This is a genomic window from Candidatus Eisenbacteria bacterium (assembly GCA_018831195.1).
Taxonomy (GTDB): domain Bacteria; phylum Eisenbacteria; class RBG-16-71-46; order CAIMUX01; family JAHJDP01; genus JAHJDP01.
Genome location: JAHJDP010000023.1, coordinates 115,343 through 173,013, shown reverse-complemented (window position 1 = coordinate 173,013; position 57,671 = coordinate 115,343). Strand labels below are relative to the sequence as shown.

Annotated in this window: 43 protein-coding genes (2 of these 43 running past the window's edge); 29 read left to right on the top strand and 14 right to left on the bottom strand. The window is 55.0% G+C overall.

Annotated features, from left to right (window positions below):
• From KJ970_04275 to KJ970_04265, 3 genes are all read right to left on the bottom strand, one after another.
• Positions 1 to 5, bottom strand: partial view of a T9SS type A sorting domain-containing protein gene (locus KJ970_04275; protein ID MBU2690121.1) — the beginning only. The gene continues 2,284 nt to the left of window position 1, outside the view; only the first 5 of its 2,289 coding nucleotides appear in the window; its start codon is at positions 3 to 5; its stop codon lies off the left edge, out of view.
• 115 nt (positions 6 to 120) lie between these two features.
• A complete protein-coding gene (locus KJ970_04270; protein ID MBU2690120.1) occupies positions 121 to 2,484 on the bottom strand; it encodes a hypothetical protein in 2,364 nt (787 codons plus the stop codon).
• 5 nt (positions 2,485 to 2,489) lie between these two features.
• The gene (locus tag KJ970_04265; GenBank protein MBU2690119.1) at positions 2,490 to 5,564 is read right to left on the bottom strand and encodes an alpha amylase N-terminal ig-like domain-containing protein; all 3,075 of its coding nucleotides are present in this window, start codon (positions 5,562 to 5,564) and stop codon (positions 2,490 to 2,492) included.
• A gap of 310 nt (positions 5,565 to 5,874) precedes the next feature.
• On the opposite strand from KJ970_04265, the gene KJ970_04260 reads away from it, so the two are divergent.
• From KJ970_04260 to KJ970_04235, 6 genes are all read left to right on the top strand, one after another.
• Positions 5,875 to 6,981 carry a hypothetical protein gene (locus KJ970_04260; protein MBU2690118.1) on the top strand — a complete coding sequence of 369 codons (1,107 nt, stop codon included), beginning with the start codon at positions 5,875 to 5,877 and terminating at the stop codon, positions 6,979 to 6,981.
• A complete protein-coding gene (locus tag KJ970_04255) occupies positions 6,978 to 7,883 on the top strand; it encodes a hypothetical protein (GenBank protein ID MBU2690117.1) in 906 nt (301 codons plus the stop codon). The genes KJ970_04260 and KJ970_04255 overlap by 4 nt, the downstream gene beginning before the upstream one ends.
• Entirely contained in the window at positions 7,877 to 9,457 is a 1,581-nt protein-coding gene (locus KJ970_04250; protein ID MBU2690116.1) for a hypothetical protein, read from the top strand. Before KJ970_04255 ends, KJ970_04250 begins: the two co-directional genes overlap by 7 nt.
• Before the next feature lie 80 nt (positions 9,458 to 9,537).
• Positions 9,538 to 11,694 (top strand): glycogen-binding domain-containing protein, encoded by a 2,157-nt coding sequence (locus KJ970_04245; GenBank protein ID MBU2690115.1) that lies wholly within the window; start codon positions 9,538 to 9,540, stop codon positions 11,692 to 11,694.
• A gap of 28 nt (positions 11,695 to 11,722) precedes the next feature.
• Entirely contained in the window at positions 11,723 to 12,136 is a 414-nt protein-coding gene (locus tag KJ970_04240) for a glycogen-binding domain-containing protein (GenBank protein ID MBU2690114.1), read from the top strand.
• Positions 12,137 to 12,184: 48 nt separating this feature from the next.
• Complete coding sequence (locus KJ970_04235; protein MBU2690113.1) at positions 12,185 to 14,194, top strand: carboxypeptidase-like regulatory domain-containing protein; 2,010 nt, start codon at positions 12,185 to 12,187, stop codon at positions 14,192 to 14,194.
• Positions 14,195 to 14,266: 72 nt separating this feature from the next.
• Here KJ970_04235 and KJ970_04230 read toward each other — a convergent pair whose 3' ends face one another.
• The gene (locus KJ970_04230; GenBank protein ID MBU2690112.1) at positions 14,267 to 16,396 is read right to left on the bottom strand and encodes a CotH kinase family protein; all 2,130 of its coding nucleotides are present in this window, start codon (positions 16,394 to 16,396) and stop codon (positions 14,267 to 14,269) included.
• A 90-nt stretch (positions 16,397 to 16,486) separates the two neighbouring features.
• Positions 16,487 to 18,508, bottom strand: coding sequence for an Ig-like domain-containing protein (locus tag KJ970_04225; protein ID MBU2690111.1), 2,022 nt, complete (start codon positions 18,506 to 18,508; stop codon positions 16,487 to 16,489).
• 246 nt (positions 18,509 to 18,754) lie between these two features.
• On the opposite strand from KJ970_04225, the gene ugpC reads away from it, so the two are divergent.
• The 4 genes from ugpC to KJ970_04205 are packed head-to-tail and all read left to right on the top strand — an operon-like array spanning position 18,755 to position 22,817.
• Entirely contained in the window at positions 18,755 to 19,837 is a 1,083-nt protein-coding gene (ugpC, locus tag KJ970_04220; protein ID MBU2690110.1) for a sn-glycerol-3-phosphate ABC transporter ATP-binding protein UgpC, read from the top strand.
• Positions 19,834 to 21,066 (top strand): extracellular solute-binding protein, encoded by a 1,233-nt coding sequence (locus KJ970_04215; protein MBU2690109.1) that lies wholly within the window; start codon positions 19,834 to 19,836, stop codon positions 21,064 to 21,066. The genes ugpC and KJ970_04215 overlap by 4 nt, the downstream gene beginning before the upstream one ends.
• Positions 21,067 to 21,087: 21 nt before the next feature.
• A complete protein-coding gene (locus KJ970_04210; GenBank protein ID MBU2690108.1) occupies positions 21,088 to 21,978 on the top strand; it encodes a sugar ABC transporter permease in 891 nt (296 codons plus the stop codon).
• Complete coding sequence (locus KJ970_04205; GenBank protein ID MBU2690107.1) at positions 21,975 to 22,817, top strand: sugar ABC transporter permease; 843 nt, start codon at positions 21,975 to 21,977, stop codon at positions 22,815 to 22,817. Before KJ970_04210 ends, KJ970_04205 begins: the two co-directional genes overlap by 4 nt.
• Here the strand turns inward: KJ970_04205 and KJ970_04200 are convergent.
• A complete protein-coding gene (locus KJ970_04200; GenBank protein ID MBU2690106.1) occupies positions 22,797 to 23,948 on the bottom strand; it encodes an ROK family protein in 1,152 nt (383 codons plus the stop codon). The genes KJ970_04205 and KJ970_04200 overlap by 21 nt on opposite strands.
• 18 nt (positions 23,949 to 23,966) lie before the next feature.
• Here KJ970_04200 and KJ970_04195 point away from each other — a divergent pair, with 18 nt between their 5' ends.
• The gene (locus KJ970_04195; GenBank protein MBU2690105.1) at positions 23,967 to 24,122 is read left to right on the top strand and encodes a hypothetical protein; all 156 of its coding nucleotides are present in this window, start codon (positions 23,967 to 23,969) and stop codon (positions 24,120 to 24,122) included.
• 6 nt (positions 24,123 to 24,128) lie between these two features.
• Here the strand turns inward: KJ970_04195 and KJ970_04190 are convergent, their stop codons facing one another.
• Together KJ970_04190 and KJ970_04185 are read right to left on the bottom strand one after the other, a co-directional pair.
• Entirely contained in the window at positions 24,129 to 24,950 is an 822-nt protein-coding gene (locus tag KJ970_04190; protein MBU2690104.1) for an HPP family protein, read from the bottom strand.
• Positions 24,919 to 25,908: an HDOD domain-containing protein gene (locus KJ970_04185; GenBank protein MBU2690103.1), complete on the bottom strand. Its 990-nt coding sequence runs from the start codon at positions 25,906 to 25,908 to the stop codon at positions 24,919 to 24,921. The genes KJ970_04190 and KJ970_04185 overlap by 32 nt, the downstream gene beginning before the upstream one ends.
• A gap of 266 nt (positions 25,909 to 26,174) precedes the next feature.
• On the opposite strand from KJ970_04185, the gene KJ970_04180 reads away from it, so the two are divergent.
• Positions 26,175 to 27,506 (top strand): hypothetical protein, encoded by a 1,332-nt coding sequence (locus tag KJ970_04180; protein MBU2690102.1) that lies wholly within the window; start codon positions 26,175 to 26,177, stop codon positions 27,504 to 27,506.
• A gap of 28 nt (positions 27,507 to 27,534) precedes the next feature.
• Here KJ970_04180 and trxA read toward each other — a convergent pair whose 3' ends face one another.
• On the bottom strand, positions 27,535 to 27,849 hold the full coding sequence (gene trxA / locus KJ970_04175) for a thioredoxin (protein ID MBU2690101.1): 315 nt from the start codon (positions 27,847 to 27,849) through the stop codon (positions 27,535 to 27,537).
• A 299-nt stretch (positions 27,850 to 28,148) separates the two neighbouring features.
• Between trxA and KJ970_04170 the strand changes: the two genes are divergently transcribed.
• The 11 genes from KJ970_04170 (at position 28,149) to KJ970_04120 (ending at position 40,608) form a co-directional block, all read left to right on the top strand.
• Positions 28,149 to 29,699 (top strand): acetate--CoA ligase family protein, encoded by a 1,551-nt coding sequence (locus KJ970_04170; GenBank protein ID MBU2690100.1) that lies wholly within the window; start codon positions 28,149 to 28,151, stop codon positions 29,697 to 29,699.
• Positions 29,696 to 30,613, top strand: a complete 918-nt coding sequence (locus KJ970_04165; protein MBU2690099.1) for a succinate--CoA ligase subunit alpha — start codon at positions 29,696 to 29,698, stop codon at positions 30,611 to 30,613. Before KJ970_04170 ends, KJ970_04165 begins: the two co-directional genes overlap by 4 nt.
• A gap of 17 nt (positions 30,614 to 30,630) precedes the next feature.
• Complete coding sequence (locus tag KJ970_04160; GenBank protein ID MBU2690098.1) at positions 30,631 to 31,410, top strand: citryl-CoA lyase; 780 nt, start codon at positions 30,631 to 30,633, stop codon at positions 31,408 to 31,410.
• Between the two features lie 61 nt (positions 31,411 to 31,471).
• Positions 31,472 to 32,605, top strand: a complete 1,134-nt coding sequence (locus tag KJ970_04155; protein MBU2690097.1) for an isocitrate/isopropylmalate dehydrogenase family protein — start codon at positions 31,472 to 31,474, stop codon at positions 32,603 to 32,605.
• A 332-nt stretch (positions 32,606 to 32,937) separates the two neighbouring features.
• On the top strand, positions 32,938 to 33,696 hold the full coding sequence (locus tag KJ970_04150; GenBank protein ID MBU2690096.1) for a DtxR family transcriptional regulator: 759 nt from the start codon (positions 32,938 to 32,940) through the stop codon (positions 33,694 to 33,696).
• Positions 33,697 to 33,729: 33 nt separating this feature from the next.
• Positions 33,730 to 33,945, top strand: a complete 216-nt coding sequence (locus tag KJ970_04145; protein MBU2690095.1) for a ferrous iron transport protein A — start codon at positions 33,730 to 33,732, stop codon at positions 33,943 to 33,945.
• A gap of 39 nt (positions 33,946 to 33,984) precedes the next feature.
• Positions 33,985 to 36,273 carry a ferrous iron transport protein B gene (gene feoB, locus KJ970_04140; protein MBU2690094.1) on the top strand — a complete coding sequence of 763 codons (2,289 nt, stop codon included), beginning with the start codon at positions 33,985 to 33,987 and terminating at the stop codon, positions 36,271 to 36,273.
• Between the two features lie 11 nt (positions 36,274 to 36,284).
• Positions 36,285 to 36,470 (top strand): hypothetical protein, encoded by a 186-nt coding sequence (locus tag KJ970_04135; GenBank protein ID MBU2690093.1) that lies wholly within the window; start codon positions 36,285 to 36,287, stop codon positions 36,468 to 36,470.
• Positions 36,467 to 36,733: a hypothetical protein gene (locus tag KJ970_04130; protein MBU2690092.1), complete on the top strand. Its 267-nt coding sequence runs from the start codon at positions 36,467 to 36,469 to the stop codon at positions 36,731 to 36,733. Before KJ970_04135 ends, KJ970_04130 begins: the two co-directional genes overlap by 4 nt.
• Positions 36,734 to 36,869: 136 nt before the next feature.
• A complete protein-coding gene (locus KJ970_04125) occupies positions 36,870 to 37,991 on the top strand; it encodes a carbohydrate porin (GenBank protein MBU2690091.1) in 1,122 nt (373 codons plus the stop codon).
• A gap of 928 nt (positions 37,992 to 38,919) precedes the next feature.
• Entirely contained in the window at positions 38,920 to 40,608 is a 1,689-nt protein-coding gene (locus KJ970_04120; GenBank protein MBU2690090.1) for a hypothetical protein, read from the top strand.
• A 27-nt stretch (positions 40,609 to 40,635) separates the two neighbouring features.
• Here KJ970_04120 and KJ970_04115 read toward each other — a convergent pair whose 3' ends face one another.
• Positions 40,636 to 41,784, bottom strand: coding sequence for a hypothetical protein (locus tag KJ970_04115; protein MBU2690089.1), 1,149 nt, complete (start codon positions 41,782 to 41,784; stop codon positions 40,636 to 40,638).
• A gap of 395 nt (positions 41,785 to 42,179) precedes the next feature.
• Here KJ970_04115 and KJ970_04110 point away from each other — a divergent pair, with 395 nt between their 5' ends.
• Entirely contained in the window at positions 42,180 to 44,060 is a 1,881-nt protein-coding gene (locus KJ970_04110; protein ID MBU2690088.1) for a thioredoxin family protein, read from the top strand.
• Positions 44,061 to 44,562: 502 nt separating this feature from the next.
• Positions 44,563 to 44,754, top strand: a complete 192-nt coding sequence (locus KJ970_04105; GenBank protein ID MBU2690087.1) for a hypothetical protein — start codon at positions 44,563 to 44,565, stop codon at positions 44,752 to 44,754.
• A 12-nt stretch (positions 44,755 to 44,766) separates the two neighbouring features.
• On the opposite strand, the gene KJ970_04100 is transcribed toward KJ970_04105, so the two are convergent.
• Positions 44,767 to 46,272: a 6-phosphofructokinase gene (locus KJ970_04100; GenBank protein ID MBU2690086.1), complete on the bottom strand. Its 1,506-nt coding sequence runs from the start codon at positions 46,270 to 46,272 to the stop codon at positions 44,767 to 44,769.
• Between the two features lie 273 nt (positions 46,273 to 46,545).
• Between KJ970_04100 and KJ970_04095 the strand changes: the two genes are divergently transcribed.
• A complete protein-coding gene (locus KJ970_04095) occupies positions 46,546 to 50,115 on the top strand; it encodes a T9SS type A sorting domain-containing protein (GenBank protein ID MBU2690085.1) in 3,570 nt (1,189 codons plus the stop codon).
• 64 nt (positions 50,116 to 50,179) lie between these two features.
• On the opposite strand, the gene KJ970_04090 is transcribed toward KJ970_04095, so the two are convergent.
• The gene (locus tag KJ970_04090) at positions 50,180 to 51,892 is read right to left on the bottom strand and encodes a T9SS type A sorting domain-containing protein (GenBank protein ID MBU2690084.1); all 1,713 of its coding nucleotides are present in this window, start codon (positions 51,890 to 51,892) and stop codon (positions 50,180 to 50,182) included.
• A 198-nt stretch (positions 51,893 to 52,090) separates the two neighbouring features.
• Between KJ970_04090 and KJ970_04085 the strand changes: the two genes are divergently transcribed.
• Positions 52,091 to 53,359 (top strand): OmpA family protein, encoded by a 1,269-nt coding sequence (locus tag KJ970_04085; protein MBU2690083.1) that lies wholly within the window; start codon positions 52,091 to 52,093, stop codon positions 53,357 to 53,359.
• Here the strand turns inward: KJ970_04085 and KJ970_04080 are convergent.
• Positions 53,356 to 54,408, bottom strand: coding sequence for a GHMP kinase (locus KJ970_04080; GenBank protein MBU2690082.1), 1,053 nt, complete (start codon positions 54,406 to 54,408; stop codon positions 53,356 to 53,358). The genes KJ970_04085 and KJ970_04080 overlap by 4 nt on opposite strands.
• 66 nt (positions 54,409 to 54,474) lie before the next feature.
• Between KJ970_04080 and KJ970_04075 the strand changes: the two genes are divergently transcribed.
• Positions 54,475 to 55,371 (top strand): DMT family transporter, encoded by an 897-nt coding sequence (locus tag KJ970_04075; GenBank protein MBU2690081.1) that lies wholly within the window; start codon positions 54,475 to 54,477, stop codon positions 55,369 to 55,371.
• 125 nt (positions 55,372 to 55,496) lie between these two features.
• Positions 55,497 to 56,897 carry an asparagine--tRNA ligase gene (gene asnS, locus KJ970_04070; protein MBU2690080.1) on the top strand — a complete coding sequence of 467 codons (1,401 nt, stop codon included), beginning with the start codon at positions 55,497 to 55,499 and terminating at the stop codon, positions 56,895 to 56,897.
• A gap of 210 nt (positions 56,898 to 57,107) precedes the next feature.
• Here asnS and KJ970_04065 read toward each other — a convergent pair whose 3' ends face one another.
• Positions 57,108 to 57,671, bottom strand: the final stretch of a protein-coding gene (locus tag KJ970_04065; protein ID MBU2690079.1) for a T9SS type A sorting domain-containing protein. The gene runs 2,793 nt beyond the window's last position; only the last 564 of its 3,357 coding nucleotides appear in the window; the start codon falls outside the window, past its right edge; the stop codon is at positions 57,108 to 57,110.

Genomic DNA, 57,671 nt, shown 5'->3' with positions numbered 1-57,671 from the left:
CGCATCCGGAAGCTCCTTTCGTTTGGGTCGTTGGGTCCAAGCCGAAGCACGGTATGTCGTCTATACCCTTATTATATAAACATTGGAGTCAGCGGAACCTGAGGATTACCTAAAGAGAATCTATTTTTCTTGCGAAGGCGCTTGTTTGGCGGATTTGATCATCATTTTCCCGCCGCCTTTCATCTCGATCTTCCAATCCTCCGGAAGCAGGTGGTCGAAAGTCAGAGTGACCTCGTCGGCATCACCGTCGGATCCCCGGCGGCACTCAACGAGCACATCATGAACCCCGATGCGTGTTCTCATCGATAAGCCGGGCCATTCATCGGGGAGATTGGGCATCACGCTGACATGCGGCGGATCCTGCGTGAGATCGACGGAGAGGCCCATGTAATCGTCGGCGATGGTTCGCAACAACTCTGAAAGCGACCAGGCCTGGCTGGTGGCGCCGCCGAACTCATCATTGGAGCTCGCACGGGCGCCATCGCGGATCTCTTGGAGTGTTCCCACGGCGCCCTCATCCATAATCTCGTCGAGAAGCATCCGCGTCTGGCCGAAGGCCGCACGGGGATCGGCGCCGGCCGAGACATACGGGCCCGACAGCCAAAGCCAAATGTCGCCATTGTGATAGGCTTCATCGTAATAGTAGTTCGCAAGATCGAGATGTTTTGGATGAAAAGCGGGATCCTCTTCATTCAACGAAAGGATCCCCCAGGGTTTCACGAGATATTCCGCCGCGCGCCGTGTGATCATCCGGCGTTGATCATCGCTGAACAATGTCGGTGACGCCATCACCGCCAACAAGGCATTGGGACGGATTTGAGTATCCTGCGAGCCGTCGGGATTCAGATGGTCGGTGAAATGATCATCCGCCGTGAAATACTGATGGAAGTTCGCTGCGAGTTGATCCGCGCGATGTTGATAGCGGGAAGACAGTTCGGCATCGTCGGAGAAGCGTGCGGCCAATCGCGAAGCTGTAAGGAGACCGCGGTGAAAGAGCGCCTGCACTTCTATGGCCCGGTTCCCCCGCGGTGAGTAGGGATGGGCTTCGCCGCCGGCGTCCATCCATGTTTCGCCGTCGCCGTGTTGTAGGAAACCATGCTCATCGACGGCATGGCGCAACGCCCCCTCGACGGCGCGGAGAACGACGGGCGTCATCTCGCGCGCAAAATCATCCCAGCCTGATCGGCGCCAAAGTTCGTCGAGGGCGCGAACAAACCACCAGGTGCCGTCGATCCCCGCAAACTGAACCTGCTCGACCGTGACAAAGTTGGGCAGGCGTCCCTCGTGTGGGTTGTTGGGATCGGTCGCTTGGAATGTGGCGAAGGATCGCAGCACTGTTTCGGCGGTACTGAAATCGCCATTGGTTATACAAGCGCCGGGGAGAACAATAAAGGTATCCCGTCCCCAATAGGTTGTGAACCAGTAAAAGCCGGCATAAATTCCGGCGCCGCGCTGATTCATGATCAGGTTGTCGAGGGAGATCCGCGCCCAAGCCAAAGCATGGTCGTCTTTCTCGACGCCGGTTTGAATGCGCGCGTTTTGAATGAGGTCCGTGAGGCGATCCCGGCGCGCTTGAGCCAGTCGATCAGCGTCGGCCCGCAAGCGCCGGGCGCTTGCGGCGGCCGCATCGGCCGTGACGTCGGCGGCGAAGATGATCTCGATATCGGCCTCCGGGACCGGCGGGGGAATCCTGCCCGTGATCCTGCCGGGTATGTAGGGGAAGGCCTCGCCCATCGCCCTCCGGGCCGCGTCTTTGGGATAAATTGTTTTGTGATAGGTTCCCTTTTCGCGGAATTCTTCGGCGCCCTTGACGGCGATCGCCAACCATGGGGGATGATCCAGCGGCTGGGTCGATGCGATTTCATCCTCGCGCGCGATGAGCAGAAATCCGTCCCGCCATTCGATCCGGTATTCCGGTTGCCCGGTACTCCAAAGAAAACGCATGTCGACGCGGGGGATCAATTCAAACCGGCCCGCGGGAACATTCTGGTAGAGCACGCGAAAACCGTTGGAGCGGTCGAAGAGGGTGATCACCTCGGTGACCAGCTGTCCGCCGGGAAGCCGGTGCAGGCGCTCGATCCGGTCGGGCCAGACGGTCGCCGAGAGCGATGTTTCCGGTCCGATCTCGGCGCCGTTTTCGAGACGCAGCGACCATCCATCCAGGATCTCATGCATCGCAATGTAAAAGCCGTGATAACTCCGGGTATCGGGTCCCACCGCTTCACCGGCGAGGTGGGCCGCACCCTTGTCGGTATAGATAAACTCCCGGGGATGATCCCGCGTCACCACGATGGCCAGAGAATCAACATTGAATTCAATGGATGAACTCATTTGAAGCTCCGTTCTCGATTCGGAGATGATATCCGGCTCAGCGGCCAGGGCGCCGGCGGTGAAAAAGCCGATGAGGATCCAGGCGAAGGCGAACCGGGCCGCCATCGCCGCCATCCGAGCTTGATGCCATCGTTTGAACAAAAGCCGATTCACGGCGCTTAGGGCATCAGCTTGAAAATAGTACCTGAAATCGGATCAACTTTGACCTTGAGTATCGAGCCGTCCATCTTTAATGTGCCGCCTCCCATGAGATTCTCAAAGGTCGCGCCCGTTTTTATCCGATCGATTCCGCCGAGTGGAATCGACACCTCGATCATTTTGTCGGCATTGTTCAAGACGACAAGGATCAGAGCGTCGGGATCACTGCGAAGATAGGCGAGGGTTTGACCTTCGGCCAGGATTGTACTAAACGATCCCCGGCGCAGCACGGGAAGGTTACGCCGGATTTTTATGAGCTTCTGGTAATGATCGCGAAGGATAACGCGGCGGCCTTCCTCGGCGTATTTCCAATAGAACGGCCGCCGGCAGTCGGGATCTTTGTTCCCTTCCATCGCGACCTCGTCGCCATAGTAGATGTGCGGTGTGCCGACATACGTCATCTGGAAGACAGCGGCCAGCATGAGACGACGGATATCCTTGCCCGCGTCGGTGAGAAAACGAACCGTGTCATGGCTGTCGATGAGGTTCATCATAATCTGCTGGGATTGGGGGGCATAAACCGAACGCCCCGGCGCCAACTCGCGGTCGAATGCGGCGGCGGAACCCTCGCCCTTGCCGATCCATTTCATCACCGGATCCTTGAAGAAACGGTAGTTCATCGTGGCGTCGACCATATCGGGGCTGATCCAACCGGAGGCGTCACCCCATAATTCGGCGATGATATAGGAGTCGGGCTTCGCCTTGCGGACTTCGGCGGCGAAGAGTTTCCAGAACCACAACGGCGCTTCGTTGGGTACATCGAGACGAACGCCATCAATATCGAGTGTTGAGAACCAGTAGCGGGTCGACTCGAGCAGGTAATTGATCATCGGCCAATTCGGCGTCGCCTTCTCTATATCAACAACCGAATTTTCATCCGGATTGGGCAGGCTGAGATCGAAATTCAGATCGGGCAGGCTGCCGTAATTCCACCAGCAGGCGTAATAATTCTCCGCTCTGAAATCGGCGGGCCGGGGATCGGGCAGGGGCCACTTCTTCCATTCGTACCAGTTCCAATATTTTGATTCGGGCCCGTTCTTGACAATATCCTGAAAAGCCCAATGGGCGTCGCCGGTATGATTGAAGACGACATCGATAATAATGCGGATTCCCGCGGCGTGGGCCTTTTGAACAAATTTCTTAAAGAGAGCCTCATCGGCAAAATGGGGGTCGACCGTCATATAATCGATCGTGTCGTATTTGTGGCTTGAGCGGGCCTGAAAAACCGGATTGAAATAGATAATGGTGATACCCAAATCCTGGAGATAAGGAATTTTCTCCATAACACCGGCGATATCACCCCCGTAGAAAGAGTACCAATCGGGATTCCCGTCGGAGCGGTAGGGGCTTTTTTTGAGACCGCCGACATCGTACCAGTCCTTGACGAGATGGTAATATTCTCCGTCAAAGAGGCCGACGCGGGGAAGGCTTGTTTTCCCCTCATAGTACCATTCCTTGAAATCGGGATCGTTTGACTTGTCGCCATTGTAAAAGCGTTCCGGGAAGATCTGATAGAAGACGCCGTCGCGCACCCACAAGGGTATTCTTAGACGTTCCACCGTCGCCGGATCAAAAGCGAATCCGGCCATTGAGGAGCCGTTCTTGGCAAAGCCATCCGGCCCAAGCCAGAGCTCGGTTTTGCCGTCAACATAGACAAAGGCGTAATGAAAGGGCTTCAAATCCTGATCCGAAGAAAGCATTGTTTCATAATAGTCAAATGCGGTGTCTCCCGACAGGCGCTCCATCGGCACTCTGGTCCACTCGCCATCGGCTCTCCAGGCGAGTGAAACCGATTCGACGTCTCCGGTATAAGCGCGCGCACGGAAGAGGACTTCTTGGTTTGATATCATGTTTCGCTCGGAAAGAGAGAAGGAGTGCGTGATACCGTCGGTGAAGATCTTGCCGTCTCCCTTTTTCAGATCGATTTTCTTGAAGCTTTCGTCGATGTGAATCACGGAATTCCTGCCGCCGAATCCGTCATCGACCTGTTCGACGGCCTTGGGGTCGTGCAGCCAGACGCCGTCGACGACGAATTTGTATTTGTGCGTCCCGCCCGGCAACACAAGATTAATGGAATAGGTGCCATCACCCTCGGGGTCCGCCATCGGGTTCGATGTGGCGGACCAATCATTGAACGATCCGGCAATAAAGACCTTCTGCGGCGTTTTATCCGGCGTGTACGAGAAGGCGACCTGGAAAACACCCTCCGGCGCCGGCGCACTCGAGCCTTCGCCCATGGCGCCGCCCATTGAGCCGCCTGCGGAGGGAATCACGCCGCCTTCACCGACATTGAGAATCGAGTTTTTCCCGCCGAGGCCGTCATCGGCAAACTCACCGGCCTTCTGGTCTTCATACCAGGTGCCGTTGACGACAAATTTGTATTCATACCGGCCGGGCTCGAGATTCAACGTATATTCGTAGACATTATTGCCGTCTGCATCGGTCATGCGCATCGCCGTCGGCGACCAGTTGTTGAAAGTACCCGCCAAAAAGATATTGTCCGTCGGCACCATCGGTGTGTAAGTAAAGGTCACCGGGTGTCCGGCGCCGGCATCGGCCCCCGCGGGGGTTGTTATCGTACCGGCCGGCGAAACCTGCGGCGGAGCGATGATACCGTCTTCACCCACATTGAGTATCGAGTTTCGGCCGCCATGGGTGTCATCGACAAACTCACCGGCGCTCAAATCTTCATACCAGGTTCCATTCACGACGAATTTGTATTCATACCGTCCTGGCGCCAGATCCATTGTATATTCAAAGACACCGTCGCCGTTATCGTCGGTCATCTTGTTCGCGGTCGGAGACCAATTATTAAAGGTTCCGGCGAGAAAGACATCCGCCCCCGCGTTTACCGGCTGATAATGAAATGTTATATCAACCGCCTGAGAGGAACCGATAGCGAATCCAAGAAGGGCGACCGCGGCCGCTCCCAGAAGAAATCCCCAAAGGATTTTTCCTGGCCAAAAGAAACCACTCCATTCACTGTATAAAGACCGGTTGCCGGAATTCAGCCGGGATATCCTTGATGCGGCCATGACTCCCCCCCTTCAGGCACTCCTGCGGTTCTGATCCCCCGATTCCCGGATTTCCCGAAAGTCGGATTTCTGCCCGGCCTCGTGGCAAGACGCTTGCCGGAGAGACCGAGAGGATCCTATAGTACGTCGGAGTCATGCTTTCAGGGAAGCCTCAAGGCGCCGACACCGGAATCCGGCAAAATGGGTTCAAAGGATAGGGGGGCGGATGAAGGAACGATCGCGTAACAGATTCCTGTACATACTGTTACTCATAGTGCTCTGTCCGGCTTGCGGGGCCCATGCCGAAACGGCGATCAATCTCTCCTCCCGAATGTCGATCGACGGTTTCTCGACAGAGTTCACCGAAGGGGAGTCGGTTTTTGGCATCAATCCCGATCTCCTCGTGGCCGAAGAATCAACGAACGACTCCAAGTGGGGCGCCTTCAACGACATTAATCAGATCAAGGTCACTTGGGACGCCCAAAACCTCTACGTCGCCGTTGACGGGTTTATCTTTGACAATAATGTTATTCTTCTGCTCGATGTCACGGATCGCGACCCCGAGACAGAGGCCGATAACGGCCTGACCGGCATGACCGAGCTTAATTCATGGCGGAGGAACTTTGTCTTCGCCCAGGATTTTGCGCCGGAGATGTTTTTAGCGACATGGGATGGCAATTCCCAGCCCCGGCTCATGATGTACGACGGACCGAATCATGTGACCGAGGTTCCCTCTTCATCTTTCCTCACCTTGGCGACGTTTCAGCAGAGTTCACCGGGCCGCTCGATGGAAGCGGCGATACCCTGGTCGCTGATCTTCTTGGGGTTGTCCTCGGAGGAGTTCCAGCCCGATCTTGGAACGAATGTCTGGGTGATCCCCGACGGCATGAGTGTTCTCAAAATCGCCGCGGTCGTCACCGCCGGCGCCGATGGAACCGGTGGGCCCGACTCCGCCCCTGATAATTTCTGCGGGCACACAAACGAGAGCTCCGATCAGGTCCTCATTGACAACTACGCCATCGTGCCCCTCGACACAGACAGCATCGAAGCGGTTCCCGATTTCGGCATCGAACCCAAGGATAGAATCACATTCAAGCGCACACCGCCGGTCCGCGGCGTCGAGTGCAAATTCAAGAACCTCATTCTCGATTCGCCCATCGCTTCCCCCGAAGAAGGAATCGCCATGCGGTTCCATGTCAATTTTGAACAGTCGGATGCCCTGATCACGGCGCGGATATTCGATATGGCGGGAGATGAAGTCATCACACTATATGAGAGGGATCCGCGCACAAAGAATGACCCATACGATGAAGAAAAGGATCTTTGGTACGGGATGGCCGAAGACGGTTCGTATGTTCACGGCGGCATATACATTATCAGTGTTGTCCTGGAGCCTGGATTAAGCCGGGTTCAAAAAGCATTTTCGGTGGTGCGATGATGGCGGAACGAAATATAGGAATAAGGCGGCTCTGCTTCACGGTTCTCCTGGTTGTTTTCCCGGCGGTATTGTTATCGCCCCGTCCGGCCGGCGCGTATTTTGAGAAGATTCACGCGGGCGCGCGGGCGACCGGCATGGGGGGCGCTTACTCCGCGCTGGTCGATGACGCCTCCGCGGCGTATTGGAATCCCGCGGCATTGGTGACGCTGCAGCGGGGTGACATCCTCCTCATGTATGCCAAGCCCTATGCCATCTCCAACCTTCAATCGAGCTATATGGGTTTTGCCCTGCCGCGGAATGACGTCTCAGTCGGACTCTCGTGGCATCACACGGGGATCAGCGGCGTGATGGGAGAGAATCTGATCACGCTCGGCCTGGCGAGGGATCTTCTGGCCCCGGGCGGCAGATATGCCTGCTCGGTCGGTGGAAATTTAAAGCTCGCGCATGTCGGATATGATTCCCAGCTCGAAAAGGATTATGGCCAGGAGGTGCATTTTACCGGGGATATCGGGACACTGCTTAGTGTCGGCCGCCGTCTCTCCTTGAGTTATGTCGCCCGCAACCTGGGAGAACCCCGCTTTAATTTTGCCGGTTCGGGCGGCGGAACCATTCTCTACCATACACAGGATCTCGGTGTCGCTTACCGCTGGAATCCTTCTTCAACCGTTACCGGCGCGTATACGCGGGAAGCCTCGGGAGAATGGACGCTGCATGCGGGCGGGGAAGTCTGGTTTTACGATGTTTTCGGTCTGAGAACCGGGTTCTCTATAAATCGGTTCTCCGGAGGAGCCGGTTTGAAAACGGGACGTTACCTGGTGGATGTCGCCTTTGAAACGCACAACGAGTTGGGAGCCTCTTATGAAGTCTCCCTGCGCATCCCCTTTGGGGGGAGCCGATGGTGAGAAGATTAAAGCGATATAAGAGATTCGGGAATTCGCCGATCAACGGGCCGGCAATCATCCTGCTGGCGGCCCTGCTTCTTATGACGGCCGCACCCGCCGTCTTAGCTTTGACAAAAGTTGAAGGCGAGTACCAAATCATGATCGACTCCCGCAAACAGTATCGCTCTTTCCCGTGGGATTACGATGCAAACAACGGCGACACATGGAACGGCGTGAATTTCCGCATCTTCTCCGCGCCCTTCCCCAATACCGAGGCTTTTGTCAAATTCGAGGCGGATTGGAATCCCGGATCCAATGAATGGGAGAACCCCGTCTTTCAATACCGGGAGAGTCATGTCCGCTACCGCCTCGACCGGGATGGCTACGGCGGCGATGTGTACCTTTTTCAACGCCAAGACCGGTACTGGGTTGAGAATCATCTTATCCAAGTTGTTCAATCCGACAAGCTGAAGGATTCAGACAACGCCCAGGGCGCGAGATTCGACATCTGGGGCTTGAAGGGAACAAATTTCACATTTATCGCCAGTGACTATAGCGGGCAGTCGAACCCGGGCGCCGGATCCCAAGCGGGAGCGCCGGTCGGCACCGACGACGCCTATGTGGCGCGCTTGAGACGGTTGTTCTTCAATAATGATTTGCGGGCCGGACTGACATTCAACAGGAGGATGGAAGGGCAGGATGCCGATCCCGACGCCTACCAGGGCGTCATGGCCGGCGATCTGCGTTATACCTGGCGCAACACCGATATTCTGCTCGAATACGCCGAATCCCAGTCTAAAAACACGCCCGAGCACATGTACGGTGTGTGGCATCTGCGGCGCATGAACTTGAAACATATGGAAAACTGGCTGCCGCCCGACGCAGTGTTGCGGGGCGAGATTCGGTCCATTCGCTTCGGAAGCCCGGCCCTCGGTTATTACAATATTGTACCCACTTTCTGGTATTACGGTCCTGGTTTTGTCAATCCGCTCGGAGATGGAAAGAAAGACGAGCAGGGTGTCTGGATCAATACATGGTATTTGATTCCGCAGAGAGCCGTCACTTTATCGCTGAATTATACAAGCACCGTAAACCGCGAGTTCGATAAGAAGCATTATACGGAATTCTATGGCGAGATCTACACGGAATATGAAAACGGCTTCACGTCGAAGATGTCGTACTCGAATCGAAAGACTCGGGATTATGGCGATCCGCGATATACGGATATCACTACCAATAAAGACTTATTCGCTGAAATTCAGGTTGAGAGCTCTCTGGCCTGGATGCGCGTCCAGGGAAAGATCAAAAATCTCGGATCTTCCCGCCGGAAGGAACTGGGGTCATTGGAAACGTCGGTCAACCTGACGGATAAGTTAAAGCTATACGGCCGCTACGCCTTCGGAAATGATCCGGCTCGTTTGCGAAAGGGATTGTTTACCCAGCTTCAGTATAGGCCGCGGGGGAATATGGATATCTTCCTTGAGTATGGTCCCAATTGGATTGGAGATACTCCCGATCCCGTAGATGACAACGATCTGGCGGGGAGCGGGGATAATCAGGATTTGGTCAAACTGATCATCAAGGGGTACTTCTAATGGAAGCAGGAACTTGCCATCGGACGGAATGCGCCGGGCGGCGTCTTGGAATAGGGAATTTGGGCCGCACGATTTTGCTCATGATCAGTTTTGCACTATCGATCGCACCGGGTCACGCCGCGGTGGAATCCACAGGCGACGGCATTCGATTTACCCATATCGCTCCCGCGGCCCTGTCCGTGGCCCTCGCCGGTGATTTTAACAATTGGTCGGCGACGGCGAATCCCATGGGGAAAGACGGCGATCTTTGGAGCGCCGTCATCGAGCTTGAACCCGGGCAGCATGAGTACAAGTTCGTCGTGGATGGACAGTGGATGGCCGATCCGGAGAATCCCGTCACGGTCGGTGAATATGGAAATTCCGGCATCACGGTCTCATCCGAAGGCGCTCTCATCGCAATGAAGGCGACATCAAATACCCCGTTGAGTCCCAAGCTGTGGATCGAGGGGCGGACCATCGCCCTCTATCTCTCGGAAAAATCCAAAGGGCCCGATGCGCGCTATGAGCTGCACCGCCCGAAACTCGATATGGATCTCGGTTTCAGGGTCAGGGTCAATGAGGATATGGAAGCCTATATCCTTACCAACATTAATAATGAATCGGAGAATGTGGATTTTTATCAAACCAGGCTCAACTTCGATCGCGGATCGCTGATAGTCAATAATCCCAGCATCTACCTCAAGGCCTGGGACGGCGATGAAATCGGGATTTGGGATGATCCCCTCCATCTCATCGGGGATATCGGCATCTATCATCATGCTTACGGGTTCAACGCGGTCGGCGTGCAAGCGAAGAAAAAGATCCGCAAATTTGATTTTGAGCTTATCTATTCCGATGACTCGGAACCGGGCGGAACAGATCATCCCGGTATTGAAATCAATACCCTCGGGTCGGAGGAACACCGCGTTTTTCTCGATGGGGGGTTGCTTGGATTTAAGACCGACAAGGTTTTTGATTACCGGATGAACGATACCGACAATGGAATGGATGTCGCCGCGCTGCGGGTTAAGCGGCGGCTTGACCGGATGTTCGATGGAAGGATCCGTCTGGGCGTCTCGTACCGGCTGAACCGCGGTTTTAATCCCGGCTCCCTGGCCTTCATGGAGGTCGACACGAGCGATGCAAGCCGGACGACCGGGGAGCTTTATGAATATGGCGCCACTTTTGAGCGGGCGCAATTCATGGGCGGAGATATACAATTCGATGCGGCTGAGAATCTGATAATTGATCTGGAGTATCTTCATGGATCGGCTTGGATTGAGACCTTCTCGGGCTCCAAGAGCAAAGCCGTGCTCCAAACAGTCGCTGAAGAGGACACGCTGGCAGGCCGGATTTCACGCTTCACCGAGACGTCAGCGGTCGGAGGCCGGGATTTCGACCTGGACAGCTCAAATAGAATGTGGCTCGGACTGCAGTGGGATAAGGGATTCTTCGGCGCCAAATGGCGGTTGTCGATGGAGTATCAAGATCATGACCTTGATGCTCTAGCCATGTCGGCGATGGAAACGCCGCCGCATCATAACATTGAAAACTCGGTGACGATCTGGCGCGGTGAGTTCAACAGCGCCGGATTTCATTTTCCGCTGCTGGGGCTGGCGGCCGACACGAAAATCGCCTTTGAATTCCACAATTTCTCATATGCTGATGACGCCCCGTGGGAGAGCCAGTTCTGGTTTGATACGAGAAATCTCTGGTTGGAGAACGGCGAACATCAGGTTTCCTACCACCGGATGACGCTGCTCGGCGGCCGGGACGCCTTTGTCTGGCACCCCGATTTAACATTCCATCTCGAGCAGGACCACAAGGTCGATTTGATTTATGAAGGAACCTTCAGCGCGGAAGGCTTTGACGGCAAACCCAAGTATCTCGAAACGATTTTGCAGCTTCGAGGATTTATCTATGAGGATTGGCGGCTTTCCTGCGAGACTCGAATCGCGAAATATGATGATCCGGTTTTGGAATTGAAAGAGTCCTACCATTGCTCCTACCTTGAATTGGCCTATCAGCCCGCAGATGGGATAACGTTGGCCCTCAGTTACGGCGTGGATCCTTATGTCGTCGATGGCGTCACCAACCGCTACGACAAGATCGGGCGGGATCAATATCTCTTCAATCAAAACGCCAACGGCGCGACGGCCGAATCGAATTTCTTGGGACTCCGCCGTATCATCGAGCGGGCTGAGCAGGCGTTGGAAGATGAGCGACGTATTCAGCTCGAGGGCATTCTGAATTTCTAGCGCCCGAAGGGGCGGCAAGAGGGATTTTATGCGGCAGCTGTCAAAAACAGGCTTGGCTCTTACGGCGGTTATCATCCTGGGCCTCTTGTTGTCAGGTTGTACAGGTCTAAGTTTTATCAAAAAGCGTCTCCCGCCGCCCCAGATCACCGAAAAGGGCGTTCTGTTTCAGTTTTACAGTCCTTCCGCTCAGATTGTTCAAGTTTGCGGCAATTGGGACACCAATAACTGGTGTTCGGGATTGGCTGATACAGGCGGTTTTCGAATCGGAGCGATGGAGGATCCTGACGGCGACGGGCTCTGGGAGCTTTTTGTGAAATTGCCGGCGGGCCGGTACCAATACAAATTTATTATCGATGAACAGAACTGGAAGACGGATCCCAACAATCCTCAGCGTACCGATGATGGATATGGAGGATCCAACTCCGTCTTGATTGTCGATTAGATATACTATGTTTTGAGCGCTTGGAAGACCGATGCAGGAGGAACACCAATGAGCATCCGTTTAAAGAAAAGAATTTTCAGCGCCGCGCCTCTTCTTCTCGCTGTTGCGATGCTTCTGGTGGTCGGCGCCTGCGAGGATGCCGGCAAAGACACGATCCTCGACCCTACGGGCGGATCGGCGAAGATCAGCGGTGTTCTGACATTCAATGGTCAAGGTGGCACCGATCGTCCGGTTGCGACGATCTATGCCCTGGGCGGATATGATGAAACGTGCGCCACGGGATATTCCACGATCCACATTATGGGGACTTTTAACGATTGGAATGAGGACCTTTGGATAACGACACCCGGCATGGAGTATCTCGGCGGATGCACCTGGGTGGAGCTTCTGTCCCTGGTGGCGGGACCCATCAACTGGAAATTTGTGACCAACGGCGCATGGGACAATCCGCCGGATTATGTCAGCACAGGTTCCGGCGACGGTCTCGTCGGGGATCTGCAAGCGGGGAGTGGCGGCGATCTGGGCGCTGATGTTCCCGAGACCGGTGATTATTACGCCCTGCTTTTTGAAGGAACCGATCCGCCCTCCTATATTATTGCAACGGGTGAGGACGCTCCGATTGTGAAGTCCGATCCGGTAACGGGTGCCTTTGAAATTCTCAACCTCCTGCCGGGAACATACGAAATTATCATCGTGGCCGGCGGCTATATTACAACCCATATAAGCGATGTCTTCCTTGATGCAAAGACAGAGAGCGATCTCGGCACCATCGATATTATATCTCCAAGCGGCGCCATTGCCGGAGTTGTCGCGTTTGAGGATTCCCCTGATCCGATGCCCACGGCGACGATCCAGGTCCACCCGGCGGGCGGCAGCGCTCTTGTGGCAACCGATTCCACGGATGCTGAAGGAAACTTCTCCATCGAGGGGTTGCTGACCGGGCATTATGATTTGAGTTTCAGCGCTTCGGGTTATGAGACGTTGTTTGAATATAATGTTGAATTCATCAATGGGCAGGACACCGACATGGGAACGGTGTTGATGCATCTTGGCTGCAGCACGGCCTACACAATGATCGAAGTTATGGGTGAGTTTAACGGCTGGGCTCCATTGTCCTCGATGGATCGGGTTGGATCTTGTCTCTGGCGGGACACCATCGCGGTTGCTGCTGAAGCCGATACGGGATCGGTTTGGCTGATGAAGTTCCGAACCAACGGCGTCTGGGAGACGCCCCCGGATTTTGGAACCTGTACGACACAGGATGAGATCCAAGGCTTGACCGGGGATGTCTGTCTTGTGACGGGTGCGGAGACCGCTCTGAGCGTTCGCTTCCCCGAATCGGGCCTGTATGAGTTCACCTTGAATGAGGCGATCTATGAGTATTCGATCACGCGAATCGGCGAGATTGTCTATGGTTCCATCAGCGGAACGATCGCCTTTGAAGATGATCCCGTCGAACTGCCGATGACGACGGTGACGGTTTATCCGGCCAATTCGCCCCAAGCGGTGGCGCAGGTTCTTATGGAAGAAGACGGCTCCTTCTTGGTTCAAGACCTCGTCCCGGGGAATTATGTCATCATCTTCCAAGCCGTGGGATATATCATCCATGGGTTGGAAGATGTCGTCATTGTTGGTGATCAGAATACCGATATCGGGCAGATACTGATGGCGCCCGAGGGGGAATGTGTTCCGGTGTCATCGATTGAACTTGTCGGCGAGTTTAACAATTGGCCGGCTCCGGGCCAGGGGCCTTTTGCGACCTATAAGGGGAATTGCATCTGGGCCGATACACTGGCTATAAACATCGCCAGTGACCAGGACAGCACCTACATCATGAAGTTCCGGACTGACCGGACCTGGGATCCAAGCTACGGCTCCTGTTCTGACTACGGCGGTGAGAGTTTCGTCTTTGTTTTTACCGGCGGCCAGGTCTCCGGCGGTATCTGCATGGTCAGCGGGCAGGGGACGGGGATTACGATTAAGTACCCGGCTACCGGGAATTATCGCTTTGAAGTGAATGAAAGAACAAAGATGTTCACGATTCAGTTGCTGAATTAATCCACTGCGGATCCGCGCCTGCGATCATTGGATTGCAGGCGCGGTATGCCGCAAGCCGGTTTCCTTATGAACCTACCTCAATATTAAAACTCTTCCGCGAACCTCATCCTTCCCGGCGGTCAATTGATAAAGATAGACGCCGGGAGCCGTCTTCCGGCCTTCGGCGCTTCGTCCATCCCATACGATGCTCTTGCGCCCTGAAGAGTCGTGCCGGATAGAATGTTCAGCAACCAGGCGCCCATCGATGGATAAGATCCTCAATTGAACCAACCGGGGATCGGGCAGGTTAAAATCAATAGTGAAACCGGCTCGGGTCGGATTCGGGTGGCTTGATAGAATCAGAAACCGCTTGGGATCGATGAGGTCCGGCACATCAGATGAGTCATTGCTTGTTCCGGGCGTCGGGTTCGCTAATTGGATCCAGGAATCGGCGCCGTCGGATTCCCGGCCGAAGGAAACATCCGTCGTTTGGGCGTCGAAGCTCAAAAAATCAAGCGGAACAGAGCCGTTCTCAGGAGCAGAATAGAGTCCGATATCTTCGCCGGCGGCGCTCAATTTGAAAGAGGTGTGCAGGTCTCCTTCGTGGGCCTCCCCGTCGCACCAAACAAGAAGGAATGCCCCGGCGGGCAGCAGCGTATCGGGGAAAATAAACCGGAATGGATGGCGCAGATCGTCGGTCAAAGACAACCCCCCCAGATTCAGGCTGCCGGATCCGCCGTTATAAATCTCAACCCAATCGTCAAAGTCACCCCATTCATCGGTATTTGTCAGGCTGTTCGCAGCCAAGAACTCATTGATAAAAAGTGAAGGCAATGCGGGTGGTTCGGCAATGGTCTGCAGGATGAAATTTGTACGGTCTTCGATAAAGGGTTTGAGGCCGTAATCCCATCCCCAGTCCCAATTGCGATATTCTTCAGGAAATGTATAGGACTCGTGAAACATCGCGGTTGTATAACCCCAGTCCATATTGCCGTGATCGAACGAACCTTCAAAGGCATAGGCGCCGATCATGGCGTGCAGGGAGTCAATCGCGGCTTCGGTTTCGACGAGTCGAAAGGGGCCATTGACCAACTCGAGCAGATAGCGGCGGATTTGCGCCTCAAAGGCGGGGGTGTTCAGGATCCGCTGAATCAACGGAGGGCATTCTCCGCCGGTGCTGCCGAAGCCATTATCCCCCCAGCCGCTCAGGGGGCGCTCCGCCCAATCGATGCCGAAGAAATCGACCCCGTAGGTGTTGTCGAGATCATAGGGGATATATTCAAAGCGATCGGTTTCGGGGTTGTGGTAGAGGTAATAGTTATTAGCCCCATACCAGTAGTTATCCCAGTTCCCGATCAGGACATCAATCGCGGTCGATCTCAGGAAGTTATCGATGCTGAACCGGCCGGCGATTCCCGCTACAAACTCCGCGTTGTTTGAATGATTGATGAAGTCGATGAACTCAGCCAAATCGGTGTAATCAGGGTCGATTTGATTCTGTTCATCATATGTTTCGCCCCAGCCATAGTTTTCATAGGTTTCGGCGGTGCCCGGCTCGACATATCTCAGATCCGCACGTTCATTTTTATAGAGGCATTTATACAGGTTTCCCGTTTTATTTCCGAACCAGGCGTCGGTGAACTCCTCATCCACCTGTTCAATATGTATAAAGACGCCATCAACGATCGACCCGTCATTGATCGTCAGACGGACATGGCCGGCCCGGGAGGATGGAATTTGCATCTCTTTAAACAGGTCCCACGCCAGCTTCGATCGGATAATCGAGACGTCGTTGTGTTCGCCGTTGAGGTTGAACTTCTCTAAGCCATGGAATTTCCGGCCGGGGACAAAGGCATTGAAACTCAATTTCCAGGATTTTTTTATCGCCTGCCGGGATGTGTTGCCCCTCACCCTGATGCCGACGCTATCGGCCGTTTCATCGATAACGGAGTTTTGGAAACGGACACGGCACATGACATATTCATCGCCCCAAGGGTCGGCAAGGAGCGATTCGAGAACGGCTTGGGACATCGTGATCTCAATAACCGGCAATTCGCCTTCACGAAAAATCGTGGCATTCGATTCGTTATAGTCGCTGTCGCTCTTCGGAATAGGCGTGACCGCGATAACGGCAACCGGCGCGGCAATGGAAGCTGCGCAAAGCAGGGAAAAAAGAGTGAGGATGCGCGCGAGGCTCAGGCGCTGTTTTCCGAGTATCATCATCACAATCCTCAATCGTTGGTAAAAAGTGAGGGGGGCTCGTCGAAGAGCCCCCCTCGCGCCATTAATAGGTATGTGCCGGCGGCGTGCTCATCACCGCAGGAAGGTCATCCGCCGCGTCTCCTGCAAATTATTCAGATTGAGACGGACAAAATAGATTCCGGCGGGGATTTCGTTGCCGGCCGCATCCCGCCCATCAAAGAGGGTGGTATGAATGCCGGCTTCGAATACCTGATCCCTAAGAGTGCGGATCAAACGGCCGCCGAGGTCATAAACAGCGATCCGGCCATGACCGCTCTCGGGAGCGATGAAGGAAAGCTTCGTCCGCATTCCAACAGCCGGGTTCGGATGAACCGTCAGCGACAATCGTGATGTCCCGAGGGAAAGATCTTCCACACTGCTCGGCTGGCAGATGTCGTAGATCAGCACCGGCATGACGAGGGGGTTGGCTTCGCTGAACATGGTGTCATCGAGATAGATGTCGCGGTTGCCCTCGCCCTCGCACTCATAAACACTGTTGAGCAGGAATTTGTAGCCGACATTCTTGTAGGTGCCCGCGGGGAAGGTGATCCTGGTCGACCAGATTCCATCGCCGGCCGTCGTATCGGGCAGCACGCCGTTATCACGCAGCTCGTTGATCGGCGGCACGTCCCAGCTCAGGGGCGCCTGGCTGCCGTTGACTCCCACCGTGTCGACACCATCGACGGGCGGTTCGGCAAGTTGATTGAAGTCAACAAACCAAATCACATCCATGGCGTTGAGCGTGAGATCGGCCGGGGCGACATCTTCCCACCAGATATTGACGGTGTCGACCGGAGCCGCATCGCTGAATTCATAGTAGTGGTTGCCCGTTCCTTCCCATTCGGTGCATTGATGCGTGAATTTGTACTCCAGCGTGGAGAAGGGAATCAGGCCGGTGCCGCAATCGCACGCGATGCAGAACTGGAAGGTGCCTGTGTAGACACTGTCCCCATCGGCGTCCTCGAGCATGTCGTCGCAGGTCGGATCCCATGTAAAGGGATCACGGCTTCCCTCGATCGCGACGAGATCGGGATCGGGATAGTACGTGTGATCCCGCAGATGAAGATTCATATTGGCCTTAACAAAAAGTTCAAAGAGCTTGAAGCAATCGACGTTTCCGACACCGTTGGCGACAATCGGATTCCCCGCAAGATCTTCAACATTGATAACGGTCACCGAATAACAGGCGCCGGTGGTCAAGGCGGGCGTTATGTCGAGAAGAACCGTCGTCGCGCCGCCCTGAAGGGTCGCTGTGCTAACCATTATACCGCCGGAGACGGTGTAGTTGTTTGTTGCTTCGGCGGTTGTTTGATCGACCGGCTCGCTGAAGAGAACCGAGATTTGTGTGATCGGATCCTGCCCGACAGCCTTTGCATAGGAAACAGTCGGAGGGATGACGTCGCCGCCGGCCGACTCGCTGACATGTGTCGAGTTGGATAAGACGGCCTGTGTCGACCAATCAGTGGCGTTCCAATCATCGGGCGGATCGTTAATCGTATCCTGGGCATTGTCGCCGCCGCCGCCGCCGGTATCCCAGACTTCACACCAGATTTCCGTGGGGCTGCCGATGGCGGTCTTTTCGACCTTCCACTCAATCGCGCCCGGGGTCACTCCACCCAAAAGCGCGCCCTCGGAGATTGTTGAAAAATCCCAACCCGCGCCGTTCCAGGACGCCAGATTGATATCCTCGGTGCCATAGGGGGTGGCATTGATCCAGGTGTATATGCCGTATTCCGGCTTGTGCGGATCATTGACGATGACATTCCGGCCCCATGCGTCGGATGTGGCGCCGTTGGCGTCGTTGGTCGTGTCAATGTAGATCGCGTACTTGCCCCAGTTATTGGCGCTGATATCGGTATTAATGGTAAAGTAGAAATACCAATAAACATTATCGTTGCAAACATAGAGATTGAGCAGATCCATCGGAGCGTTGCCGTTGCCGTCTCCTGAAGGATCGGATGCCTCGGCGGCGCCGTAAACGCCGTCAAGCACGCCGTCGACGATGGGAGTGCCGAATCCTTCGGCCATGGCAATCCCCGCCCATAGGACCAAAGACAGGCTGACGACTGTCAAAATGAATAAATGGTGTTTCATCGGTGGTGCCCCCTAAGATGTCCTGTCTATCTAGCGCTTGACGGTAGATAGATATGTTTAACTATGCGCCTGCGGAACCACTCCGCCGACGGATATGCAAGCAGGGTATAATTAACCACATTATAACAAGTCGGGCGGGCGGTGTCTAGATATTTGCCACAGGGTGTAAACAAACAGAGATCCCGTGCATCCGATCGAGAGTCCTTTCTTGCCCTCAATCCCGCAATGCGATAGGAATCCTATGACATGGCAACCGTTAGACTTGAAAATGTCGATAAGGTCTATGGCCGGGGGAAGCGGGTTCTTAGCGATCTTTCTCTCGAGATCAAAGACCACGAATTCCTCGTGCTCGTCGGTCCCTCCGGCTGCGGCAAGTCGACCGTCCTGCGGATCATTGCGGGGCTGGAGGAGGTTACAGCGGGCACCGTCTGGATCGGTGACCGGATCGTCAATGATGTCCCGCCAAAGGCCCGCGATGTCGCCATGGTTTTCCAGAGTTATGCTCTCTATCCGCATATGACCGCCTATGAAAATATCTCCTTCGGTCTTCGTCTGCGCAAAATCCCCAAAAAAGAAATTGATAAGACGGTCCGGAATGTCGCTCAAATCCTCGGCGTTGTTGAGCTTCTGGATAAAATGCCGAAGCAACTATCGGGCGGGGAGCGGCAGCGGATCGCCTTGGGCCGGGCCATTGTTCGAAACCCACAGGTCTTTCTCTTTGACGAGCCCCTTTCAAACCTGGATGCCAAGCTGCGCACGGAAATGCGTTCGGAAATTTCCTCGCTTCATCGCCGGCTTCAAGTCACCACGGTCTATGTGACACACGATCAGGTTGAAGCCATGACGATGGGGGAGCGAATCGTCGTCCTCAAAGATGGAATCGTCCAGCAGATCGGCGAGCCTCTGGAGATCTATCAAAAACCGATAAATCTCTTTGTTGCGGGATTTATCGGAAGCCCGCAGATGAACCTCTTTCGCGCTGATGTTTCCGCCGATGCCGCCCGGATTGCCCTTTTCGGAACCTCCCTGCCGTTGCCGGAATCCGGGCGCAAGCTTTTGACCGGCAGTTCCGGGAAAGCGGTGGACCTCGGATTGCGGCCTGAAAATGTTCATCTTGATCCAGCGGGCGCTGTCAAGACGGAGGTCACATTGGTCGAGCCGACCGGCGGCGAATCATACGTCTACAGCCGGATGGGGAATCTAACGTTGGTCGCCCAGGCGCCCGGCGCGATCCGCCTCGCGATAGGCGAGGAGATTCATCTTCGCTTCGACCTTGAACAGGCGCACTTTTTCAATACAGAAACAGAGCAGAGGATCGATTCATTATGAGAAGACGATCTATTTTCTTTCTGATTCCGCCGTTGGTCTTTCTTTTGGCGGTGGGATGCGGCGGTGGAGGGGAGAAACCGATCACGATTTGGGAACAGATGGATCCCGAGGAGCGTGATATTTTCGCCCATCATATTGAGGTTTATGAACAAGAACACCCCGGCGTTCTCTTCGAAGTTTCACATTACAGCACCGATGATCTTCGCACGCAATTTCAAACGGCGGGAATGGCGGGCGGCGGTCCCGATCTCGTTTTTGGGCCCAGTGATCAAGTCGGACCCTTCTCTGTCATGCAGTTGATTCAACCGATTGATGAGCTGCTGACGCACGAAGAGCTCAACGCCTTCCGGCCGGATGCCCTGGATACACTCGATGGACATATCTGGGCCGTGCCCGATCAACTCGGCAACCATCTCATCCTCGTATGGAACAGCGATCTTATAAGTGCGGCGCCGATGACATTGGATGAACTGATCGAAACGGCCAAGAATGTGACGGTGGATGAGAATGGCGACGGAGTTCCGGAGCGATATGGACTGGTCTTTAATGTCAGTGAACCTTTTTGGGCGATCCCCTTTCTGACGGCGTTCGGCGGATGGATCATGGATTCGAACAATAAGCCAACGCTTGACTCGCCGGCGATGGTGGAGGCGCTCCAATTTCTGAAAGATCTTCGGTATCGGTACGGAATTATGCCCGCCGAATGCGATTATGAACTGGCCGACACGATGTTCAAGGAAGGCCGCGCCGCCATGATCATCAACGGGCCCTGGTCATGGGGGGCTTACAAAAAAGCGGGGATCCATTTTGGATTGGCCCGCCTCCCCCGAGAGGCAAAATCAGGCCGGTGGCCTGCGCCGATGGTTTCATCCAAAGGTTATTCGATCGGCAACCGGGTCAAAGGCGATCGGCTCACCCTGGTGCTTGACGCTTTGAACTCTTTGACGTCTGTGGAAAATCAGATCGATTTCGCAATGCAGCTGGGGACTTTGCCGTCGCGCCAGGCGGCCTATGCCGACACCCGCATCCAGAACGACCCTATCTTGAGAAACTCACTGGCCCAGGTGGAGGTCGGACGGAAAATGCCGGTCATCACCGAGATGAGAGCGATTTGGGACATTATGCGCCCCGCCGTGCAATCTGTCTGGAACGGCACGTTGGAACCGGCCGAAGCCGCGCGGCAGATGCAGGAACATGCGGTGGCGAAAATCAATGAGATGAAAGGCTAGTCCTGATAGGGGTGGCGTGAAATGATCTCGACACTATCGAAGCACCGCTTCCCCTATCTTTTGCTCCTACCATCCCTTTTGGTCATCCTGATTGTCGTTCTCTATCCATTTTTGTACAATTTCTGGCTCTCCCTGTCCAATATGAGTCTCTATCACATTCATGACGCGCACCTTGTCGGGTTTGAGAACTATAAGAATATATTGTTGGAGCCTGAGCTTTATGTTGTCCTCGCGAAGACAGCCGTCTGGACTTTTGTAAATGTTTTCTTTCATGTCGGCATCGGCATCGGCGTGGCGATGCTGCTGAATCAATCCATCAAGGGGCGCGGCGTTTATCGGGCGCTTCTGATTCTGCCCTGGGCGATGCCGCAGTATATCGTGGCTTTGACCTGGCGGGGAATGTTCAATTATCAATATGGTTCGATTAATCTGCTGCTTGGAAAATGGCTCCATTTGCCGCCTGTTCCCTGGCTGTCGAACGAGACTTTGGCTTTTATCGCGGCCACAATAACGAACATCTGGCTCGGCTTTCCCTTTATGATGATTGTCGCCCTGGGGGCGATGCAGTCTATTCCGGCGGAGCTCTATGAGGCGGCGGCCATCGATGGCGCCTCGGCCTGGCGGCGGTTCCGCCATGTCACTCTGCCTATGTTGAAGCCGATTATGGTTCCAGCGGTTTCATTGGGGACGATCTGGACTTTCAATAATCTGAACGTCATGTGGATCGTGACGCGCGGAGGACAGCCGTCGGATAAATCCCACATTCTCGTCACCTATGTCTATAAAGCGGCCTTTACATATTACAGATACGGGTATGCCGCCGCCTTTTCCGTCTTGATCTTTTTGATCTTGCTGGGGTTTGTTTTGTGGTATCTGAAAACGACCCACGCGCTTCGGGAGGAAAGGCGATGAGCACGGGACAACGGTTTAAAAATCTCAAACAGGTTCTCGTCTATCTCGCCGTCATCGTGATCACGCTCATCACAATCTACCCTGTTCTGGTCGTGATCAATATTTCGCTGCGCCCCTCGGATGCACTCTACTCGACATCCTTGAGCCTCATCCCGGAGAAGGCCACCTTTCAAGCCTATCACGACATCCTCTTTACAAAAGATTTTCTTGTCTGGATGCGGAATTCCTTCCTCGTGTCGATCGCCGTCACGATTCTTGGTGTGACCTTGGCCTCATCGGCCGGCTATGCCTTCTCGAGGTACGGTTTTCCGGGCCGGAAGGCCGGAATGGTCGCTCTTCTGGTGACGCAGATGTTCCCGGCGACGATGCTGTTGCTGCCCCTCTTCATACTGATGAGCCGTCTCGCCCTGGTCGACACCCTCCTGGGCCTCATTGTGGCTTATACGGCGACAGTGCTCCCTTTCACAATCTGGACGATGAAGGGTTACTATGACACGATCCCCCGTGATCTGGAGGAAGCGGCCCTGGTGGACGGAACGGGGCCGTTCGGGGCCTTTGTCCGCATTATTTTGCCGTTGGCGCGGCCCGCCCTCATGATCACCGGCCTCTTCTCTTTCATGGCCGGCTGGTCCGAGTTTATTGTCGCGCGCGTCATTGTGAGCAGCCAATCATTGTATACCTTGCCGCTGGGGCTTGAGGGCCTGGCCGGGACTTTCCAAACGGAATGGGCGACGTACTCCGCCGGATCCATCCTGGTCTCGATTCCGGTGGTGGCGCTCTTTTTAATTCTCAATCGATTCCTAGTGGGCGGGTTGACGCTAGGGGGAGTCAAGGGTTGACCGGCCGCCCCGTGGGGATTGTTCTCTGCGGATACACCATCCTTCCAGGTAAAATCCCGCCAAGGCCAACCATCCGCCGATTTCGGCGTCATGGGTGGAGGGGTGATCCCACATATCGACGCGGATGCAGTCGACAAGCTCGGGGAGGATTCCCAGCCGGACGAGACGGGTCAGCTCGGCCATGAAGGATCCGCATGAAATCATCTCGCCGGCCAGGACGAGACGATGAGGGCGGATGAGGTTGACGGCATTAGCGATGCCGGTGGAGAGGTATCTGATCAGTGTGTCGAGAGAGGGGTTGCCCGAGTCATACCAACGGATCTGCTCAAAAAGAGAGCGATGGTCGCCCGGATGAATCTTTTTTAGATAGCTGGTGCTAAAAATTTGCTCGAGGCAGCCCTCAAATCCGCAATAACAACGCTCGGTTTCGACAAGAAAGCGCATATGGCCCAGCTCGTTGGCTCCACTAATACATCCGCAGACGGGCATTCCATTCACCAGCATCGAGGCTCCGATCGATCCGTCGCCGATCCTCACCAACAGCGTGTCATCAAAGATGAGCTCTCGATGAAAGAGCATCCAATTGGCCGCCAACGCTTGCATGTCATTGTTCATAATGACCGGGAGCTCTTTTGTCGCCTCCGTGAGCTTTTCCAGGCTGACGGCCCGTTCCCCCGGCGTCGATGAGCTGAAGAGGATCGTCTTGGTGTCGCCATCGACAAATCCGGTGACGCTGATTCCGATCCCGAGCGTTTTAGGATCGATCGTTCGGCTGAGGAGCTTTTTCGCCGCATTGACGATTTGGCCGGCCCCATGCGCCTCTTCAAGGAAGGGTCCTTCAATGACACTTCCCCGGAGGTTCAAACGGGCGCAACTTATCAGACCGGGGGCAATCCCCAATCCGACGACATGACGGCGGGTTGGATCGATTTCGAGGGGTAGGCGGGGCCGGCCTCCCTGAGAAGGAACCGAGCCGCACTCCCGGATGATCTCAGCATCCAGCAGGGAGGCGATGAGGTCACCGACGGTGTTGGGACGGAAACCGCTGAGCCGCGACATCTCTGAGCGGCTCAAAGCTCCTTTTTGCCGGAGGAGTTGCAGCAACTTTCTTTGACGATCAATCATTATCATCAGTCCAGTTAATAACACATGAATATGGAGATCAAGAAGGCTTACGAATTTCAATGCAATGATCTAAAGAAAAATGGGTCGCTTGTTGTTATCGGTGGTGTTGTTAAGTATGCGAAAAAAAGACCGGGATGTGAAGATGGGATTTCAGGCCGGCTCATGGGGGGCGCGCCCTGAATCAGATCACCGGCGCTGGAAAACCTTGATTGTCAACCTCTGCCAAAACGAGGATGTCTCATCGCCTATCCCGGCAAGCTCCCCATAGTCACGCGCAATCTTCGGATCGCACTTCCAAAGGGGATAGGGCATGCCGCCCAAGATGCGATTGAAGAGAAAGGCCTGCAACACGAGGAGGACCAGGGCCAAGAGGAGACCCAAGACCTTGATGGGTGTCTCAAAGTAACCCAGCGCGACAATCAGGGCGGTGGCGGCGGCGGGGGGATGCGGGCATCGGAGCGCAAGGATGAGCGCTCCTGTCAAACCCATGGCCAAACCAATCACCGCGACCCGCGGCCAGCTTAGGATCTGCGGGTTGCTGAGATGAGCCTCGGGGAAGATGAGAACCAGCAGGTGAAGCGCCGTCAATCCCGAAAGCGCCGCGACGGTGTGAGATAGGATTACATTTTTGGGGCTCGCGTTCGGCGACATGGGTGTGTTGAAGAGAATGAATGCCGAGGGACCCAGTGGCGGGAAAAGCAACGGGAAATGGGTCACAAAGGCAACGGCGGTAATAATACCCAATGCCACGGCGCCCTTGAAGAAGACATAGAGAATTAAAAAAAGCCGCCAATGTTTCGCGCTCTTGACCAGATAGATGAGCTGGAGATGCGCTAGGAAGGCAATCAGCCGGAAGATAAAGCCTTGTTGCGGAGATTTCTTGGGTACAATTCTCCCGTATCCGGTCAGAACCCGGATGGCGGGCTCTGCCGGATGGGGGGAGGCGTGATTTTGCAGCTCTTGATTTTCAGACCAATCAGGCAGCCCCCTGGCGTTCAGTTTCCTCATCGCTTTCATTCCTCATTTCTTGAACGGTCATTATTAGACTATCCAGCTTCTCAATCACAGTATTGCCTGTCAGGTGGAAGGAAGCTTGGATGTCAGAGAAGGCTTCACGGGAATCTTTGATGAGATCCTCCATATCTGAAAAGCTCAAAGAGAATTCGATAATGGATGATTCTATAAACATTCTGTTACGCGCCGGGTTATCTCGAAGAGAGCTGGGGAACATGGAGGCCACCGCCATCGGCAGCGCGATCGTCTTTTCGAGTTCATTGTCCCGGATGACCGATGGCAGGGCATTATGCAACCCCACATAACAAATTAGCTCCTCAGGCAAACCCCAGGATTTCATCACCCAGGCCGCCGCTTGTGCATGGTTCCATTTGAAGTTGGATTGTTCGATCTCCGAAAGCCTTTCCGTCCCCGCCTTCCACTCCTCGATGATCGGCATATAATATTCGCCCCAAGTGACCATTAGAACGGGGAGAGCGAGATCCGCCAGGAGCATGGCCGTAAAGGCCTCCTCTTCTTCACTCTTGCAATGACGGCGGGCGAGGGCCCGGGCGAAAATGGCCCGGATCAGAGAGTCGCTCCAGAAGGCCTTGTGATTAAAGATCGATTCTTTCGGGTGCGGCAAAGAATTCATGACCGCATAAGAAAGGGCGATCGGACGGATGTGTTTGAGGCCGAGCAGCGTGACGGCGTGTTTTACGGATCGCACTTCATTCCGGAGAGCAAAGAAAGACGAATTCACCGTGCGGATAACGCAGGCGGCGGTTTCAGGTGATGAGGAAATAACCTTCACGATCCGCTGTAAATCGGGGTCCGGCTTATTGACTTCCTCTATTAGCTTTGTGGCCGCTTCCGGCAGCGGGGGAAAGTCGACATCCTTAAACATTGTGCCGAAGTTTCCACTCGAGACGGCTGCGTGGCGGCGAATCTTATCGATGAATTTGAAGCCCATGGTGTCTCCTACTCCATAATAGGGTTTTGTTGAGATGTAATAGTCAATTCTGGTATCGGCCTGTGATGTAGGGACCTCCAGGGTTCGGTGAAGCCGGTTCCAGATTTTTTCGATGCCACGGACATCATTCCGCCGGGAATTGTTCGCCGATGTTGCGGCGCGGGCAAGCCTCTCCTAGACTCCTCCCGGGGCGTGATTTTGAGAGGAGCCCTGAAGTCTTCCGGAATCCGCGGAGCCACTGCGGGATGCCGAATCGAGGAGGTGTGATGACAGGGAAAGATCGTTCGGTCCTGGACCATCTGGTTTGGTTCAATCCAATGATACGAACAACTCTCCGGCATGCCGTCAATATCGATGAAGAGATGGCCAAGATTATTCTTGGACGAATGGAACTTGAAGTCATACAACAGGTTGAGCGGAATCCTGGCATCCCTCAGGAGAGGCTGGGAGGCATATTGCATACCCGCCTCCACGAGTTGATGGCTCGTTCCGGGTCGCTTCGAGCCGAGGGGGCCGCATCCAAGGCCCCTTCGGAGGGTGATTCGCCGACCGTGCCGGACGGTCCCCGCGAACGCGTCGAGGGTGTTCAAGTCAAGATTAGGGCTCGCACCGAGACCATCCGCCGGTCCCTAAACGACCTGGATGAGCTTCCCCGTGAGATTCTCCGCCAGCGTTATCTCAAGGGTCTCAATGATTCCCAGATCGCGAGCGAGCTCGATCTCAGTTCCGAAGTTGTGTCGAGAATGGCGGAAACGAGCCTGGTGAATTTGCTGGGGGTCTATCTTGGACCTGACGCCAAGACACTTCCGGCCACGTCAGAGCCAGGCTGCTGTCAGGATTTCTGGAGGGTTCCTTTTACCAACTATGTCCGGAATCAACTTGATCCCGATACGACCCATCTTCTTGAGAGCCAAGGATTCAAATGCCGGCGCTGCGGCGGTATGATCGTGTTGCTGCACACAATATTAGACGTCTTTCGATCCGGTGAGAGTGCGGCCGGCGGGACCCGCAAGAGCAACGCCGGCGAGGGGTTTCCGGAGCGGGAATCGATCGGCCGCAGCCGACTCAAAATCGTGGGAGGGGCTTTTGCGACCCTCCTGATAGGGATCATCGTTGCGCTCTTCGTCCAATCAAGTGTGGGGCGCGAGCAAATGATCGGTCCTTCACAGGAGATGACGATTCTCCAACCTGTGCCGGTGGATAGCGAATTTGCCATGCCGGCCGCTTCGCCCTATATCGGCGATTATGAGAGGGCCGTGACCGCCTATGAAAAAGGGCAGTATTCCGTTGCTCTGGGCCGGTGGGAGCGGCTTTACACCGAGGGCGTGCCGGTTCCCAACTTGTTGCTTTACCTGGGAGTCACGCAACTTCTCTCCGGCAAGGTCGAGGAGGCGGCCCAGACACTGGTGCGTCATGTTCCGCAGGGATCGGCGGGGATTCCCTATCACTTTTACCGCGCGCAGGCCCTGCTGATTATCGGGCGGGTCGAGGAAGCGCGGGAGGAGTTGAGAGCTGTACTGGCCGGCGGGGAGAGCTCGTATCGGGATGATGCGGAGCGTCAATTGACGACGCTTCTATCACCCCGACCGACTCACTAGATGCAAGGATTTCTTTGATCTCTTGAAGTTAGAGGTACCCTTCGATTTTCTTGACGATTTTGTCTTTCCGCTCGGCGCCGACAAAACGGCCGACTTCTTCCCCGGCTTTTAAAAAGATAACCGTCGGAACCGACATGATGGAGAACCGTTCCGCGATCTTGGGCGCCTCTTCAATGTCGGCTTTGCCGATAAAAATCCGATCGCCGTATTCTTCAGAGATTTCCGCAAGAATCGGTTCCAAAGCTTTGCAGGGACCGCACCAGGTTGCGCCGAAGTCGAGCATCACCAGCGCGCCGGCCTGAAGAGCCTCCGAATTGAAGTTGTCATCCGTCACCTTATTCAAAGCCATGCAAACCGTCCTTTCAGATTGATTCGTCCGTGGATTTCCGCCGCCCGGTTATCCGGACTCACTTGGAGGAAAATCGGCCGGATTCCGGAAGGGAGCAACAGATCGCCGGAGTAAAAACAAATTTACTATGCTATAAATATGATACCTGAGAGCCTGGGACGCAAGAGGGATCATCTCGGAATCCGCGTGGCGCGTCTCTCTTGATTCGTCATTTTGCCCACCTTGACAATCGCCTCGTTAAAGATTATCTAATGAGGGGTTGGCGGCATACCCACAGCAAATGGAGGCGTTCGTTGGCCAGAATCATTGAAGCTAAAGGTAAGGAAATCCTGCAAAAAGCGGGGCTCCCGACTCCGAAGGGTCGCGTAGCGACGACACCCGCGGAAGCCCGTTCGATCGCGGCGGAGATCGGGGGTGAATGTGTTCTCAAGGCCCAAATCCTTGTCACGGGGCGCGCGGCGAAGGGGTTGATACGTTTCGCCAAGGATGTCGCATCGGCTGAGAAGGAAGCCCGGGATCTTCTGGGGCGCGTCGAATCGAATCAGACGGTGGTGCAGGTTCTTGTGGAGGAGAAGGTCGATGTGGCGAAGGAATACTTCGCCGCGGTTCTGGTCGATGACCGCCTCCGCGCGCCGCGGATTCTTTTCAGCTCTCGGGGCGGATCGGGTATCGAGGAGATTGCGAAAAAGTATCCCGAATCGGTGATCGATGCGCCGATCGATATTCTCACGGGTCTGCAGGCTTTTGAGGCCCGCGATCTCGTCCGGAAGGTCGGCATATCCGGCCGGACGCTCCTGAAACTCGGCGATTTCCTGCCGAATTTGTACAAGGCTTTCCGGCAGGTGGAGGCGCGCACCATCGAGGTGAATCCGATCCTCGAAACGACGGATGGCCGTCTGATCGCGGGCGATTGCCATCTCACCGTCGACGATTATGCCGTCTTCCGGCATCCCGAGTTGGGGATCACCATGGCGCGGGAGCTGGATCACACACCGACGCCCTTGGAGATGGCCGCCTATCGCTGTGAACAGGAAGATTACCGGGGTACATTTTACTTTTTCCAAATGGCCCAGGGATTTAAAGCCGGCGAGGGTTATGTCGGATTCCACGGCGCCGGCGGCGGCGGCAGTATGATGAGTATGGATGCCCTGCAAAAATTTAATTTTAAACCCGCGAATTTCTGCGATACCAGCGGGAATCCTCCGGCAAGCAAGGTGTATCGCGCCGCTAAGGTCATCCTTCAACAAAAAGAGATCGACGGATACTTCGCCAGCGGAAGCGGTGTGGCAAGCCAGGAGCAGTTTCAATCCGCGCGGGGAATGATAAAGGCCTTCCGCGAATTGAATCTCTCCGTGCCCGCCGTGATCCGGCTCGGCGGCAATGCAGAAGAGATCGCCATCGATATCCTCCATAAGTACGGTAAGGATCTTCCCGCGCCGGTGGAAGCTTATGGCAAGGACGATTCGGCGGTCTTCTGCGCCGAGCGGCTTCGGGATCTCGTCGACAATTGGAAGAAGCCGAAGGCTGGAGCGGCGCCGGTGACTCGCATCGGGAATCAGGAGGCGCCGGACAAGCCGTACAAGTTTGCAACGATGACCGGCAGCCTGACGATCGATCATGCGAAGTGCGTGCATTGTACAAATCAGGTCTGCATTCCCGCCTGCCCAACGCAAATTCTGGCGCTGAATGACAACAAGGCGCCTGTCCTGGCGGTGACCGAAGAAGTGGCGAAAAAGGGCCGCTGCACCGAATGCCTGGCCTGCGAGCTGGCGTGTTGGGACGAGGCGGAGAACGCGATTCATATCGACCTGCCCATTCCCGGATTGGAGGAAACTTCCGCATGAGCATCCTCATTGACGGCACGAAGAAAGTTATTGTGCAAGGAATCACCGGGCGCGAGGGCATGGCCCGCACCAAGCTCATGAAAGAGTACGGCACCAATGTCATCGCCGGTTGCACGCCGGGCAAGGGCGGTGTCGAGGTTCTTGAAGTGCCGGTTTATGACACGGTGGGAGAATGCGTTGAGGTGCACGGCGGTGTCGACGCCAGCGTTATCTTTGTTCCGGCGCCGCTGGTCAAGGATGCGGCGCTGGAGGCGATCGGCGCCGGTGTGCCGTTTATCGTCATCGTGCCCGACCGGGTTCCGCTGCATGATGTCCTGACCATTTCACATGCGGCCAAGGAGCGGGGCGCCGTCTTTCTTGGGCCGAACACGCTGGGTTGTCTCTCGCCTGATAAGGCGGTGCTGGGAATGATGGGCGGGCGCGCCGCCGCGGCGAAGAAATTCTTCAAACCGGGACCGGTCGGTGTTTCATCCCGGAGCGGCGGGATCACATCATCGATAGCCTATTACCTCGGACGGAGCGGCGTCGGTGCGACTTCGATTGTACATGTCGGCGGCGATCCTTTGGTCGGACTGCCCCATCCGGAAATCGTCACCCGTTTTCAGGATGACCCTGACACGAAAGCGATTGTGATCTTCGGCGAGATCGGAACAACGCAGGAAGAGCAGGTTGCCGACCTGATGGAATCGGGGCGCGTCACCAAGCCGGTGGTCGCCTATATCGGCGGCAAGGGGGCGAAAGAGGGAACCCGTTTCTCGCACGCCGGCGCGATTATCGAGGGCGGACGGGGCACGCGCGAAGCAAAGGTGGAGCGGCTGACGGCGGCCGGCGCCCACCTGGTGGAGGATTTCGATGATATCCCCCGGGTGACCCGGGAGGTTTTGAAATCGATCGGTATTTCTGTGGATGCCTGAGCTGAGGAGGAATTGAGGTGGCCAGTGAAACCTGGAAAACTGCGATAACAAAAGTTGAGCCGAACAAACTGCTGCTGCGGGGATACCGGATTGATGAGCTGATGGGCAGGGTTTCCTTTGCCGAGGCGATCTTTCTCGCCGTTTCCGGCGAGCTTCCGACGCCGGCGCAGGCCAAGCTCGTTAACGCCATCTTTGTCAGTAGTATTGATCATGGCGCCACGCCGCCCTCGGCCTTGGGTGCGCTGAATGCCGCATCGACGCGGGCGACGCTCGGCGCTTGTGTGGCGGCGGGTGTCCTGCCGATCACACAGGTGCATGGCGGCGCCGGTGAAACGGCCATGCGGATGTTCTATGATGCCGGCAAGCGAGTTGAGGCAGGGGCCACGCCTTTAGAGGCGGCGGCGGCGATCCTCGCCGAGATGAAAGCTAAAGGACAGCGGGCCGCGGGATTCGGCCACCGGATTCATACCGAAGATCCACGCGCCGTGCGGTTGCTGCAGCTGGCGCGGGAGTCGAAGGTGGAGGGCCGGTATCTGGCGATCGGCGCGGCGTTCGAGGCGCAGCTGGAGCAGAGCCTCGGCAAAAAACTTCCTCTTAATGTAGACGGCGCCATCGGCGTGGTCCTCTGCGAGCTGGGTGTCGATCCGGCGTTGGGGAATGCCTTCTTTATCATTTCCCGTGTCCCGGGCCTTGTAGCGCACATTGTAGAAGAGATGAGCCGTGAGCGGCCGATGCGGCACATCGATATCAAGAATCATGAATATGATGGTCCGGCGGAGAGGCCGGTCAAAAACTGATTCGTTGCTCAGATTGAGGGCTTTTACCGGATTCTCTGTCCGACGAAAGGGGGATGGTGAAGTGGCGAAATATCGTGTGGCATGGCTTCCCGGAGATGGTGTCGGTGTGGATGTGATGCACGCCGCGCGCTTGGTATTGGATGGTATCGGTTTCCACGCCGAATATATCCACGGTGATATCGGCTGGGAGTTTTGGAAGAAGGAGGGGAACCCCCTGCCGGATCGAACACTCAGGATAATGCGACAAACCGACTGCGCTCTCTTCGGCGCGATCACCAGCAAGCCGAAAGAAGAGGCGGAAGCGGAACTCGATCCCTCATTGAAGGGCAAGGGCCTCATCTACTCGAGTCCGATCGTGCGTCTCCGCCAGGAGTTTCAACTTTACGCCAACCTGCGACCCTGCCGGGCGTTTGAAAACAATCCCCTGAACTACCGCGATGATATCGATCTGGTCGTCTTCCGGGAGAACACCGAGGGGTTGTACGCTGGATTGGAATTCCATCCCATCCCGGCGGCGGTCCGTGAGGTCCTCGAGGCGAATCACAAGAAGATGGCGCCGTTCAAAGCGACCGCCAATGAAGATATGGCGATGTCGATCCGGCTCTTCACCCGTGAGGCCTGCCGTCGAATTGTACACAAGGCCTTTACCTTTGCCAAAGAGCACGGCTACAAATCGGTGACCGTCGTTGAGAAGCCGAACGTCATCCGCGAGACAAGCGGCTTGATGGTTCGCGAGGCCCGCAAGGTGGCGGAGGAATTCAAGGGTTCCGGCGTCGAGTTGTGGGAAGCTAATGTCGACGCGATGGCGATGTGGCTGGTCAAGAATCCTCAGAATTACGGTGTTCTTGTTTCCTCGAATATGTTCGGCGATATCATTAGCGACCTCTGCGCCCAGCTCGTGGGCGGATTGGGATTCGCCGCCAGCGGCAACATTGCTGATAAGTACGCCGTCTTCGAACCGACGCACGGCAGCGCTCCCAAGTATGAGGGGATGGATAAGGTCAACCCGATCGCCATGATCCTTTCCGCCAAGCTGATGCTCGATTGGCTGGGCGAGAAAGAGATGGCCCGAAAAGTCATGCAGGGCGTGGCGAATGTTGTGAAAGAGGGCAAGGTGCGCACCTACGACATGGGCGGCTCCAGCAAGACCAGTGAAATGGCTGCAGCGATCGCCGAGGCGGCGAAGAAGGCGTAGGATCGCGGCGCGTGCTGGGGCGATAACAGCAGGCTGAAAATCCCCTCTTCGTGAAGGCGAAGGGGGGATTAGTGGGCCCTACCAAGCATAGCAACCATCAGTTCAGTGATCTTGTCGCGATAATCCGGTTTGTGCTGGGTGATCGGTCGTCCCGCCCACGGGTCGGGGCTCGTGGGAAAGGCCGGAACCTTGTTGATGGGATATATACCGGGGACAGCCTAACAGTCTCGAATAGAAGGAGTTAAAGTTTTATGAAAAAATAGTTTGATATAACTTTCGGCTTACCGTAAAATATTAGGTGTGGCGAAAACAGATAATCAAGGAGGCGGGGAATGACATTGACCGATACGTTGACAGCCAGCTTGGAGGACTATCTGGAGGCTATTTTTCACATCATCGCGAAGAAAAAGGCGGTGAGGCCTAAGGATATCGCCAAGCGGCTGAGTGTCAGCAACTCCTCTGTGACGGGTGCGCTCCGCTCCCTGGCCAATAGACAACTGATCAACTACGCCCCATATGATGTGATTTCCCTGACACCCATCGGGGAGACTGCCGCAAAAGACGTGGTCCGTCGCCATGAAGTCCTTCGTGATTTTTTCGTCAAAGTGCTTGCCGTGGAGGAGCTAGATGCAGACAAGGCAGCTTGCCTGATGGAGCATTCAATTCCACAAGTTATCCTGGAGCGGTTTGTCCAGTTCGCTGAGTTCGTTGAGGTTTGTCCCCGCGGGGGCACCAAGTGGATCGAGGGATTCGGTTACCAATGCGATCAAGGCGATAAAATGGAGAACTGTGAAAAATGTATTTCAGTGACCCTTGAAGAAGTAAAACAACGCAGACAGAAAGGTGGCCGAAACGCGGTGACAACAACCAAGTTGAAAGACTTGAAACCAGGCCATAAAGGCAAAGTGCTGAAAATCAATATCCGAGGCGAAATGAACAAGCGGATTGTCGAGATGGGAGTCACTCCCGGGGCCGTCGTTGAAGTGGAGCGTGTAGCCCCATTAGGCGACCCTATTGACATTAAAGTAAAAGGCTATCATCTCTCTCTGCGGAAAGACGAAGCCGAGGGGATCGAGATTGAAGAGTTGTAGGTGGCCGTCAAATCCGATTGAGAGGTGCCGGTAATGCCGTTGACCATTGTACAAGCAGGTAGGCGGGTGCGGCTCGTTTCCGTGGAGGCGGGCTATGGGCTCCAGGGCAGGTTGACTGCCATGGGCCTGATCCCAGGCGCGGAGATTAAAGTTCTCCGAAATTCAATACAGGGACCATTTCTTATAGAGGTGAAGGGCGGTCGCATAATGCTGGGCCGCGGAATGGCTCAGAAGATCATGGTCGAGTAATTTTATTATTATATAGTTTCGGCGTGCCTAAATATTTGCGTGGTACCGAAGACGCTTGCCGCTAAAGGGGCAGGAGGAAGGGAGAAGACCATGAAGCCCAGGATAGTCGTCGCCCTTGCGGGCAATCCGAACTCCGGGAAGACCACCATTTTCAACGGCTTGACCGGCGCACGCCAGCATGTCGGGAATTATCCTGGTGTGACGGTGGAGCGCAAGGAAGGGTCCCGCCGTCACGGCCATATCGAACTACAAATTGTAGATCTGCCCGGGACATACAGTCTGACCGCCTACTCTGCCGAGGAACTGATTGCCAGAAACTTCATCATCAACGAAAAGCCGGATGTCGTCGTTGATATCCTCGACACCTCGAACCTCGAGAGGAATCTATATCTCGCGGTTCAGCTCATGGAACTCGACATACCTCTCGTGCTGGCTTTCAACATGAGTGACATGGCCAAAGCCCGGGGATACGAGTTCGACATTGATAAATTCTCACAGTTCTTCGGAGCCCGTATCGTACAGATGGTCGGGAACAAGGGTGTAGGGACGGAAGAACTTCTTGACGCTATCACATTAACTGCAACTGAGGCTGGGCCGAATGCAAACCGCAAAGAGGAAGGGTCATCAGCTGGCTCTTTTCTCTCCAATTCCTTCAATTTTTCCAATGCCCACAATGTGCGCATTCGAGGGCCTCATCATAGGATGCCGGTCATGAACTATGGACGGGAGATCGGAGAAGAGGTTGCGAAAATAGAATCCCTGATTCAAACAAATGGTTCGGTCACCGGGGCGTACGATACACAATGGTTGGCCCTAAAACTACTTGAAAACGACAAGGAGCTACGAGCCCAGGTTGCATCCTCTGAAGTCAACGAGCAAGTCGATAAAAGTGCGGCCCACATTGAGAAGGTACTCGGTGAATCCTCCGAAACCGTGATTGCTGGAGCCAGGTACGGATTTATCTCCGGCGCTTGCCAGGAAGCGGTCCGTTCCACCATTGAGATCCGCCACATGTTCTCGGACAGGATAGATTCTATCGTCACGAACCGCCTTTTTGGCATCCCGGTTTTCCTTGGATTAATGTATCTCGTTTTTCACTTAACCTTCACCCTGGGAGGTCCCCCCATGGGATGGATTGAGGGGCTTTTCGGCTGGTTAGGCGGGGCCGTCGAAGGTTGGTGGCCGAACGGTTCAGAGAGTTTACTGAAGTCTCTCCTGGTGGATGGCATCATCGGCGGTGTTGGCGGCGTTATCGTGTTTCTACCCAATATTCTACTGCTGTTCTTGGCCATCGCGGTCCTTGAAGATTCCGGTTACATGGCGCGCACGGCGTTCATAATGGATCGCTTGATGCATAAAATCGGCCTTCATGGAAAAAGCTTTATCCCCATGTTGATCGGTTTTGGTTGCTCGGTTCCGGCAATTATGGCGACACGAATGTTGGAGAACAGACGCGATAGGCTTGTCACCATGCTGGTGGTGCCATTGATGAGTTGCGGAGCACGCTTGCCCATATACGCGCTCCTAATCCCTGCTTTTTTCCCACAGGTCTGGCACGCGCATATGTTGTGGATTATCTATATGATTGGAATCGCCCTGGCAATTCTTGGCGCGAAGCTTCTTCGCGGCACAATATTGAAGGGTGAATCGGTTCCGTTTGTTATGGAGTTGCCACCGTACAGGGTGCCCACAATCAAAGGTCTGTTGATTCATATGTGGGAACGTGGCTGGCTCTATCTTAAAAAGGCGGGAACAGTCATCCTTGGCATTTCAATACTCTTGTGGGCGATGACAACATTTCCCGCCTTGCCGGATGGGGAAAAAGCCCGTTTCGAAAATGAGCGGCGAACTATCCAGGTTAACTTCTCGGAGAATAATGAAGAACTCGCCGGCCATCTTACCACCATTGACCATGCCGAAGCCGGAGCGGCTTTACAATATAGTATAGCCGGTCGCATCGGCCATGCCATGGAACCGCTTCTCAAGCCCATGGGGTTTGACTGGAAAATAGGCACTGCCCTCATCGGCGCATTTGCCGCCAAGGAGGTCTTTGTGGCCCAGATGGGGATCGTCTACTCCGTAGGTGAAACGGACGAGGATTCTGAAACGCTCAGGGACAGACTCAAAAGCACCTACACTCCATTGGTTGGATTATGCATTATGCTCTTCTGTCTTATCAGCGCGCCGTGCATGGCAACCATCGCAATCACAAGACGGGAAAGCAACTCGTGGAAGTGGGCGCTATTTCAACTAGGGGGACTCACCGCTCTGGCTTATGTAATAACTACAATCGTGTTCCAGGTCGGCAGATCCCTTGGGCTCGGTTAGGAGATAAATCCATGGGTGAGACAATCGTTGTTTATACAATTATCGGCGTGGCGCTGGTTCTCATGGGAATGTCGTTCTTTCGGATTTTTACAGGCAAGAATGAAGAATGTAAGAACGGTGGGACCGGATGCCCTTTTTCTGACAGTTGTCGCGAGTCTTCCGGTAGAGCTTTTCCAGGGCGGAGCGGCGGGAAATGACTGCTTACGAAGCGATGTCTAAAAGTATCGAGGATATCCAGGCGCGGCTCAAGGAGCACGAGTGCCTTCTTAACGGATTGAAGGAAGGATGTGAGGAAGCGGATCTGGATTTCCGTCTCGTGAGCTGTCCTCATAAGCGACGCCTCACGGAAACACTTCTGAAGACAGTTGAGGTTTTGGAGGAATCGAGGAAAGCCTTCAAGTCCAAGCAACTTGAAGCACTACGGAAGAGGTTGATCGAGGTATTGGTGGAGAACACCTAACCCTCGGGAATAGAAAACAAGTCCTACGGCCCGGCGCTGGGAGCTGGGAAGTGAGGGCGTGATGATATCGGCAGGAAATGCCGTGTTCGTCACGTCCTTTTTGTTTGTTCACGAGTTACAAAAGGAGTAAGAAAGCATGAGCAAACCCGGAATATCAGTGATCGGAGGATTGATGATCCTGCTTTCAGCTGGCCCAGCATTCGGTCAGGCATATTGGTCCGAGAAGATTGATATCGCGGTTGGAGCAACCGGGGTACTCCAAGCCTCATCCGGTATGAAAGACAGCCTGAGCCCGGAGGGGGATGTGACCGATGGTTCTATGTCATTCGATTTAGAGTTAGTCTTGCCGGTTGTACAATACGGAAAATTCTACTCACTATTTGAAACCGGAGCAGGAGATGGTATCGATGGCGACATTCTCACCCTAACTGGCTTCAACGACGATGCGGATGACGATCAGAATAGTAGACTCACTGAGTTATGGTATGAGCATATCTGGTTCGGTGCGCGCTTGCGGTTTCGTGGAGGCAAGGTCGATCTCACAACCGACTTTGATGCCAATGAGGTTGCCAACTGCGGGACCGATCAGTTCCTCTCCAGCGGGTTTGTGAATAACCCGGCCGTGGAATTTCCTGACGACAATGGCTTCGGAGAGATGCTGTGGGTTTCACTTTGCGATCTTTGGAACATCGGTGTTGGGGTTGCAGACGCTGATGCGGACTGGGATAACGTATTCGAGAATGTCTTTTCCATAGTGGAGCTGGATTTCAAGCCGAAGATCGTGGAGAGTCAGGGTAATTTCCGAATTTATAGCTGGTTCAACGGCAAGGATCATGAACGCCTGAAAGACCCGGCCAAGACTAAAGAAGACAATTATGGGTTTGGCCTGTCGTTCGACCAGGAGATCAACGAGGTTATGGCGCAATTCGTCCGGTATGGATGGCAGCGCGGCAGTGTTTCACAAGTTGAGCATGCCTGGAGTGCTGGGCTTCAATGTTCCGGAAAACTCTACGGCCGGGAGGCAGACGCTTTTGGTTTGGCATGCGGGATGGCCATCATTGGGCATGATTGGAAAGATGTCGATCAAATGAATGGCATCAATTCTGGTGATGAGCACCACGTGGAACTCTATTACCGTTTCAAGGTTAGCAAACAACTGAACCTATCTCTCGATATCCAGCGGGTGAAAAATCCCAATAGCGACAGAGAGAATGATGACGTTTGGGCTCTTGGCATGAGGGTACAGTTGTTCTTTTAACATAAGACATTGCAGCCGGTTACGATTACCAACGAAATCTTCCGCCCTCTTCTTAACGGGAAATTGACGAATGCTGTGTAAATCGTAATTTTAACCTGCGTTTTGCACACAATGCTGGTGCCATGAATGTATGATTACTCGGAGTATCTCAAAGGAATTGATCAAACGTCGAGTTTTGGGAAGCCAATGTCGACGCGATGGCGAATATGTGATAGCGATTTGCGGTAGCGAACAATAGGAAAAGCAATCCCCTCTCTGCCGGCGTGGAGGGGGGATTTAGTATAGCGCCTTGATCATTCCCCAGTTTGTTTTATGAGCCGGGGTGGGCTGGCAATCCCCGATGCCTGAGAACTCCCGGATTCCAAGATTTTTGCAGTTTTCATGAACATCCGTGACATGTATCCAACCAGGTCCCCCTTCGAGACCTTCCTGGAGCTTTGTCCGAGAATGCCCTGCATCCGGTCCATTCCCATCCGCCTCCACATATAGAGGATAAAGGCGGCGAAATCCCGCAAAGTGCAAACCGTTTGATGTACAACATCAAAACATTGCCCGGAGCGGGTCCCGGAAGAGGATCCCCCTCCGGATCTGAGTCCCAAACATAAACATCGATTCGAAAATCGCTGGAGACATCTTCTTGAGTCAGCATGAGTTGAATACCGCAGACATAATCGGAGTCATAGCTTTCGGCCCAGGCTCCAGAATCAATGGGTGGAGCGGGACCCCCAAATATCCAAGTAGATCCATCCTCGAAAGAACCATCATCGTTTTGCTGCAATGTCGTCCCGGGGCAAACATCATCGTCCGGATCGGGAACGACCCAGGTGTCTTCACTATAGCCAAGACCGCGGGCTTAAGCCTCGTCAGCCGTTGTATAGGAAGGCAGCGAGACTCTCAGGCCAAGAATCAGGGAAAGGGCGACCAGCGCATGCCGTTTCATGACACCCCCATTTCAAAGGTCATGGCGGAATCACCATTCGAGCTTAAATATTATAAGCTCTTTTTTGGAGGAGTCAACGGCGTTTGGAGAGGATCTGATGGCACCACTAATTATGGGGTGGGAATCCGCTTCCTTTACCGGCTACAATCCCATTATTCCCCGATCAATGACGGATCCCCGGCGCTTGGGGGGCCGGATGGAGGCCATGTGAAGAGAGACCGGATTGTCGCCCAACCCGTAATCATAGGGGCGCTGATACTCCTCGTCATGGCGGCCTGCTCAGAAGATCCCTCCGGACCATCCCATAAGATGAGCGTCACCTTCAACACCGATACACTGATGATCGAGCGCCTTCAGGTCGGGAACGATACGACCTTAACAATACCGGTTCACTTTTCCGGAGCCTCAACGGTAGGGTCCCTCCGCTTTCTCGTCACCGATCCCCATTTCCGTGTTGAACCTGAAGTATGGGAATCCCCCGATCCTTTGCCGGAGGCACTGGCTGTCGGTCTCGTCACCACGGTCGCGGATTCCTACGCCACACAGATACAGGTCGTCGCCTCAAACGAGATGATAGGAGCCATCACGATTGCCGCCGTCGCGTGGAGCCCTTGGGCGTCGCTTCGTGTGACACCGGGCCTGATTGATTTCGGACGTGTCTTTCCGGAAATTGAATCCCTGCGGAGTGTGAGGTGTGAAAATTCATCTCTCGCGGCGACAGCCTGCACGTTATCCGTCATTCAACCGATTCAAGAGCTGGAACCGATCCCCGGGATCGTCATTTTGCCGCCCGGCCGTTCCGAAGAGCTTCGTCTGCAACTCACTTGTGATACGGAAGGATTCCGGGTAGGAGATCTGGAGATCGTCTCCAATGATCCTTTCCAGCCGCGGATCCGCGTGGAAGTAAAGGCCGAATGCCGCGGTATCCCACGATTGGAAGGCTGGCCGGACAGTTTGGATTTCAATACGACGGCTTTGCATATCGGCAAACCCCGGGCCTTTACCTTATACAATTATGGAAACGGCTGGCTGGAACTGGAAGCGGTCTCTGTACCTGAAGAAATTGCGCTCTCGCATGCCGCCGCGACAATCGAGATCGGCGACTCGCTGCGTTTGGATGTCATGTGGATGCCGGTCGAGCCCGGAAGGCTCGCCGCCGTGATGGAATGGCGCACCAATGAAGAATCTCCCGAACATTCAACGGTGCTTACCGGACAAACAGTGCATGGGATCCTCCCCGGAGAGGGATTGGGCGGTCTAAGACTCGATATGACGCCCGATGATGTCCATAGGGAATTCGGCCTTCATGATTATGAAACCAAGGAACCCTTTTGTCTCATAGGGTGGCATTTTGACTCCATGCAGGATGTTGCTTTCTTTCCCGCCATGCGCCCGGAATGTGACATCGTCGATCCGGACGCCGAAGCATTCGAAATCGGCGGTGACGGTGCTTTCGCCGGGCGCACAGAGGCCGGCACGGGGATCGGCAGCACTTTTCAAGAAGTTCAATATGAATTCGGCCTGCCGGATACGATGCACAATGAAGGTCCGAACAGATGGGTTGGTTATCCCGTTCGAGGGATTCTATTCCTTTTTGAAGATAACCGGGTCACGGCGATCGATGTTTTCCGGCCGGAGGATTGGAAGAGAAAGAAGAGATTCAATCCGTTCGGCTGAGAGAATCAAGAGCGATGGTTTCGACGATTATGAAACCTCTAACGCATCGGCCACAGAATCCGATCCCATAATGTACTGAAGCAGCCGCCCGGCGCAAAGCCTGGCCCCGGCGCGTTCGAGCGGCCTGGTTTCCAGCAGGGAGATATACTTTTCAAAATCCCCCTGAACGGAAGTCTGCGCGCTGCGTTGCCACCGATCCGCGAGGCTGGTTTTGTTGGGGGATCCGGCGAGCCGCGGCTCTCCGTTCAGCCATTCCCCGATTTGCTTCATGATCTGCTTGTACAATGAACCGTTATAGAGACGGTCACGGAGGATGGCCGGATCCGATTCCAACTCTGCGCCCTCGGCGATCCTTCCGGCGAACGGGAAGATATATTCCGATGTTGCGGTGAGGCTCTTGTCCCCATTGCAGAGTTTTGTGTTATACGGCTTTAAATTGGCCGGGAAATGGGTGATATGTATCGGGAGATATCCGGTATAATGCAGGAGCGCCCCTTCATATTTAGAGCCCAGATAATAACCGAACTCAACGGAGAAACCGCGCCGGCGCAGGATGCCGACGGCGTCACGGTAGGTGATCCGGGGATGATTGGAGCGGATCATCCGATCCAGGCGCGTCATGTTTTCGCCGTTAACATCATCCGCCGTTAAAGTCGACGCGACATTCTTTACGAGCGTTTCCTGAAAATCGCAGATTTCGTTCAGGCTCATATTGCATCGCACTGTTTCAAAAAGCTTAGCCTCAACCGGCGGTATGCCGGCCGGACATCCATGGTTCATGGCTTCGATACGTTCACAATAGGCGGAGGAGTGGCCGTTGTTGATAAGCTGATCAAGATGCGGCCAGCTGGTCTGACGGGAAAAAACCGGCTCCCCCGCATCATTGAATTCTACAATTGAACCGGCGGTTCCGTTCGATCCGATGGCGGAGGTGAGATTGGGGAGATGGGATTCCAGGCAGGCATCGCAGGAGAAGAGATCCCGCACTTTTTGCAGAACCATGCTCTGAACCTGAATCTTTCTCTTTAGAGGGATGGCGCTCCCGCGATGATGTGTCGGGAAAGGCTCGTCGCTTTCCGACCACTGGATGCCGGACAGCCCCAGACGGCGGATCATGCCGGCGGGGGAGGGCGCGGGAGAGGGGTTTATGGGATTAAAGACTCCGGATGGGGGCATCTCATTTTCTCCTTCCGGCGCTCACAGACGCCGTCTTAAAGGTTTTGTGGATGGCCGGAGGGAACCGGTAACCCGGGAGCCGGGACAAAAAAAAGAGCCCAATCGCCCGGCCGGGGAATGGGTTTCTTGGTTTTGAACCGTTTGGATCACGCCGTGACCTTCCGGGCTCGCGGGCCGCGGTTAAAGGATGTTTTCACTATTCTCGTCACCATTCGGGCCGGGTCAACTGAAATCCGAAGCATCCGAAATCAAATGAGGATTTCCTCGATCTAGAACTACCGGACTCTCTCAGCTATGATGGGAACTTCTGATGATCAGCATTGTGGAAAACAAGTTTGGGCCGTACCGACAAAGAGCGCCGGTGAAGTCACCGAGAGGCCGCGGAGGAGTCTATCGTGTCAACTCATTTATTTCCAAAGAGATACAAAATGGCGCCGGGCCGCTCTCGCACCGCAGGCACCCTCTTGGCCCTTGGCCTTTTCTTTTTGCCGGCGCTTTTGTTGGGAACTCTTCAGGCGCAGGATAATTTACAGGTCGCCGTTTCACTTCATCCTTCACATACGGCGATTCCCGCGGGCGGTTCAGGTGTTTTGGGAATTGTTCTCGACATTCCCGCCGGCCACCATATTCAGGTTAATGAATTCCTCTCCGCGCAAATTGTAGAACCTGAAGGAATCGATCTTGGGCTCATCCTTTATCCGCCGCCTCAGTCTTATGAAGGCGATCCGGTTTATACAGGGCGGCTGCTTCTCAAAACGCCGTTGTTGATCGGCGCTGATCTCGCCCCGGGATCGCAAAAGATAAAGGTGCTGGTCGAATACCAAATCTGCGCCGAGGAACCGATCTTCATGTGCTTCCCTCCGGATGGCGGGGAATTTGAATTATCGATCGAGATTCTTCCGGCGGCGTTGACGGCCGTTCTCAATAGCAATCCGGCGGTGACATTATTGGATCTCACGCTGGAGGATCAAACGGCCGACGCGGCGGCCGATGACGCGGGCGGCGACAGCGGCTCCCTGGCCGGGCGGGTGGAGAAAGCCCTCGCCCAGGGTTCCTGGGTCGCGTTCCTGCTGATCTTCCTCGGTGGTGTCGCGATGAGTTTCACACCCTGTCTCTATCCGATGATCCCCATCACCATCAGCTTCATCGGCGGCCGGAGCAAAGGGAAGCTCAGCGGCTTTATCCTTTCCCTCTTCTTTGTCCTGGGCATCGCGCTGACCTATTCGATTCTCGGAGTTCTGGCGGCGCAGACGGGGGCGCTCTTCGGCTCGGCGATGCAATCAACGCCGGTGCTGCTTCTCGTCGCGGCGGTCCTCTTTATCATGGGAATCAGCATGCTCGGCGCCTTCGATATCGCCCTCTCATCCTCCGCGCAGACAAGACTCCAGGGTGGCGCCCGTCGCGGCGGTTTTCTCGGAGCGATTCTCATGGGGATGGTCACCGGGTTGGTTGCATCCCCTTGTGTTGGACCCGTGGTCATTGTTCTCCTCACATGGATCGCCAAGGCCGGGAATGTCTTCCTCGGTTTCTGGCTCATGTTCACCTTTGCTGTCGGTATGGGGATGCTCTTTCTCTTGCTTGGAACCTTCGCCGGCGCGATCAATGCTTTGCCCAAATCGGGTGTTTGGATGGCAACCGTCAAGCATGTTTTCGGCGTCATGCTCATCGCCATGGGCCTCTATTATGTAAAACCTCTCATCGGCGATACAAATTTCAAGCTGCTGGTCGGCGCTTTCACAATTTTTGTCGCCACCTTCACCGGCGCCTTCCATCGATTGGCCGAGTCTCCCTCATGGGGATCCCAGTTCCGCAAGGGGCTGGGGATGATTCTATTTGTTGTGGGGATCTATCTCCTGTTGCTCGGCCTGCTTCAAGCTGGGAATGTGCAACTCGTCGGCGCCGGCGGCGGCGCGGCGACCCCGCAAATCGAAGCCGAACCCGACTGGGTCATGTCGGATGAGGAAGGGTTGATCTTGGCGATGGAATCAGGCCGGCCGGTATTGATTGATTTCTATGCCGATTGGTGCGGCGCCTGCCGTGAACTGGATGAAAAGACCTGGATCGATCCCGCCGTCATGGAGGAGCTGGAGCGATTTATCGTGGTGAAGCTCGATTTCACTGATCGCACACCGGCGCAGCTGCAGAAGCAGACGGATTATGGCGTGCGCGGGCTCCCCACCGTCATCCTGCTGGATTCCGACGGCGAGGAAATTATACGATTCGCCGGGTTCAAAGAGCCCGAAGATGTGCTCGAGCTGCTGCGAGGGATTGAATAAAATCGATCGCCCTTCCACCGGGAGATCCGGGGCCGGCCTCGGCCCGGGTCTGTATCCGCCATATCCAGGCTAATTCCTTTTGTGGCATAACGTTACCTGAACCACCCTCAGGGTGGGAGGGTTGGCCCTTGCAAGCACGGTTTTTGGGGCTCCGACGTTTGATCAGAAATGGGATCCCCTCTCGTATCCCCATTGCCGGCAACCGGTTGCCTATATGGCGGCTGTTTGGAACGGAACCTGCGAAAGAAAGGGGCGGGGGACATCATCTGGGGCCGGTGGATTTTGCCGATTTGGTTCATCACCCCCAAGAGGTCTCTCCTTTCCATGGTTGTCTTCGGTTGTGTGGCTGCCAGAGGCGCGCGGGGTCTCGATCCACATCAGATGGATGGGGACCCCGCCGTACATGATCCTGCTATTTCTCCAGTTGCATCGATTCGATGGATCCATTATCCAGGGATAGAGATCAATACAGTGAGCCGCGGTTAAACGGGGAGTTCGATTCATGGCCGAAAATAGAGGATGTGATTCCTGCCATCTGCGCGCCAAGTACGACGGCAACCCGGAATCGTTTCTGGGCCGGATTTGGCGATGGCATATCAATTGGTGTCCTGGGTGGAAGAAATTCTTTAACTCTCTGCCGGATGAAAAGAAGGCCGAAGTGGCGAAGACGTACAATTTCAAAAAATATCAGTAACTCGACGCCTGTTTAGTTGCCGTTGATTTTTCCCCTCTCGGTGCGCGATTCCAAAAAGCGCGCCAGGCGGTGGAAATCGGAACCCGGCCGCAAGTATCTCACCTCGGTTTTCAGTGTTTTCGGATTGACGAGATTGCGGAAGGGAACATAGTGCAGATCCAGTTGTCCCGATGTGCTGACCATAAATCCCGAGAGGTTCTCCTCAACCAGCGCCCGGTAGGCGCCGATTCCCAACTGGCTTCCAAGCATCACATCGAAGGCATGCGGCAGGGCGCAGCGGGCTTCGTATCCAATCTGAAGACCGGTGACCTTGCGTTTTCTCCCGGTTCGCCGGGTATATTCCTTCTCAACCATATGGGCGAGAATATATCCCATATCGATTTTTCCGATGGAGATATGGCCATGCTCATCCTTATCGATGTCACCGATATACTTTTCAGGAAGCAACTCCGCCAAACCCTCGGCCAGAACGACGGTGCCGAATAATTTGCCCTCACGCTCCTCCCGCCAGATCATCATGTCGACAATCTTGTCGACGATCCCTTCCACTCGGAGTCGCTTCTCTTTCCGTTTCTTGCCGTGTTTGTCCCGGACGATATCGTCTAATAAGAGACTTTCATCGATATCCTCAACACTGAAGATCATATTCGCCTCACCGGCGATTCCGACGCCATAGGATAACCACCCGGCCTTGCGTCCCATGGCCTGGGCGATGAAATAGCGGTTGCTGGCCTCAGCGTCGGCCCGCAGATTTTTAACCTCTTTGGCGAGGAAGTCGACCGCTGTAAAATAACCGAATGTAAAATCGATACCCTTGTAATCATTGTCGATGGTTTTCGGCAGATGAATGACCTGGATCCGTTTTGCATTCTTCGGCAGTTTTTTCTGGAATTCGTGCAGGAGATTGGCCGTTTTCAATGTGTCATCGCCGCCGATGGAGATCAATCCGTCGATACCCAGGTCAACCAAAGCGGAATAACAATTGTGCAACTTCAATGATCTCTTAGGATCCGACAGGTCGCGCGGCGTGCGGATCTCCGAGCCGGGGTTGGCGCGGGATGTTTTGATGAGAATCCCTTGTGTGTTCCGGACACCGGTTACCTCTTGAACGGCGAAGTTGCGGTAGTGTATCCCCTTTTTGAGCCGGTAGGTGACCGGATGATACTGCTCCAGATGGCGGTATCCGTCCTGAAATCCGATCACTTCCCGGCCCGTGTCGAGAAAGGATATCGCGGCGGAACTGATGACGGCGTTGGCGCCGGGCGCCGGACCGCCGGCGAAGATGATCCCGACCCGCTGGATATGATTCCCCTTGAGAACAGGCTGGGCGATGGTTCCCTGAGGGAAAACACCAGGCGGCAGGGGCGTTGGGCTCTTTCGCGTTGCTCGCCGGACCGGTTGCTTGGCCGGTTCATTTTTCTTCGCGGAAGGTCTTGTTTTCGAGGGGGGCAGAGCTCTTTTCTCTTTTGCCGTCCTTGAAGATTTTCCAGTCCTGATGGGCCGCCGCGCATGCTTCATTCCTCAACTCCTTGTTCCCGGTCTGCCGAAAAGGGGCACTTGACTCCTGTCTGAGGTATCGGACGGGAAATCGAGATCCAAACTTAGGGTGATCAGACTCTACGAAGGCCGCTTTTATGCTTACGATTGTCATCATTTGAAATCATATCCTACCCCGGGGCCATCTATTATGATACTATCTTAGTGTGCTGCATCCTGGCCGTTCATCGTTATATCGGGTGCGGACCGAGCGGTTTACGGCAAGTGTTCAATCTAACCTAGGGGAGGGGGATCATGTATTCCTTGCTGTCGCAAAGTATATTTGGAAGAGGACTCATATGGCTGAGCGCCGCTTTGTTGCTGCTGGTTGTGGCGGGCGGAGCGAACAGCGCATGGATTCCCTTGGATGGATTCGAGGGAGACGGCGTGGATGTGCAGCTGCTCGAGTCATCAGCCAATCGCATTGTCATTGATTATACATTACCGGGCTTTTACGCCGATCCGGTGGAGATCAATGGCGCCACTTATTACCAGATCACGCTGCCCGGTGAGAGCAACAGTCTTGCTGCGGGCATGCCTGAACTGCCGTTCATATGCCGTTCCGTCATCATACCCGATCAGGCGAGAATGGTGGCCCGGGTTCTCAGCATCGAAACGGAGGAGTTTTCCGGGATGCCGGTGATTCCCTCCAAGGGAAATCTCATGCGGACGGTGAATCCAGAAGACGTTCCGTTTGAGTTCGATGCGGATTATTTTGCAAACCAGTTATATCCGGAATCGCCGGCAGGATCCGATGATCCATACATTCTGCGCGATTATAGAGGGATGGTGGTCCGGGCGATGCCGTTCCAGCTGAACGGATCCGCCGGCACCCTGCGTGTCGCTCATCACTTGACCATTGAGCTGGTCGCCGATGGGATCGATCTCACAAACTCCATCGATCGCGACGCGCCGCCGGATGTAGTGATCAGCGGTTTTGCCGAGATCTATCAGCACCACTTCCTCAACTATGGTTGGGATCGTTATACGCCGGTGCAGGAAATGGGGTCGATGCTGATCATTACCTACGATGCCTTCCATGCGACCATGCAGCCTTTTGTCGATTGGAAGAATCAGCAGGGGATCGCGACAACGATCATTGATGTTTCCACTATCGGAAATACTTACACGGCGATCCGCAACTATATTCAGAATCTCTATGACGCTCCGGGGAGTGATCTGGGGTATGTTCTGCTGGTAGGGGATGGACCTCAAATTGCGTCACCCTCGGCCGCCGGCGGGGAATCGGATCCGACCTATTCATTGCTGGCGGGAGGCGACCGCTATCCCGAGATTTTCATCGGGCGTTTCTCCGCTGAGACAGCGGCACAGGCTCAGACCCAGGTGGATCGCACCATCGCGTATGAGCAGACACCGATGGCCGGAGCCGATTGGTATCACAAAGGAACAGGTATCGCTTCCGACCAGGGTCCTGGAGATAACGGCGAGTATGACAATCAGCACATGGATGTCATTCGCGGGAAACTTCTAAATTACGGATATTCCCATGTTGATCAAATTTACGATCCGACAGGGTCGGCCGCGCAGGTTTCGGCCGCTCTCAATGAAGGCCGGAGCATCATCAACTATACCGGTCATGGATCCGAAACGTCCTGGTCATCGACCGGTTTTTCAAACACGCATGTCAATGCCTTGACCAATAATTGGATGCTTCCCTTTATCATTAGCGTTGCCTGTGTCAACGGTGATTTTGCCGGCATGACCTGTTTTGCTGAAGCCTGGATGCGCGCGACCAACGGCGGAACGCCGACCGGCGCCATCGCCACATATATGTCGACGATCAATCAGTCATGGAACCCGCCGATGCGGGGCCAGGACGCGGCCATCGATCTTCTCGTTAATAATGAGATGTTCCGGATGGGCGGCATCTGCTTTAACGGCTCCTGCGAGATGATGGACGTCTATGGCGCCAGCGACGGTGGGGATATGTTCCTGACCTGGACGATCTTTGGCGATCCGTCCGTACTGGTCCGGACCAAGACGCCCGAGGTGATGACCGCATCTCATGACGGCGCGATGATGATCGGGCTCGACCAGTACGCCGTGACGGTTCCGGGCGTGGCGGGCGCGACCTGCGCTCTCTATGCCGGCGGCGTTCTCTACGGCGCGGCGATCACCGACGGCTCGGGCATGGCGACGATTTCATTGGACCCGGTGCCGGGTGAGCCGATGACCTTGACCCTAACCGTCACCGCGAGCAACAAGATTCCCGTCATCGAAGATGTGGAAGTGCTGCCTCCTTCCGGTCCGTTCGTCATTTGTGACGGGATGAATATTGATGACACGGGGGGCGGCGACGGCGACCACATCTGCGACGCCGGCGAAACGATCGATCTGACGATCACTCTACGGAACTCCGGTGTCGAGAATGCGACCGACGTCACGGGCGAGCTCACCACCACGGATCATTACGCCGATATTATCGTGGGAAGCCAGAGCTTCGGTGATGTGCCGGCCGGCGGGACCTCTGAAAACAGCACTCCGTATCAGATCTCACTTGCCGGAAATACCCCCGATGAACATTCCATCAATTTCACGCTGATGGTTCATTCGAACGAGGGTGATTGGGAGCGCGCGGTTAACATCAATGTGATGGCGCCGATGATCCGCTATCTCGCGCAGGTCGTCAATGACGACCCGCCGCTGGGGAATGGATCGGGCTGGATCACGCCGGGTGAGGGGTTTGCCGTGACGCTGACCCTCTATAACGAGGGGCATGCCGATGCGAGCGACATCTCGGTGAATCTCACCGGTATCAATCCGTATATCGAGGCCCTCGGCGGCGCGGCAACGTGTACAAATATTCCCGCTGAAGGTCAAGCCGAGCTGACGCCTCTCGAGCTGAGGGTCCTGCCGGGATGTCCAATTCCAACGGTTCAGAACGCCTTCTGCGCCGTCCAGGCCGACTATGGCTATTATGGCACCTTCAACGTCCCCGTTAATGTCGGCGGCTTCTCCGATCAATGTGAAATGGATATGGGATGGACGCTCGGCGCCGCGGATGACGACGCATCGGCCGGTCTTTGGATCCAAGCCGATCCCATCGGTACGGTTTATAATGGCAACACGGCGCAGCCCGAAGACGATTACTCCAATCCGGGAACGATCTGCTTCGTCACCGGCAATGGTTCCGTCGGTGGCGCGGCCGGGGAAGCGGATGTCGACGGCGGCAAAACGACTCTGCTCACACCGGTCTTTGACCTGGCGCATGTCGCCGCCGCGACGTTCGAGTACGTGGTCTGGTACACGAATGATCTCGGCAACAATCCCAACCAGGATTACTGGGATGTGCAGGTGACGGCGAACGGCACCGATTGGGTCGATCTCGAGCACACGATGACGAGTATTGACGATTGGGCCGCCCGGTCCTTCGATCTGGGAAGCTTCATCACATTGTCGGATGCTGTTCAGATTCGGTTTGTAGCCTCTGATGAGGGCTCCGGTTCGCTGGTTGAGGCCTTGATCGATAATATCGTCTTGACCGTCACCGAATCTTCGAGTGATGTCGGCGAGGCGCCGATCCGACTGTCGTTCCGCATGGGTGATATTAGTCCTAACCCGTCAAACGGCAAGGCTCAGATCCGGTATGCTGTTCCGGCGCAAACCGTCATGGATCTCAGTGTCTATGACATTTCCGGCCGATTGATCCGTACATTGATTCATGGGGCTGTGGATCCAGGCGAACATCAGCTGAATTGGGACGGTAGAACCAATGCCGGCCATGCGGCGGGTTCGGGGATCTACTTCCTACGGATGCAGGCGCCGGGATTTACACAGATCCGCCAGATGGCGATTGTTCACTAAGTCGGACGATTTAAATGGGGGTCCGCAGGGGCGGCTTTCGGGCCGCCCCTTTCATTGACCTCGATTACTTCAATACGATCATCCGCTGGGAGACAGCGTCATTCCCTGTCAGCAGACGTCCGAAGTAAACCCCGGGCCCGACGCGCGCGCCCGATGCATTGCATCCGTCCCATTCCACACGGCTTTGCCCGCTTTCCTGATATCCATTAAGCAGGCTTCGAACCAGCCGCCCGGCGGCGTCGTAAATCTCGATACGAACGGGACCGGGTCCGGCGAGCTGATATTGAAGGGTTGTCGAGCGGGTGAAAGGATTGGGCGCCGGCGGCAGCAGCAGGGTCACATGGGGAGATAGGGTTTCGTCGACGGCCGCGGGATTGCAGAAATTGGGTGTGCAGCTGGTCCACTCCGGATGAAACGCGCCGGCATTGTAGGCGCAGTCCATCGGAATCATCACACCGCAATCGGTATCCATGCAGCAGACCGCCATGGTCGGCGTGGGAACCTGCCAGACAAAGATGTTATCGACATAAAAACGGCCTATGTAATCGTCGTCATTCATGCACCCGAATGCGACACTTCCAATCCCGGCTTGAACGACGTCATGCGGTTCATCATTGATCACGAGTTCACCATCCCAGAAAATATCATAGGTGCCGAGATCCAGATCATAGACGGCGAGGATCTCATAATTGCGGCCGGTTTGGTAAGGGCCGAAGTAACCGACGGTGCCGCCTTCATCTGCGCAGACGATATTGCCGGAGCTGCCGAAGCGGAGGGTCAAGAAGGATTCCGCGGCGCCTCCCTGATTTTCGCGAAGTACCATTGTATAGTCATCGAGTACATCAAACCAGAGGTGCGCCAGGATATAGAGATCGCCTCCAATGACTTCGGCATCCTTTAAGAATTCGAATCTGGCGTAACCCGCGGAATAATCATCGATGTCTTGGAGTTCCAGGGTCGGCGTTGGGTGCGGACCGTTGCGAACGATAGCCGTAATAACAGGATCAACATTCATCGGCTCCCCGAATTCAAAGCCGCTTGTGCCGATCGGCGCATTAATTGTCTTGTTGTTAAAGTTGGCTTGAAGGAAAAGATAAGGAGCATAATGATCGGCGACATAAATGTCGTCGATATAGAAACTGTCTCCGGTATTCGCATCGTTTGTTGTGCCGGCAAGAATGGCGCCGACGCCGTGTATCGTAGAGCCAAAAGACTTGTTGTACAACAAAAGGGAAAAATCAAACCATAGATTAAAGGTTCCCGCATCCATATCGAAATCGATCCAGACGGAATAGTATCTATTGGTGACGTAGGATCCGATAAGCCCATAACTGCCGCCGGCCGTGTCGTACCAGATCTCTCCCGCCGAATTGAAATCAAGATCGCAAAATGCATGGGTTGATGTTCCCTGTTCACGAATGTGGAAATAGAATAGATCGAATTCATCAAACCAGAGGTTGGCCGCGACAATGCAATGCCCTGACGTAACCTCCTGGCCGTCAAGAAACTCGAAGCGAGCAAGCCCTGCCGAGTAATTGTCATTATCTGTCAGCTCCAAGCAGGGTGTCGGCATCGCATTGTTACGAACCCTTGCCAATATGTATGGATTTAAATAGACCGGCTCGCCGGCGGTGGGGCCACCGGTTCCGATTGTTGTGTTGAGCGGCTTGTCATCGAAATTCGCATGGAGATAGACCTCATCTGCCATGACCGATGCGGCAAAAGTGAATCCCAAAAGAACTCCAACCAGAATAACTATTTGTTTGATTTTCATCATGCCTCCACTTGAGGAAGTGAGCGCCAAAGTCAACGTTGTCCCTTGAGCTGATGGGCATTTCAGGGGAACTATATCCGATACTATTGGAAAATACAAGGAAACATCAGGCTCGGCCACTGGTATCAAGAGCACGCTTGCACTATCGGCTAGGTTCTATAAGATTGAATTCAATGCGTCATTAAGAACCGTGGAGGGAATATGAAAAGTTCATGGATTGGGATTTTGTTCCTAGCGCTTTTGCTGGGGGGGTGCGCCGGCTCAAAAATCGCGGTGGAGCCCCTAATTAAAGACTTCGACCGTTATGAGAAAGAGCTTCAGACGCTGGGTGCCGAATCGAATGCAGCGGCTTTTCTGGAGGCCGGCCGGGAGAAACGAACGGCGGCAAGTAACTTTGTGAACAATGGGAAAAACAAACTCGCCTTCCCCATCATGCAGAAGGCCCTGGCTGATGCCCAGGTCGCGCTGGATCTGAAAAATCTGAACAGCGCCGGGTCCGATGCGGAAACCTGCCTACTTCAAGTGGAGCTGGCGCGGAAGCGTTGGGAGGAAGCGGTCATCGAATTGGAGAAGACCGAGGACTTTGTCGGCGTGAAGATGCCGGTCGCGGAACGCACCCCCGCTTTGGAAAAGAAAAATGAAGAGATAAAGCCGGTATTCCCCGCCACGACCTTGAATGAGCTGCAATTCAAGGGCGAGAGCGATCTCGCGGCTCAGTTCGAATCCTGGCGCCAGGCGGCGATCGATCGCCGGATCGCCATGGCCGATCTGGAAACGAATTTTGAACGGCATTTTTCCAAGACACTTGGCAAAGATATTAAACCCGAAATGATTGAGCTTAATACCTATATCGCCAACCGTGTTCTTCAATCGTTGGAATGCCGGGTTCGCCGCCATGAGGCCGAGCAGGCCTGCTTCCACGCGGCTGAGCTTGCGGCCATGTATAGCGCCGGCCAGGAGAAAGCCCTCCAGGCGACACTCCAACTGGAAAGGGGTCTGCAAAACGATCTTCGGGATCAGCTCGATCAAATCCGGGCCGAGGCGGCGGACCGCCAGAATGAGCTCTTTGCCGCCCTGAGCCAATTAGAGGGGAAGTACGCCAGCATCCGCCGCGATGCGCGCGGAACCATCGTCAGCCTGGCCGATATTCTCTTCGATTTTGATAAGGCGACGTTGAAACGCGACGTCGAGTTCAACCTGGTGAAGATTTCGACGATTCTTAATCAATTCGCTGAAATGGGAATCCTGATCGAAGGCCATACCGATAGCATTGGAACGGATGAATACAATCTCGATCTCTCAAAACGCCGCGCGAAGGCTGTCTATGAGTTCCTTATCTCACAGGATGTAGCCTCGGAGCGCATGGCCTGGGATGGCTACGGAGAGAGCCGTCCCATCGCCGATAACGGCACCGATGAGGGGCGGCAACAGAACCGGCGTGTCGACCTGGTGATTCAGGATGCGCCTTAATTCCTGATGGTAAGCTCCAGGCAGTCCATTCCAAGCTCGCGCTTTATCAATTCCATCGCCGCCGCGCGTTTGCCGGCGTCGGCGGTAATGAATTGCGCGGCGCCGTCTCCCTGCGAGCCCACGCCTTTTCCACCAAGAATGAGTGATTGCAGAGGCTTATAGTTCAAGACGTTATGTAAAACGGGCGCCTTTAGCTGTGATGGGCAGACCGGCGCCAGGTGCTCATCGAATGCCGCCTGCGCGCTTGTCATCAGCCGGCCGACCCACCCGGCGTCTCCGGCCGCGAGAGCCGCGGCGGCTTCTTTTACAATCTGCGCGTTGATCTCGCCGAGATAATCCTGTGCCTTTTGTGCAAGCCAAGAGGCGGCCCGCGGATAACAGGCGTTCAATGAGCTGAGAATCAGCTTCGTATCCTTCGCCGCCGCAAGATCCGCAATGATAAGGTGCAGATCATCGCCGACCGGCAGCGGATCAACGCCGAGGTCATCCCCATCAAAGGTCATGAGGATGGGTTTGCCGCCGAAAGCGCATCCCTGATCCAGCCGGCCGCACCGGGACGGGGTAGTGATCTCACCCTGGTAGGCCAATTCCATTTCCTCGCGGACGGATAATCCCAAGTCGTACAACTGATTAAAGGACCGCGCCACCAGCACGCTGACGGCGGCGCTGGAAGAGAGCCCCTTCTTCACCGGCAGATCGGTTTTAACATTATTGATGACCAGGCCGCCCGTCTTGAATCGACTCAAAACCTGATAAGCGGTCCCGGCGACATAGCTGAAGAGGCCGCCGGCCTCGGCGATCGCGAGGAGACGTTCCGGCTCCAGGGGCCACTCGATTGAGAGCGGATCGGCCTTTGCCCCCATCCGGCTGTGAAAAATGAGCCGGTCCGGGTGCTTCTCGATATCGGCGTAGAGACCCTGATCGGTGCCGGTCAGGATCGCCCGGCCGATACCCAGGCTGGGGTTCTGGACGCGGTAGGCCCCGGCCCAATCGCTATGCTCGCCGAAGAGGCAAACCCGCCCGGGGACAAAGAGCTGCGTTTGTTGCAAGGAACCTCCCTTCGGCGTGTTACGGGGCCGCAAATGAGATATGATCCACTATAGATCGGAACGATTATGGAGAAAATCCCCTATAGCGGTGAAATCATGGCTTTGGCCGCGGCGCTCAGCTGGTCGTTCGCGGTTATTCTTTTCCGCAAAACGGGGGAGACGGTTCCGGCGCTGGCTCTGAATATTTTTAAAACGCTCTTCTCATTGATCCTCTTCACGCTGACCCTGGTCGTCATGGGGGCGGATTTCCTTCCCCCCCTTCCGAGGCGGGAATACTTGATCTTTCTCATCAGCGGCGGGATCGGGATCGGACTGGCGGACACCTTTTTCTTTATGACATTGAATCGCGTCGGCGCCGGGCTGCAGTCGATTATTACAACGTCATACAGTCCTTCGATCATACTTTTCAGCATTCTCTTTTTGGATGAGCGGCTGACCCTGGTCCAGTTCGCCGGTGTTGTTTTAATTTTAAGCGCCGTTCTTTTTGTCTCGAAGATGGGTGGCAGGAAGAATGAGCTCTCGCGCCGGACGCTGGTCATCGGCACGGTGTTCGGCATCTCAGCCATGATCTTCACGGCGATTTCAGTCGTCATGGTCAAGCCGCTTCTCAGCGGCCACTCCCTTATCTGGGTGAACTGGTGGCGGCTTCTCGGCGGATCCGTGGTCGGACTTCTACTTCTCCCGCTGCTTCCACGGCGGCGGCAGGCGATCGCCTCGCTGCGGAATGTTCGGGTTTGGCCGGTGATGATCCCCGGTTCCTTTATCGGAAATTATATCTCGCTCATTCTTTGGCTCGGCGGGATGAAATACACACAGGTTTCAAACGCATCGGTTCTGAACCAGACGTCGACGATCTGGACCTTTCTTCTCGCGGCGCTGCTGCTCAAGGAACCGGTGACGTGGAAGCGTCTTCTGGGCCTCGCCCTGGGGCTGGGGGGTGTTGCCTTGGTGACGTTCGGATAAGGTCTTTTGAAAGCTGTTTCCGGGCGCTTGGTTGACGCACCCCGGGAATTCAGTGAAAATCCAGCAACGGGACAGCGAAAAGATAACAAGGCCGTTTCACTTACCAGCGGAGAGGATTTGAAGTAATGACCAAGATGTCGATTGCCGGTCTCCTGGCCGGAAAGGCGCCGGTCGGGCAGCCGGTCACCGTGGAGGGATGGGTCAGGACGCGGCGTGATTCAAAAGCCGGAATCTCATTTATACACACACATGACGGATCCTGTTTCGACGCGATACAGGTTGTTGCCGATAACACGCTGCCGAATTACCAGGAAGAAATACTTAAACTAACGGCGGGATGTTCCGTCATGGTTGAGGGAACACTGGTTGAATCCCCGGCGAAGGGCCAGGCCTATGAGATCCACGCGACGCGCATCGACGTTGTCGGATGGGTGGAGGATCCGGACACCTATCCCATTTCGCCCAAGCACCACACCGTAGAATACCTGCGCACCGTGGCGCATCTTCGATCCCGCACCAATACCTTCGGCGCCGTGGCGCGCGTGCGGCACTGCCTCTCGATGGCCATCCACAGGTTCTTCAGCGAACAGGGTTACTATTGGATTCACACGCCGATCATCGCCGCGAGTGACGCCGAAGGCGCCGGCGAAATGTTCCGTGTCTCCACACTCGATCTGGCCAACATTCCCCGGACGCCCGGCGGCGGCATCGACTTCACCAAAGATTTCTTCGGCCGCCCGGCCTACCTCGCCGTCTCAGGCCAGCTCAATGTCGAGACCTATTGTCTCGCCATGAGCAAGGTTTATACATTCGGTCCGACCTTCCGCGCCGAAAACTCCAACACGAGCCGCCATCTCTCGGAATTCTGGATGATTGAACCGGAGATCGCCTTTGCCGATCTCCAGGATGACGCGCAGCTCGCTGAAGATTTCTTAAAGTATATCTTTTCCGCTCTGTTAAAGGAGCGCGCTGACGATATGGCCTTCTTTGAGAAGCGGGTGGAGAAGGATTGCATCAACCGGCTGGAGAAGCTGATCAAATCCCCCTTTGAGCGGATGGAGTATACCGACGCGATCACGGCGCTGGAGAAGTCAAAGAAGAGTTTTGAGTTCCCGGTAAAGTGGGGTGTCGATCTGCAATCGGAGCATGAGCGTTATCTGACCGAGGAGCATGTGAAGGCGCCTCTCATCGTGGTGAACTATCCCAGAGAAATCAAAGCCTTCTATATGCGGCTTAACGACGACGGCAAGACCGTCGCCGCCATGGATGTCTTGGCGCCGGGCATGGGGGAGATCATCGGCGGAAGCCAGCGCGAAGAGCGGCTCGATGTGCTCGATCAACGTATCGATGAGATCGGGCTCAACAAAGATGATTACTGGTGGTACCGCGATCTCCGGCGGTACGGCACCGTGCCCCACGCGGGATTCGGGCTCGGCTTTGAGCGCACCATCAACTACGCGACGGGTCTGGGCAACATCCGCGATGCGATTCCCTTCCCAAGAACGCCGGGGAACGCCGAGTTTTAAAATTGGGATGGAGTAACGGAATTACATTAATTACCGCGGTGAACTGGTGCGGGTTCATCGCAGCAATTCCAGCAGGAAACCATGAAGAAATCACCCGCCGGAAACAGGCGGCTGAAGCGTGATCTCATCACCATCCCTCGGAACATATTTGAGCCGCTGCACCTCTGCATGCCGGTCAGACAGTTGATTGATTCCTTGATGAGCCGGAATTTATCGAACCACCACGAAACGCCGGGTGCGCGATTGGCCTTCGGCGCTTAGACGGATCCAATAGATACCTGATTGCAGTTGCGGAATTTCTTGGTGGAGAGAGATGATGGTGCGCCCAGGATCCGTCCACGCCTCCAATAATTTCATCACGCGGCGTCCTGCGACATCGATCAACTCCACTTGAGCATAAGATTTCCGCGGTAGATAAAAAGAGACACTGCCCGCGACCGATACGGGATTAGGATGCGGAGGGTCAAGGCGCATCTCTCGCGGGGCCGTGAGCGCGAGACCGCCCAGCGGCACGATATCTTCGCGCCCATTGTCCCAGAGGATTGTGAGCCAATATTCAGTGGGGCCCGAAAGCAGCAAAGCCTCGTGGTCCAGGTATCGGCATTGGTTGCAGGGTGGCATGGGCTCCGCTGTCAATTCGATTCTTTGCCCGTCATTCTCTCGCATGAGCCCAAAGCCAAGCACGGAAAGATCGGACGAGAGCGTCCAGCTTAATTCCACACCATCGTCAGTCAATCCGACCTGAGCTCCGGACACCAGCACCGGGACAACATC

What these genes read in the sequence shown, in the direction of transcription:
- ugpC (MBU2690110.1), top strand. Translation starts at nt 18,755, where the DNA reads ATGGCAACCGTTAGACTTGAAAATGTCGATAAGGTCTATGGCCGGGGG.
- KJ970_04200 (MBU2690106.1), bottom strand. Translation starts at nt 23,948, where the DNA reads ATGATAATGATTGATCGTCAAAGAAAGTTGCTGCAACTCCTCCGGCAA.
- KJ970_04180 (MBU2690102.1), top strand. Translation starts at nt 26,175, where the DNA reads ATGACAGGGAAAGATCGTTCGGTCCTGGACCATCTGGTTTGGTTCAAT.
- KJ970_04265 (MBU2690119.1), bottom strand. Translation starts at nt 5,564, where the DNA reads ATGGCCGCATCAAGGATATCCCGGCTGAATTCCGGCAACCGGTCTTTA.
- KJ970_04255 (MBU2690117.1), top strand. Translation starts at nt 6,978, where the DNA reads ATGATGGCGGAACGAAATATAGGAATAAGGCGGCTCTGCTTCACGGTT.
- KJ970_04130 (MBU2690092.1), top strand. Translation starts at nt 36,467, where the DNA reads ATGACTGCTTACGAAGCGATGTCTAAAAGTATCGAGGATATCCAGGCG.
- KJ970_04245 (MBU2690115.1), top strand. Translation starts at nt 9,538, where the DNA reads ATGATCAGTTTTGCACTATCGATCGCACCGGGTCACGCCGCGGTGGAA.
- KJ970_04260 (MBU2690118.1), top strand. Translation starts at nt 5,875, where the DNA reads ATGTCGATCGACGGTTTCTCGACAGAGTTCACCGAAGGGGAGTCGGTT.
- KJ970_04120 (MBU2690090.1), top strand. Translation starts at nt 38,920, where the DNA reads ATGCCGTTTCATGACACCCCCATTTCAAAGGTCATGGCGGAATCACCA.
- KJ970_04215 (MBU2690109.1), top strand. Translation starts at nt 19,834, where the DNA reads ATGAGAAGACGATCTATTTTCTTTCTGATTCCGCCGTTGGTCTTTCTT.
- KJ970_04210 (MBU2690108.1), top strand. Translation starts at nt 21,088, where the DNA reads ATGATCTCGACACTATCGAAGCACCGCTTCCCCTATCTTTTGCTCCTA.
- asnS (MBU2690080.1), top strand. Translation starts at nt 55,497, where the DNA reads ATGACCAAGATGTCGATTGCCGGTCTCCTGGCCGGAAAGGCGCCGGTC.
- KJ970_04235 (MBU2690113.1), top strand. Translation starts at nt 12,185, where the DNA reads ATGAGCATCCGTTTAAAGAAAAGAATTTTCAGCGCCGCGCCTCTTCTT.
- KJ970_04150 (MBU2690096.1), top strand. Translation starts at nt 32,938, where the DNA reads ATGACATTGACCGATACGTTGACAGCCAGCTTGGAGGACTATCTGGAG.
- KJ970_04145 (MBU2690095.1), top strand. Translation starts at nt 33,730, where the DNA reads ATGCCGTTGACCATTGTACAAGCAGGTAGGCGGGTGCGGCTCGTTTCC.
- KJ970_04075 (MBU2690081.1), top strand. Translation starts at nt 54,475, where the DNA reads ATGGAGAAAATCCCCTATAGCGGTGAAATCATGGCTTTGGCCGCGGCG.
- KJ970_04125 (MBU2690091.1), top strand. Translation starts at nt 36,870, where the DNA reads ATGAGCAAACCCGGAATATCAGTGATCGGAGGATTGATGATCCTGCTT.
- KJ970_04085 (MBU2690083.1), top strand. Translation starts at nt 52,091, where the DNA reads ATGAAAAGTTCATGGATTGGGATTTTGTTCCTAGCGCTTTTGCTGGGG.
- KJ970_04205 (MBU2690107.1), top strand. Translation starts at nt 21,975, where the DNA reads ATGAGCACGGGACAACGGTTTAAAAATCTCAAACAGGTTCTCGTCTAT.
- KJ970_04225 (MBU2690111.1), bottom strand. Translation starts at nt 18,508, where the DNA reads ATGAAACACCATTTATTCATTTTGACAGTCGTCAGCCTGTCTTTGGTC.
- KJ970_04195 (MBU2690105.1), top strand. Translation starts at nt 23,967, where the DNA reads ATGAATATGGAGATCAAGAAGGCTTACGAATTTCAATGCAATGATCTA.
- KJ970_04135 (MBU2690093.1), top strand. Translation starts at nt 36,285, where the DNA reads ATGGGTGAGACAATCGTTGTTTATACAATTATCGGCGTGGCGCTGGTT.
- KJ970_04240 (MBU2690114.1), top strand. Translation starts at nt 11,723, where the DNA reads ATGCGGCAGCTGTCAAAAACAGGCTTGGCTCTTACGGCGGTTATCATC.
- KJ970_04100 (MBU2690086.1), bottom strand. Translation starts at nt 46,272, where the DNA reads ATGAAGCATGCGCGGCGGCCCATCAGGACTGGAAAATCTTCAAGGACG.
- KJ970_04190 (MBU2690104.1), bottom strand. Translation starts at nt 24,950, where the DNA reads ATGAGGAAACTGAACGCCAGGGGGCTGCCTGATTGGTCTGAAAATCAA.
- KJ970_04115 (MBU2690089.1), bottom strand. Translation starts at nt 41,784, where the DNA reads ATGCCCCCATCCGGAGTCTTTAATCCCATAAACCCCTCTCCCGCGCCC.
- KJ970_04230 (MBU2690112.1), bottom strand. Translation starts at nt 16,396, where the DNA reads ATGATGATACTCGGAAAACAGCGCCTGAGCCTCGCGCGCATCCTCACT.
- KJ970_04165 (MBU2690099.1), top strand. Translation starts at nt 29,696, where the DNA reads ATGAGCATCCTCATTGACGGCACGAAGAAAGTTATTGTGCAAGGAATC.
- KJ970_04185 (MBU2690103.1), bottom strand. Translation starts at nt 25,908, where the DNA reads ATGGGCTTCAAATTCATCGATAAGATTCGCCGCCACGCAGCCGTCTCG.
- KJ970_04095 (MBU2690085.1), top strand. Translation starts at nt 46,546, where the DNA reads ATGTATTCCTTGCTGTCGCAAAGTATATTTGGAAGAGGACTCATATGG.
- KJ970_04105 (MBU2690087.1), top strand. Translation starts at nt 44,563, where the DNA reads ATGGCCGAAAATAGAGGATGTGATTCCTGCCATCTGCGCGCCAAGTAC.
- KJ970_04090 (MBU2690084.1), bottom strand. Translation starts at nt 51,892, where the DNA reads ATGATGAAAATCAAACAAATAGTTATTCTGGTTGGAGTTCTTTTGGGA.
- KJ970_04250 (MBU2690116.1), top strand. Translation starts at nt 7,877, where the DNA reads ATGGTGAGAAGATTAAAGCGATATAAGAGATTCGGGAATTCGCCGATC.